The sequence below is a fragment of the Nostoc sp. genome (assembly GCF_036917395.1).
GTDB lineage: Bacteria > Cyanobacteriota > Cyanobacteriia > Cyanobacteriales > Nostocaceae > Nostoc.
The window spans coordinates 1-57671 of sequence record NZ_JBALDI010000060.1 but is presented as its reverse complement, the minus strand read 5'-3'; the positions used below and the strand labels follow the sequence as shown (position 1 = coordinate 57671).

Sequence of the window (57671 nt, the reverse complement as noted above, 5' to 3'; positions counted from 1 at the left end):
ACCTCTAATTTATGACTTGCCGCATAATATAACCTTGCCAGAAGGTCAGGGATGGGTAACACGCAAGGGCGCAAGTCCAGCCCATGTAGGGCAACCAGTGATTATCCCTGGTTCAATGGGTGCTTATTCTTATCTGATGGTGGGTAGAGGCAATCCAGCATTTTGTAATTCGGCCTCACATGGGGCGGGAAGAATTTATTCTCGCTTTGACCTCAACCGCAAAGGTGCATCTCAGAGTGAAGCAGAACTGGGATTAACTGGAATAGACTGCATCACTTTGCGTGAAGAACGCCGAATTGAAGAAGCACCCGTCGCCTACAAACCGATTCAGTCTGTGATTGATGTACAGGTTGAGGCAGAAATGGTGGACGTTGTGGCGCGATTAAGTCCAGTGTTGACGTTTAAGGCGTAAAAGATTGTGAATTAGTCAAAGGCAATGAATTATTGCAGCTAGATTTGTCTAAATGCAGTTCCAGAGTTTATTGCCATCTGATTGAACGATAAAGTGTAATTAGGGCAGTAAAAGAAATCAGCTTTTACAACCCTATCTCTTCAAATAAGGAACAGCAATTTTTATGCAGATGCTCGATATAAACACAGCTAGCCTTCCTCTATCTGTAGTTCGCATTGAAGTAGAACAACTCTTTGGTAAGTATACATATACTTTGGCAAAAAAAGATAATAATCCTCACTGGGAATGAAATCAAGAATTCTTACAATTCAGAGATTCTTGCAAGGAGCTTATTGGCATCTATTGATGCTGAAAAGTTAGCTCAAGAAGAGTCTATTTACAGATCATCGTGCTAGAGGATGTGTATAAATAATTTCAAAATCTGGTATTGCATCACTATAATCTTGCGAGCGCTAATAAGTAGATAGGCATAAACAAACAATACTTTGTAGTCAGCGCTGAAAATCTTTACCCTGAGTACTAAAGTACTGACTACGAAGCAGAGTTCGTATTTTATGTTTAAGAGGAATTAGAGGCTATAATCCACGGCGGGCTTGGGAGAAGATAGGGTATTGACTCCGCTTTTGAGCTTTGTCAGGATTAGCAGTTTAGTATAGAAATCTGTGGTGAAGCAGAAAAACTTAAGTGTTTTTAGGTAGTTGCACAGTGAACAGACTACCTTTACCTAGTTCAGAGGTGACTTGGATAGTTCCTGCGTGCCCTTCTACAATCCGGTGGGATAGATGTAGTCCTAAGCCGCTACCTGAACGTTTATGTTTACCTTGGCGAAATCGCTGGAAAATTGTTGCCTGATCTTCTGGTACAATCCCATATCCTGTATCTTGGATCTCAATTGTTACCGAATCTGGATTGACTGGATTAGGTGATTTTTCAAAAATGCGGATTGTTATGCCTCCTGTATCTGTAAATTTGATCGCATTTGCGATCAGATTGTTTAGCACCCGGCGTAGTTCCAAGCGATCGCCCATAATAACACCAGCATTTTTTCCCTGTGAGTCTAATTCACGGGTGTCTATTTCCAGAGTCAAACCTTTTTCACTAGTTAGAGGACTTAGTTCGCTTACTACTTCTTGAGATATCTCACGTAAATCGCATACTTCCCAATTCAACGTTTTTTTACCTGCCTCGAAGCGATAGACTTCTAGGAGGGTGTTCACCATTTCCATCAAATTTTGGTTACTGCGAATCATAACTGCGATCGCCTGTTTCATTTCCAGCGAAATTTTGCAGAATGTTTCCATCTCAAACAAATTCAACATGCGATCGGCGGCTACTAGGGGAGTTCGCAAATCATGAGTCAGACGCGAAACAAAGTCTTCCCGTTGGCGGGCCATTTTTTGTTGTTCATCCAGACTATGCTTGAGACGCAATAGCGATCGCACCCTTGCCAGTAGTTCATCCGTATCAAATGGTTTACGAATAAAGTCGTCAGCACCAGCATCCAAACCTTCGACAACGCTAGATTCGTGAAAGGCAGTAATTAACAGAATTGGAATATAACTAATTGCTGGGTTATTCCGAATCCGACGTGTGACTTCATAACCATCGATTCCCGGCATCATCACATCTAACAGAATTAGATCGGGTGGAGATTGTTCAACTTGCCGCAAAGCCTTTATTCCATCTGAAACCAAATCAATTTCATAGCCCTCACTTTCTAAAATTGCTTGAACCAAAATGAGATTATCTAGAGTATCATCAACTGCGAGGATACGAGAAATTTTATTATTTTCAACTACAGACATAACTTATCAACTTTTATCAGTTTTTTTGAAAGTAATTTATAGTTTAAATTTAGGATATCCTATTGCTGCTTACCTGATTTGAGAAGATGAATTATGCGGATTTTTAGTAGAGCTATAAATCTCGTCGCCATCTAACTGTATAGCTGGAGCATCAGCTGCTTCAGTGAATAATCTAATTTGACGCGGCAATTCAATTTTAAACATTGAACCGATGCCTAATTTGCTCTCAAGAAAAATTTTGCCGCCCATCATTCGCACCAGCGAATCTATAATTGCCAAACCCAGACCTGTACCTGGATATTTGCGAGTGATAGTTTGATCGACTTGCCGAAATGCTTCAAAAATCCGTTTAAAATCTCTGGGTGCTATGCCAATACCTGTATCCCGAACAACAATTGTCACTCGACTTGCAGGTAGTTCCTTAACCTCAACCCAAATTTGCCCAGACTCTGTGAACTTAATAGCGTTGGAGAGCAGGTTAATTAAAATCTGTTTGATCCGAACCGGATCATTAAATACCAAAGTATTTTGCAAATCGGTTTGTACTAACAATGATAGATTTTTGGCATCAGCAAGGGAACGCATTTCACCTACAGCGAGATTTATTACCTTTGATACATCAAATATTTCCGCCTTTAAGTCTAATCGTCCTACCTCCAACTTGGAAAAATCAAGAACTTCATTGACTAGCATCAGTAAATGCTTGCCATTATTCAAGATCCGCTCAACCATATCTGCTTGCTGGTGCGTTAGTTGACCGAACTTAGAACGGAACAGTATTTGCGAAAAACCAATAATCGCATTCATCGGCGTTCTGAGTTCGTGGGACATAGTTGCCAAAAAATGTGATTTTAGTTGTGATACCTCCAATAGCTTGAAGTTTTGCATTTGAATCTGTTGCCGTTGTCTCTGCAATTCTTGGTTTTTACGAATGAGTTGTTCATGACTTTCTCTGAGCTGCTGGTTTACCAAAGCTGCCTGCGTTTCAGCCCAATAAATCCGAATCGCACTCCGCAAAACCTGTGCCAACATTTCTGGAGATATTTTATACTTAGATAGATAGTCTGTAGCACCAGCTTTGATTAATTGCACAGCAATTTGTTCATCTCCTTGAGCAGTTAGGACTACTAAAGGAACTTTAATTTCCGAAGAACGTAGCTGTTGAATAAAGGTTAGTCCATGCTGATCTGGTAAGCGATAGTCGAAGAAAACACAATCATAGGCAGTAGTGCTTAAGGCAGAAAACGCATCATTGCCATCGCTTACTTCAAACAGTTCCATTTGAACACCTGCTTTAGTCAGCGCATCACGGACTGCCATCCGGTCAACTTCGTTATCGTCTACAACCAAAATTTTCAGCGTCTGTTTCATCAGTTTTTCTTTTTGCCGCCAAACATAGGTTGATGTATAATGTTTCTTTTTTCAGATTATCCAACTAAAGAATATAAGATTTTCGGACATTTAAAATCTTTCACTTGATTAACTAAGGCATTTTGTATAATATCCAACACTTTTCTTTAGGTTTAATTCAGTCTGTTGTATTGTCAATCTGGTTAATTTACCCGAATATTGGAATAAAACTCCTAGTTAATAACTAATAACTTTAAAACAATTAGCAATTAATAAACTGAAAACTATTGCTCTGAAAACAATAGTATAAAGCTGATATAAAGTAAAATAAAATACTTTACTAAGCTTAAAACAATTGTAAATGAGTCAGCAAGCGACCGTCGTCACCCATTGGTCAGAGTTGCATACCATTTATCGTCTATCATAAGCCTGAGTAGTTTTACCCATCAGATTGCTTAAACCAGGTAGATAAGAAAGTACTGGCTATATTTATTTGTGAATCTGAAGTAATCCTACCCCTGGAATTTTGACAATTTTCTGAACGATCGCCAGTCCTGTGTTAGGATTTTTTTGGCGATCGCGGACTTCCACTGTTTGGAAAATTCCCCAGACTTTCTTGTGAACTTTGGGAAGAATAGCAAGTGCTTCCAAGCCTTTTAGGATTAAAAAGATTACTTGTCCACTTTGATTGCTCAAGGGTTTAACTTGTCAGCCGTAAGTCTCCCACCATATGCAGGCACGAGTGATTACCTTTGGTAGTTGTGCTTGAATTCCTTTTGAAATTGCCCACCAATGAGCCTGATAATTCAGGTCATATGAAAAAGAAGAGGGCGAAATCCTAGCCCCCCAGCCCCAACCCTTGTATGGTTGGGGGAAAATTCAAAGCCTCTCAAAAGTAGGAGAGAGGAATGGAAGTAAGGTTTTCCAGAAGTTGTGAAAAGTCAGAACTTCCATCTGTTATAATTTGTCCATTTTTGTCAGCTTTTTTTCAAAGCTTTATATAAGATAATAGTCATTAACTAATGAAAGATAGCAACTAACCAGATGGGTGTAAATAAATATAATATAGACTTTCATTGCGTTCGCCTCTGGTCTGGTAGAGAGGAAGGAAGCAATCGAAATGACCTATTGCGTTTAATTATGCTTACCTACTTAAAAGCTGAATTTTGAACAAACGGGGCAATTTTGCATTAATCTCAATATTTCATACTTTTTGTGTAAGTATCTATATATCTCCAGCTAGATATGTCCTCTATCTAAATACTAAAAAATAGGATGTTTCTTATTTCTATCGGTGGATGCAGGCTGGTTGAAAAATCATCTATCTTTAGTTTGGGAAAATAGATAGGTAGCGCTTATAAAAGGTAATACTTTGAAAGATTGCAAACAGCGTAAGAGTATGTGTAGCTATGAATGAAATTAGTATTATTTTAATTGAAGATCACGACTTAACGCGAATGGGGCTACGAGCGGCATTACAATCTCACAGCGCATTGAAAGTAATTGGCGAAGCGGCAAATGCTACCCAAGGATTAAAACTTTTAGAAACGGCAAAGCCAGATGTAGCTGTTGTAGATATCGGCTTGCCTGACATGGATGGCATCGAACTCACCCGTAAATTCAAACGCTACCAAGCTGAAACTGGGCAAGGCACAACGAAGATTCTGATCCTGACAATGGATCATACAGAGGATGCTGTACTTGCAGCTTTCGCAGCGGGTGCTGATTCTTATTATATGAAAGAAACAAGTATCAGTAAATTAACGGAGGCAATCCAAGCAACTCACGGCGGTAACTCTTGGATTGATCCGGCAATAGCCAACGTGGTATTGCGGAAGATGCGGCAAGGTATTCCTGGAGAGAGCCAAAACTCTGACAAGCCCAAGACTGTAAAAATTGAGGCGCTGGCGTCAGAATATGAGCAAGTTTTGGAAACATACCCTCTGACTCAACGTGAACTGGAAATCCTAGAGTTGATTGTAGCTGGGTGTAGCAATGGGCAAATTGCCGAGAAACTTTATATTACAGTTGGTACTGTGAAAACCCATGTTCGTAATATTCTAAATAAATTATGTGCCGATGACCGTACCCAAGCTGCTGTTAGGGCCCTACGTTCTGGGTTGGTGGCGTAAGGTATGAGGGAGATGAGGGGATAAGGGGACAAGGGCAATAACCATGCCCAATGCCTCTTTAACTCAATCGTTCCTGTAAACATTCTGCAATGCGTAATGCGGCTCCCGGTTTACCCATGCGTCGTAGACCATTTTCGGCAATAATTTGCAAGATATCAGGATTTTTGAATAGGGACTGGACTATTTGGGCAACTTCTGCTGGCTGCTCGACTAAAATCAAAGATGAGCCTAAATGACGACTTTGAGCTTCAGCAAAGCCCGGGTTAAATTGGGGTCCATTACCCGGAATCGCGATCGCAGGTTTCCCTAAACCGATAAACTGTTCTGTAGCTGTACCTGCCATTGCGATCGCTAAATCTCCCAAATGCAGACAGTCATTATAGGCTTGTTCTGTTAGCAATAAATATGCATTCCTTTGTTTAAATGTCAAGACCTTTGGATCAGAGATTTTGAGAGGAGATGCCGATTGAGTGCGCCAGCCTTGGGATTGCACACTTTGGGATAAAATATTAGAGTCTAAACCAGGAGCGATCGCACCTAAAAACACTACTGTGCCAGAAGTATAGAACACTGAATCTCGCTCCTGGAAACTTGCCATCAACGCAGATACGGCAATCATAATTGTTTCCCAGTTAGTGTATGCCTCTGGTGGACGGGAACCAGGAAGAAGAGTCACCATTAAAGGTCGAACTGTCTCTTGCTGTTGACTATTTTGACTATAAAATTGTTGGCGTGAAAAGGTCGGTTGCAGACCATCCATCATCGGATTACCCAAATTAAAAGCTGGAATTGGCCATTGTTTTAATGTTTCCGTCGTCAGTGCATCTCTAGGGAACACTGCTTTACAACGGCGACGACTCATTAACCAACGTTCCCAAGGATGGTAAACTGAACCAGAAAAGTTTTCCCAATGTGCATCTTTGGATTTGCGTGGTAATAATCCAGCTTCATCCCGCACATAATATTCAGATTTCGCCGTACCCACAAAAGCATAATTAGCGCCACTGAAAGTTGCAAACAATAGCGGGACAATATCTCCCACAGCTAAAATTGCTCTTTTATTACCTAATTTTTTTTGAGAACTCACCCAACGACGGACAGCTTTAATCTGGCTGAGGGTAAGTTGCAATAAACCACCGCGTACATCCCGCACTAATTGGCGACCATCCATATAAATAAAGCCGCCAGAAGGCATAGTGCGGACTGAACCGATCAGAGGGATATTCAATTGTTGATAAGCACGTCCTTCGCCCACCAGAGATAAAGCAAATATCTCTGGTGGGTTTGATTGTCGTTGGAGTTCTTGCAAAATCTGAACTGCAATTATATCTTCCCCATGACCATTACTTAATACAAGTAACCGCAAAGGAGAAGTTGCAGCTTGGGAGTTAGAGGCTAGGGATAAGCGAGATACATTACTCATAAGAAACAAAACATCAATATTAACAGTCTGTTTGGGTAAGAGGTATAGATAGGAAAATCGGCGAAGAAGCTGGAAGTTAGTATTATCCCTATTTCTTTACTTCCCTACAACTAACACCAATTTTGCATATAGCAGTCCTAAATCATTTGTGAAAGTTATATATCTCTTTCTTCTTTCTTCCCTTTGTGTCCTACCCTTCGGGAAGCCACTTTGTGTCTATGCGTTCTTGGCGGTTCGTTTCCTTATCTATATTTTTCACGACTCATTTAGGATTGCTATAGGTAGTATTGTTTAAAATTCCTGGAATAGCCTTTTGTTCAAGACTTTTAATCTAAAATCCAAAATCGTTCGACTGAGCGAAGCAGGCAGACTTGTAAATCATAGAAGCGATCGCTTTTAATGTGGCTAAAGCCGAATCAGTGAGTTGCTCTTTAGGCGTTGTAGCAAGTAAGATGTCGAATCAAGTTTCCTGCTTGACATCACAGACGTGGAAGACAACTTGAGTCTGTTTTTCCTTCAGGATTTCTCGACTCCCGCGTTATCCTATGAAAAAGATAAAACTGTTGTGATCGTGGGGAGGTTTTTCCCGCTTAGGGAGTTCCAACAACTAAATCATCCTGTAGGATAGACAGGCAATAACCCTGCCCTATATAAAATATGGGAAAATTTTTTGGTAATCCCTCAAGACTCAGGACTCGCTGGTTATCTGCTCACTCAAGACTCAGGATTTTCTATGTTAGCAGGCACAATTTTACAGGATGGAAAATATACCCTAATTCAAGAAATAGGGCGGGGTGGCTTTGGCATTACATTTAAAGCTACTCATCGCTACTTGGGTCAGGAGGTGGTGATGAAAACCATCAATGAACGGCTGCGACAACATCCTGATTTCGCCAAATTTGAGCGCCAATTCCAAGATGAAGCCAGACGATTAGCTACGTGTATCCACCCAAATATAGTTCGAGTCAGTGACTTTTTTGTTGAAGCTGGACTGCCTTACATGGTGATGGAATACATTCCTGGGGAAACCTTGACAGACGCATTTGTATTACCAGGGATACCTTTGCCAGAAGCCACAGCAATTCATTACATCCGGCAAATTGGGGCAGCTTTGCAGGTAGTACACAATAACGGTTTGCTGCACCGAGATGTCAAACCAGATAATATCATCCAACGTCTTGGAACGCAGGAAGTAGTGCTGATTGATTTTGGCATTGCCAGGGAATTTAATGGCAGTGTCAGGCAGACTCACACGGGTATGGTTTCTGAGGGCTATTCTCCAATTGAGCAGTACCTAACGCAAGCGCCGCGCACACCCGCCACAGATGTTTATGGTTTAGCCGCAACCTTATATACCCTGTTGACTGCTCAAGTTCCTATGCCAGCATTATTGCGCGATCGCGAGCAAATGCCTTCCCCCCGCGAACTGCAACCACATTTGAGTGCTGCTGTCAATCAGGCAGTAATGCGCGGTATGGCAGTGGAGTCTCGTTTTCGGCCAGCGACAGTTGCTGAGTGGTTACAACTGCTATCTGGAGATGGGGCGAATATGACACCGGAAGCGTTAGCCACTTACGCAGTGCCAACTGTCAATTTATCTGCCCAACAGGCAGCATTAATTGGGAAAACTACCCAAAATCGCCTTCATAGACCATCTGTGTTGATGCAGCCCCCCGCAGGCATCGCCAAGCAGACTGTAGTGGCAAAAAAACTGGGGTCATCTAAAATATTCATTGGTATAGGTGTAGCCTTGGTTGCCGCTACAGCAGGTTTTGGCATCACTAGAATCTTACCCAAATCTCAGCCGCAGCCAACAGTAAAACCGCTTTTTGAACAGCCTACTCAAAAGCCAGCCGCGAAAGTACCTAGCTTCGAGAATGGTGAACAGACTAACACCACCTCAAGAACCGAATCAGCACCTGTTTCTAATTCCAAGCAGCGGCGGCGTAATCGTCGTTCTTCCCCGCCAGAAACTCCCAGCAACCCTACAAGAGAATCACAACGGCGTGATTTGGAACAATCCGCACCTTTACCTCAGGTTTCACCTACACCCTCGCTAGTAGAGAAACTACGGGCGATCCGGTCATCTCGTAATGCTTCTCCAGCACCATTACCACAAAATAACTCACCTGTTTTTAAGCAAAATTCTGCCTCCCCTCAGCCTCTAAATCGATCACATCCTGTGGTTATACCAACAGCACCATCAACCGAATCCAAACAGTCAGATCCTTCTGGTGTAATAGTACCAACACAGGAAACGCCAAATTCACCGATTCCGAGTCAACCTCAAAATGACAAATTTCCGCAAAAATTGGGAGATGATAACAATTAAAAAGTTCTTTATTTGTATTTAATATTGCCTACAACAATTTCCCCCTTCTTATTAATTTTCACCGGATTTTTGGGAAAAGCTTGATTATTCAAATAACGCATAAGTCTTACAGTCTGAAAACGCTGATCAATATGAGGGATTCCCTGCCGATCCATCCGAACAGGAATAATTTTACTTGATACCAAATTTCCCGCTAGGTTGAGTTTAACTTCTAAAATCATTGAGTCACCCGTCTGGGCATTTGTAGATAAAGTCCGGTATCCCAGAAAGTTTCCTAAAGAATAGGCAATGATTTTTCCTTTATAGATTTCCATCGCTCTTGGAACGTGAGGGCCATGTCCAAGTACTAAGTCGGCTCCCGCATCAATCATGTTTCGAGCAAACTTGATCGAATTACCTCGATTTTCTCCATAAAAAAACTCTGTCTGATTCTTAACTTGTAGTGCCCCCGTTCCTTCGGCTCCAGCGTGCATCGATACTACTATAATATTGGCTTTCTTTTTGGCTTCTGCTACAAGTGCTTGGGCTACTCCTAAATTATGGATGGAATTATATGTTTCATAAGGAGAAAACCCGATCATTGCCACAGAGATATTGTTAGCTTCCAAATAGAGAATTTGATTTTTATGACCTAATGTTGCAATGCCCACAGCCTCAAGATTTTTCTTTGTATCTTTAAATCCTACTGGACCAAAGTCCATTGCATGGTTATTCGCCATATTAAACACATTAAAACCAGCTTCAGCAAATAGCTGGGCATATGCAGGTGGGGAGCGAAAGGCAAATACTTGTCCACGACTAATATCTTTGGCAGTGTAGGGATAATTAGTTAAGCTACTTTCAAAGTTACCAAATAAGATATCAGATCCTTGCAACTGAGTTCTCACTGACTTTGGTAATAATTGATCTCGAAAACGGGGTAATCTATAGTTAGGGAAATTAGTGCCGGGAATAATATCTCCAACGGCTTTGATGGTAATAGTGTCTGCAAAGGTTTGTTGTTTTGTTGTTGATGGCGTAACAGGGATAGGTAATGGAAATTGCACAGGCTCAGTAGGTGTAGTAGCAGCGTTTAATCGCTGTGATTGCCCAAGCCGGATAATGACTCCTATACTAATACCCAGATATAAACAGACGCTGATAAAACTAAATGAAAGCACTCTCCCCATGCTGTGATTTGCCATTGTTCACTCCTCACACGATGGCATTAGTTTATCCCAAAAAAACCCAAAGCTCTAATGCCTTAGAATTAATATCTGAGTTTGCAAAGGAATTAACTGAAGAATTACGCAATCGCCCAGAAGTGAAAGTCTGTTTTGGTGTAGATGAAAATATTAGCGCCCACGAATTAGTCAACAAAATTTTTCTAAATTTTTTGACTAAAACTTATAACCAAATTATTAAAAAATATGAAAGCAATCTGATTATTCAGCGCAATAATATTGAATAAATTAATATTTATAATAGTTCGGAATTTATAGAATATTTTAAATCTTGTGGCAATAATGAATATGATGTTGTTAGGACTTACGCAAGAACTCTCTGAAACTCTTATTCCTTTATGTCCTTTGCGACGGCAGTCGCTCATGGGGGAAACCTCCAAGACCGCGCTGCCTCCCCTTTGCGGTTCGTTTTATCATGATTTTGCGTAAGTCCTGGTTGTGTATACTTATGATTTAACTATAGTTACATAACTTAAACCAATTAAACCAGATAACTTCAAGCTTAAATAATTGAAATGCTTACAAAATAAAGAAAAACGGAGAGGGGGGGATTTGAACCCCCGTTGGGTTTCCCCAAAACGCATTTCGAGTGCGTCACCATCAACCACTCGGACACCTCTCCAGCTATTTATTTACAGATTTGAGTATCTATTGTATACTCAAATGCCATGAAGTAAGGGAAATTTTAACAGATTTCCTATACTACTATAACATTATCGCTTTTTTTGTGTAACGGAATGCTCCGGCAACGCCCAAGCCCAAGACATTTCTCATTATCGTGGTTGGCGCAATTACCCAGTGAGTCAATGACACCCAGACAAGATTATTATGGTGGTGTTGGCGCGGCGTCTTGTTGAGAAGGCCGATCCTCAGATTGAGGTCAATTTCTTACACCAACTAAAAATTACTCCACCCGATTGCTACGAACAAGTTTGCAAACGTTGGTCAGAATTTCAACCAATTCAAATACCCTAAAACTTACTTAATTCATCAATGCTGAAGTCAAAATCAATCAACATTCCTAAACCAACTCGCTATCAAAATGCGGCAATAGATTATTACATGGGAATCACAGATTCCTCCTATCTCCATTACGGCTATTGGGAACCACTACCTACTGCGGGTGAAGAATTGACTGTAACTCGCCTGCGTGCGGCGCAAGTTGCTTATGCAGCCAAGCTTTTGAGTTTTATTCCAGAGGACACAAAAACTGTGCTTGACGTAGGTTGTGGTATCGGTGGGAACGCAGCATATTTGTGTTCACGCGGTTTCACTGTTGAGGGATTAGCGCCCGATGTAATCCAACAAGAGAAGTTTATCAAGAATACCAACTCTCAAGTACCTTTCTACTTAACGAGATTTGAAGATTTTCAAACTTCACACTCCTACGACCTAGTTTTGTTCAGTGAAAGCAGCCAATATATTGCTGCTGACGATTTGGCTCAAGGTACAGCTCGTTTATTGAGTAGTGGTGGCTACCTATTGCTTGCGGATATGATGCGCTCTGATGCTGGATATCGAAAGGGCATTTTTTCTAATTGTCATGTCGTTAGCGAGCTTCAGGCGGAGTTGATAAAAGCTGGATTCAAGTTAATTAAGACTGAAGACATTTCCAGCCAAATTGCACCAACGATTGACTTGGGTGTTGATAACTTCCGGACTTTTGGGCTGACTACCATCAAATATATTGCAGATATTGTAGCGATCGCACTCCCACCATTACACGCGATCGGTCGTTTAGCGTTCAAACGCTGGCTGGAAAAGCCGATTGTCGAGGGGTTAGCAGCACGCACCATTTTTGATAAGCATCTCTGTTATGAAATTCAACTCTGGCAGTTAGCAATTGATCAGGTTAACTAAAAGGATGTTTGAAAAGTCCTAAAGTATACTACAAACCCTACTTCCATTCCTTTCTCTCACTCCTGAGAGGCTTTGAAACCCCTATTATATTGTAGGCAAGCAGGGTGGTTAGGTTTTAGAGTAGCAAAAATACTTTTTAAACAACCTCTAAGCTCGACTTTATCCATTTTTTTGAAACAGGAATTTTACTTTATGAAGTTTAACGATAACTAGTGACATGGAAAAAGTTTGTGCTAAAAAGCTAGGGTTTTTGCTGAATAAAGAAAAGTCAGATGCTCATTTTGGATAAAGTCGAGCTAAGATGACCTCTGAAACAAACACCCAACCTGTTGCAGATAAATCTCCTGTAGAATTTTTAGAACAGTTATAAAATGCTCAAAAGCCAATGAGCATTAGTCGTTTTGTAGTTTTCAGTTTCCATTTTTTAATTGGTTTCACTGCAAGTGCTTTTTTCATCCCTCTTGCCATGTATAAATCATTGCTAGCGAAATTAAAACCGTAATCATAATCTCTTAATATTTGTATAAATACATAGTTAATTGATGTAATACATGTATATTTTCTATATTCAACATTGTGCTTTTTTGTCATAATTTTTGTTTTTAATATTCTAGGTAATGTGTCATTAATCTCTCTTGACATGGGATATTTTAGGGATTACTATATCAATCAATCCGGATTTGATTAACTTCTTTGGAAAATCTCTGTAAATAAATCCAACACTATCCTCACAGCACTGCATGAAACTACGCTGGTTCTTATTGAGCCTTACAAGTATTCTTTTACTATCGTCCCCTGTAAAAGCTAATCCCAACACGAATCAAGTTGGCAACGTAAATGACTGGAGTGCAAATCAATATAATTTACAACTACCAAAACTTAAATTTATTCCTCCGGTTCCTCTAAGCGAACCTGTCAACCGAATAAATACTTCTAAATTCACTGGTTTAGTTCCTCTGGGACGCGAGATATCAGAATTAAAAACTCCTATTAAAGCATTAATGGAGCACTATAAATTCCTCACTCCCGGAATGTTTTTTATGGACTTACAAACTGGGGATTATTTTAGTTTTAATGGTGATAAAGCTTTTTCTGCCGCTAGCACAATTAAGTATCCTATTTTGATTGCATTGTTTCAGGAAGTAGATGCAGGGAGAATCAAACTAGGTGAAACTTTGGTGATGCGACGGAAACATGTCACTGGCGGTTCTGGAGATATGCAGTATCAACGAGTAGGAACTAAGCTTAGTCTCTTGCAAACTGCAACTAAGATGATGACTATTAGCGATAACACTGCTACAAATATGATTATTGACCGTTTAGGTGGTGTATCTAAATTAAATCAAAAGTTTCACGGTTGGGGATTGCAAAGTACTGTAATTCACAGTCTGCTAGGAGACTTTAAAGGAACTAATAAAACTAGTGCAAAAGACTTAGTACGACTGTCAGCTTTGATTACAAATAATCAGTTAATTTCGATGACAAGTCAATCCCAAGTTTTAGGTATTATGATTCGTTGTCACAATAGAACATTGCTCCCATCTGGCTTAGGTTATGGTGCAAATATTGCTCATAAAACAGGTACTCTGCGGTTTGTACTAGGCGATGCGGGTATCATTGAAACGCCATCAGGTAAGCGTTATTTAGCAGGAATTTTTGTCCGAAGACCGAATAATGACAATAGAGCTAGGGATTTTATTCGTCAAGTTTCTCAGGTGATGTATGGCTACTTCGAGCAGCCAAAAGTCAGTCATCTACCTTAATTAGTTATTGGGTATGAAGCATGATTAACACTTAATTTTTGAGCGAAACGTCTGAGTTTAATACTCACCGATAAAATTGAATCGCTTACACTAACAGCAATCCTGAAGACTGGCAATGTTCAAAGCTGTGATGCCGAATAGCCCATCATAGACATCGCTTCTTTAACTGCCAAGGTATTATGTAGTCGAATACCATGCAGCATACAGCTTGAGGTTTTGCATGAAAGTAGCAGTCTTCAGTACAAAAGTCTATGATCGGCATTTTTTGTCAGCTGCAAATTCTCTCACCCAACACGAATTAGTGTTTTTTGAACCTCGTTTAAATCGGGATACTGCTATCCTCGCCGCCGGATTTCCGACGGTTTGCGTATTTGTGCATGACCAAGTTGATGCCCCAACTTTAGAGCTTCTCGCCTCATGGGGAACTCGGGTGGTTGTCCTTCGCTGTGCAGGGTTTAACAATGTAGACTTACAAGCCGCAGCGGATTTAAGAATTACCGTTGTGCGTGTTCCCGCCTATTCACCCTATGGAGTAGCAGAACATGCTGTAGGATTGATTTTAAGCTTGAATCGCAAAATTCATCGTGCCTATAACCGTGTCCGAGAAGGCAATTTTTCCCTAGATGGACTGTTGGGATTTAATTTGCATGAGCGCACAGTGGGGATTATCGGCACCGGCAAAATTGGTCTGATTTTAGGACAGATTATGAAGGGGTTTGGCTGTAACCTACTCGCCTATGACGTTTATCACAATCCAGAATTGGAGGCGCTAGGTGGAAAGTATGTAGAACTACCTGAGCTATTTGCCAACTCCGATATTATCTCCCTGCATTGCCCCCTGATTCCCGAAACGCATCACTTGATTAACGCTGAGGCTATAAAACAGATTAAGTCAGGCGTGATGCTAATTAACACTAGCCGAGGAGCGCTGATTGATACCCAAGCAGTGATTGAGGGATTGAAGTCTGGTAAGATTGGCTATCTCGGTGTGGATGTCTACGAACAAGAATCAGAATTATTCTTTGAGGATTTGTCTGGCGAAATTATTCAAGATGATATTTTTCAACGTCTGACAACCTTCCCCAATGTACTTATTACCGGACATCAAGCCTTTTTTACAGTAGAAGCTCTCTACAATATTGCAGAAACAACTGTTGCTAATATTGCTGATCTTGAACAGGGTCGTCCTTGTGCAAATGAAATTCGCGCTCAACCTTCACTTTAAGTAATGCTTGGAGATCGATCGCTAATACCAAATGACTAGATAACGTTAAGGGAGCACATTCATCTACGCCTAACAATAGGTAATGCAAAGACTTTGGACTGAAATCACCATTCAATCCTCATCATCAGGCAAATTTTCCATTTCCTCAGTAATTAGCGTCTGAAAATCTTCGTCACAATGATTATGCAGATGAACCGCAGCAGCTAAGAGTTCTGCTAGAATTTCAGCTTGTTGGTTAGCAGTTAAACTAGGTAACTGTAACTGATTAACTAATGCTTGTACTTTCAGGCACTCTGTACCTAATTCAGCAATCAAGGTACTGAGGGTTGAATTCGTGACTGCAAGAGGGCGATCGCTAATCTGCATATTCATTGTCCCAATCTTTTACGCGCTTGTTGGATTGCCTTGTCAAAAGCACGAATCTCTTTTTCCCAATGCTTAATTAAACCTTCGTCAGGAAAACTCTTCTCTGATTCCAGTCTAATCTTTTCTTGATGTTCAGTAATTCTTAGAGTCAAAGATTCAATCGCCCTTTTGTGATGCTTATTACCCATCACTCCAAACGATAGGCAACGCGGAGACTTTGGACTAAAATCACCAGAGATGCGATCGCCATCAAACCGCCCCAAAACCAGTAAGGTAAAAGCAAATACCGCTGCATTTGCGCTGTATCAGAGAGTCCAAGGGGGCCAGCAGAACTACTAAATAGATAATCAAGTTGATGGTACGTACTCACACAAGCTTGTACACCCAGCAATTGAATGACAAACCCTTGGCCCCAGCGAGGTGCTCTCAGGGCGATACCCAAGATTATTAAACCCAGCAAGGGAATTGCTACCAATCCAAACCAGGAACGTATCCAAATTAATGTGGAAAATAGCAAAAAACTCCCTAATATTTTTAAACAGAGGGTTGCTGCTCTAAAACTGCGGGAAGCCAGAATCAAAGCTGCACCGGCAAGAGGCGGCCCCATTGGCCCTGCTGCTGCAACCATTGCCGGCCCAATTGGCCCCAATCCCGACCGAATACCATAAGTTGCAACACCGGAACCATTGCTAAAAATCTGCAACTTCTGAAACTGTCCCCCTAATAGGAGTGCCATTAAGCCGTGACCCATTTCATGAAACCAAGTTGCCAAGATTGTAAATGGGTATAAGATATAATCCCCTCCTGGGATTTGCCACAGTAAAGCAGTTGCGATCGCTGCTGCAATTAACCAGGTTAGCCCCATACGTTCAACAACTGGCGGGGCTTCTTTGGTGAGCAAGGGTTTAAAATTTTTGCTTGGTTCCCTCATAAGTGACTCGATTTTGGATTTTAGATTTTAGATTTTAGATTTTCCGAAAAATTCAAAATCTAAAATTGGCAGTGTATTTTCTCTATCCTAGTGTAATTATTAAGGTAGTGGGGTTGCTGGGCAATGCAACAATTCGCACATCAAAGCGACGGCTGTAAACTATGGCGCTATCAAGAACAACATAGTTATCCGTCGCTTGTCTGATGCGGTTCATTTGTTTATCCTCCTTCAATGATGCCGGAGGATGGGCAGAAAACGCCTAGACTGATGTCACAATTGATCGAAATATCAGTTAAGCAAGTTGAAAAAGAAATGTCATTAAGTCTCCTTTACCCAAGCTGATGCGATCGCCTGGTCGCAAGCGGTGACGATTCCCCGGTAAAAGCGGCAAATTATTAATGTAGGTGCCATTGGAACTTCCCACATCCTCAACATAGTGAGCGTCTCCCTCAACGCGAATATCTGCATGAATCCGCGAGACAATTTCTGAATTGGGAAATCCTGAAACATCTATATCAGGGGGAATCCGGTCATTGAGCTTGCCGATATGAATCACAGAGAGATTTTGCGGCAATTCAATTAACCGATCACTTTGAACATGGATTAACCGCGCTGTAACCTGCTGCAATTGCGTTCTGGCAGCAGTTGCAGTTGGAGCTGCTGCTGCTGGCGGGGGTAGTTCGGCTTCAGAGGCTGGCGTTGGTTCCAAAGGTGGTGGAGTCGGAATACTTTGTCCAGAAACTACGGGTTGAGCTACAACGGTTGGCGGTGCTTCTGGGAGGCTGCTTTCTGTAACAGATACCTGTGGCGGAGCTACTGGGGTAACTGCCACCTCTGTTGGTGGTAAAGATGAGCCGGAGGGATGGGAATTAGTAGAACCGCTTATTCCCAAAGCATCTGGTTGTAAAAGTTCTAACAGTGGATCGGGTGGATCTAACGGCGGAACTTCCACAGGAATATTGGGAGTAACTGTTGCAGCTACCGCAGTATGAACATGTGGAACTCCTGCGGAGTGAAGGTTATAGCCACACTGACCGCAGAATGCAGCATCTGCCTGCACAGTTGCCCCACAACTGGGACAGTTAGTAGTCGCGGGTAAGGGTGTATAGCAAGCTTCACACTGGACAGCGCCGTCAGGGTTAGGATGATTGCAATTAGGGCAGACGATCATCGATATTTAGCCTTTGTTCAAGATCATCATAAATATAGGTAGGACTGGCAAGCAGAGAGCGGCCCTAGCTTTAGATTCTAGCAATTACTGCTGATGGAACAATGAATTGGACGCTTTGACGCGAGGAAAGGAGCAGGGGAGACAAATCAATTCAAAATTCAAAATTCAAAATTCAAAAACTTCTGCCTCTTGTGCCCAATACTTCTCTACGAGAGGCTGCGCCCTAAGCGTAGCTATGCCGTAGGCTTTACGACGCCGGCTCCATCGAGCGAACGCAAGAGCGTCTCGTAGAGAAGTCGAGATGCTCAGTACAAGTGCCCCATTGTTCAATGTTGGAGTTCCAAACCTGCTGCCGCATCCAGCAGCCACCAAAGTTCACCTTGGGGCTGAATTAAGCGGGATGGGTAAGTGAAGTCATCGGCTACAGGTGCAAAGACTTGCGCCAAAGCTGGTCGTTTATTAGCACCAGCAACCAGAAAAATCACGCTGTGAGCAGAGTTGATAAAGGGGTATGTGAAACTTATCCTGAGGTTTCCGTTTTTGTTACCTACAGTCAGCAGGCGATCGCGTACTTTGAGAGCCTCTGTGTGGGGAAACAAAGATGCGGTATGTGCATCATCACCCATTCCTAGTAATACTACATCCAATGAGGGAAACTCGACCCCAGGAGAATTGAAAAATTCTTTGAGTTGTTGTTCATACTTAGCAGCAGCCAGTTCTGGATTGGCTTCTAAAGTTGGTACGGGATGAATGTTAGCCGCTGGGATGTCAACACGATCTAGCCACGCACGACGCGTCATCAGTTCATTGCTATCGGGGTGATCTGGTGGTACGTAACGCTCATCCCCCCAGAATATATGAATTTTATCCCAAGGCAGTTTTTGATTAGCGATCGCTTCGTATAACGGTTTGGGTGTATTACCACCAGATAAGGCGATGGTAAACCGCCCCCGCTGCTCAATGGCAGTTTCTAACTTGGACAGAATTAATTCTAGCGCTCGTGCAACTAGTGCTGGCTGATCCGGTAGAACTTCAACGGTTTTCATAGCTTCATCATATTGCTGGCTTCCAGCAATACAATACCGAACTTATTACAATCCTCCTTTTGAAATTTTGAAACATTTAACATCATGGATTAAGTAGGCTGGAAAAATATAGACGCTCATTATCATTTTTAACGGTGAGTTGTCAGTAGTCAGTCGTACTAACTACTAACTACTTTCATGATTATTTTTATTTACACCCAGTTACTTGATACTTGGTTGAGTAACGCCATAGAGGATACATTTATTAATTCTTATTAAAAATTAATAAAACTAATTAATTAGAAACAATGCTTCCCAGTCAGCGATCGCTTCGCGTTGGGCGATTAATAATTGCTGAATTCCTTTTTGAGCGACATCTAGGAGTTGATCCAACTGAGTGCGGCTAAAGCTGCCTTCTTCGGCTGTTCCCTGGACTTCAATAATTCCCAGGTGTTGATTCATCACCACGTTAAAATCTACTGTTGCAGCCACATCTTCAATATAATTTAGATCCAAAAATGGCTCTTGCTCCAGTAATCCTACGGAAACTGCTGCTACCTGCCCACACAGAGGCGATCGCTCCAACCCGCCCGACTGCAACAATTTAGAAATCGCATGAGCCAAGGCGACAAAAGAGCCTGTAATCGCTGTTGTCCGAGTTCCAGCGTCTGCTTGCAAGACATCGGCATCTACAGTCAGCGTGCGTTCTCCCAGAGCCTCAAAATCCACTGCTGCGCGTAAGCTACGCCCAATTAGACGTTGAATTTCTTGCGTCCGTCCAGATAATTTTAATAATTCCCTTTCTTGCCGTTTTTGAGTAGCAGATGGTAGCATCCGGTACTCAGCAGTTAACCAGCCTTTACCAGTTCCTTCAAGAAACTTCGGAACTCCTTTAGTAACGCTAACGGTACAAAGTACCTGAGTGTCACCACATCTGGTGAGAACAGAACCGGGAGCAAAGCGGGTGAAATTGGGGTAAAAGCTGATCGGACGTAGTTCGTAGGGAAGACGGCCGTCTGGACGCTGCCAAGCCATTAGAGTTGCCTCAAGTTTTACAATACTGCCTTAAGGTTACCTTAGTGTTGTAAATCATCATTTCAGGGGCATTAGGCAATTCAATTTTGGATTTTAGATTTTGGATTATATTTCAATTCTTTAATCCAAAATCTAAAATCTAAAATTCTTACTCCCCTGCTTCTTTTCTAAGGAACTGAAAGCAGAGTCAAAATATTTTGCTGCACCATATCTGGTGACTGGTCGCCGTTGATGGTCAATAGGCGGCGACGACGGTCGTAATATTCTAGGATGGGAATGGTGTGATCGTAGAATAATTCTACACGGCGTTGCACGATTTCCGGTTGGTCATCTGGTAGCGATCGCCCCAAGGATCGGCTAACCATGACTGCTTCTGAGACTTGGAGATAAATTGCCCAATCTAGCTTTTGTCCTGAATTATCCAATGAAAAATCTAATTCTTTAGCTTGGAAGGCAGTACGGGGATAGCCTTCTAACACCCAAGCACAGTCAATATCTGGTTGTCTGAGGCGAATTTGGATCAATTCAATAATCATTTCGTCTGGAACTAACTCCCCTTTTTCCATGTAGGGCCGTGCGTGGTAACCTAGTTCACTCAAGCTAGCGTAAACCGAAAAAGAAGTCCGGGGATCGGCTTGTAACCATTGAAATTCCGGGATATGCTGATCGCCAGATATTGCTTCCCGTAAAATCTCTCCTGTAGAAATCAGAGGAATATCAAAGTATCTGCAAAGCCTTTGTCCTTGAGTGCTTTTCCCCGATCCTGAACCTCCCACAATCACCAATCTCACAACAATTAACTCCTCATCCTGTCAAATTCACTACTTGTTAAGTCTGTTTTGCCCAAACAACTGGGAAATCTAACATTTAGCGATTTTCAGCCGTTATGCCCAGCTTTTTTAAATAATTGGAACTCTAACTCATGTGTTTTCATTTTTACAACTACTTTCAGAGAAAAAACAAAAATAACTCTTGACTTCAGCACAAATGTAGTGTTTGACTAAGAATGCAATTTGCCAAATCCACCACACGTGTGAAAAACAGATTGATTATACAGGCAGATTTGTAATAATTACTGTCAACAAGAGGACTTTTGGGATAAGAGAACTCTTGGGACAGGGAGACTTTGGGGTTATCCCATAGATAAATCTATTTGCTCTGAAAACTTGGACGCCTTATACCTTGTTGCAAGCAATCTCGGAAGAAATTTTTCTTTTTTTGCATAAATGAATTTACTCTTCTTGAAAAGAAAGTAGATAAGGGGTTTTCTTTTTTCCCCAAGTCCCCAAATCTGCCTTCCCAAGAATCCTCTTTGGTCAGCAGAAAGCCTTAATTTATTGTATCTTTTTGAACTTAACCCTATGGTTGCCCAGCTAGAAACAAGTATCAATTCAACCCTTCCCTTACCATATCCAGTTGAAGGACTAGTGCAAGTTTTCACTAGTTCCCATCGCAATTTTTTTACGAGCGTTATGGCTCAATCACTGAGAATAGCTGGACAAGGAACGCCAGTATTAATAGTGCAGTTCCTCAAAGGAGGTATTCGTCAAGGACATGATCAACCCATACAATTAGGGCAAAATTTAGATTGGATTCGCTGTGATTTGCCTCGTTGTATCGATACACCACATTTAGAAGATACGGAAAACCAAGCCTTACAAAAGCTGTGGCAGTATACACAGCAGGTAGTGTGTGAGAGTAAGTATTCTCTCGTTGTCTTAGATGAGTTAAGTTTAGCGATTAACTTTGGTTTAATTCCTGAAACCGAAGTTTTAGCGTTTCTGGCAAAACGCCCTCCCCAGGTCGATATCATTCTCACAGGACCAGAGACGCCAAAATCTCTCTTGGATGTAGCAGATCAAATTACAGAGATCCGGCGGAGTTATCGACCCTAAACAAAATACTCAGTTTGTGCTAATATACCGACTCGGTTTGAATTAACGTTAGCAGCGAACTTGTGATTAAGAACGATATCTGGATTACTGAAATGGCTCAACAGGGTTTGATTTCGCCCTTTGAGCCAAGCCTAATACGTCACATTGAGAATTTACCTATAATTTCATTTGGTCTTAGCAGCTTTGGCTATGACATCAGACTGTCACCAGATGATTTTCGTATTTTCAGGCATATTCCAGGTACTGTAGTAGATCCTAAGAATTTTAATCCTGAAAACTTGGAGCGAACAGAACTCCATACTGATGTTAATGGCAAATACTTCATCCTCCCTGCCCACTCCTATGGACTTGGGGTTGCCCTTGAAAGGCTGGAAATACCAGATAATATTACAGTAATTTGTATAGGTAAGAGTACTTATGCTCGTTGTGGAATAATTGCAAATGTAACTCCAGCTGAAGCTGCTTGGCGCGGTTACTTGACACTAGAGTTATCCAACGCTTCTAGCGCTGATTGTCGCATTTACGCGAGTGAAGGAATAGTGCAGTTAATGTTTTTGGAGGGAGAACCATGTGCTGTAAATTATGAAGCACGTCAGGGTAAATATCAAGACCAGCTAAAGGGTGTAACTCTGGCTAGGGTTTAAACTTCAAAATAATTATTTAGTTTTCTCTCTGCTTTCTTTGGGAAGTGTTTGTACTTCCTGTTTACCTAAAGGCTGTACAATTTGAACAATTGTTAAAACTATGGTTGCAATAGTTAAAATAATAGTAAAATATGTCTGGTTTGTCTCAATAAAATCTTTAAGCCTACTTAATAAATCCTTTCTAGAGTTTCCAGCAATTTTTTTAGGGTCTTTTGTATAAGTGAATAACTCCTTCTTTGACCTCAATTACATAGAGGGTACAAAAATCTTGTCCTTTCCTAAGCTTAACGGTTCTTTTGCCTAAATTGAAAACTGTGATAGAAAGTTTTCCTTCATATCCAGGGTCTATCTTTGATGAAGTGTTAGATAACCCATCTTGCAGAAGAGATACTTTTGGAACTACATGGCCAAATCTAGATTTGGGAAATTGAACTGATTCAACTGTCTCAATAATTACGGCAGAACCGGGTTGAAGAGATATTGTGCCATTCTCCAACAAATCAGTTTTACCGGAGTCTCTATGATCTCTGTATTCATCACCAACTCTTAAATCATAGCTGGCATTACTAGACTTCGTATTATGAATTTGTTTGATATTCAGATTCTGTATAAAAATTACACTTCCTTCAAGACCACCAGCTTTCTCATACTCTTCCCTAGTCTCTACGACTGTTCTATTACTACCATCCAATATAAAGGGGATAACACTCATTGTTTTGTTACTTAGAGAACAAAGTGTAAGAAATTACACTTTTATTATATATTGTATACCCAATTTTTTAAGTGTTAATCTTGTTTTACTTAGACGCTACTTTTTATACCATTGTGCGATCGCCTTGAATCAAACTTAAAATTCGGAACACCAAGACACGTAGCTGTGAGGGGGTAAAAGTATAAGGAGGCTGAGGCGCCAATATTTAAGGTGCTAATCTTGCCTTACCTAGACGCTGCTTTTCATACCATTGTGCGATCGCTGGTGCCCAATCTTCAAAGTGAGGCCACATCATTTCACATAACTTTTGAATTTCAAGTTGAGCATCTTTCTTATTTCTCAGGTCACAAAAATGCAAGAAAGACCTTAAATTGAAACTAATTACAAAATGCTGGCGATAATCAAAAGGCACTTTACCTCTTGCGTGTTCTTCAGACATTCCAGCCTCAAAATCAGCTTTATATCGTTTAGCTGCGTCTTCACACCATTGCAAATCTGCTGCTCGTTGCTCTAGTGAATAGTGATATTTTTTGCCTTGTCTATCAGTGTAATAGCCAACGGGACGCAGGTAAAAAACATCTTCTATGTCTTTCTGACCTTCTACTACATCAATAAATTGGTTGCCTGTGTACCTAAAAGACTGAACATCAAATGATACGCCCACACGATGAGTACGCGCCTGCTGCATCACACTGTGGGGAAAGTAGCCACAGTTGAAAACAATCTGGGGATGTTCTAGAGGCCCATAGTGTCCCCTCTCACCGGCTAAAAGTCGCTTAACAATAACTTCGCCGCTTTGTGACTCCGAGGGCCAAGAGTCACGCTCATCAAACACGAACCCATCAGTATAGTCCTGGTGCATCGCGGCATAAATCACCTGCTGCGGGTTTGGTGTTTTGGCAATAACCTCTACTCGAAATCGATGCATTAGTTTTTGGGAATGGATTTGTGACTGAAAGTGCTTACACACAAGGAGCAGAGCCTGTTCGTTAAACATGGCTTTGAACTCGATCCATTATCATATCTCTGGCTTGGACTTCTACTTGAACAGATTCAGATACTTTACAAATATTAATACATTTGTTACAGTTATTTACATAAAGAGAAGACAGGGAAAAATCCATGCGTACAAACACTGCTATAATTGACGACCAAGGCAAACTGAACAACTTTGCGATAGAGCCAAGGATTTATATAGATGAACAAGGCGATCGCACAGGCTTCACTCCTTTTGCAGAACTGCTCAACGGTCGTTTAGCAATGATTGGTTTTGTCTCTCTAATAGCATTAGAAGTATTCACAGGACACGGCATTGTTGGTATTTTGACAAGCCTGTAAAAGCTAATTTCTATAACTCACAGCGTTTTTCAGGTAAATGAAGTACACGGGTAGGGGCACAACATTGTTGTGCCCTTACGATAATCTGAACTCACCAAGTTGCAATCTGCTGTAATTATCAACAAATGTAAGAGACGGTAAATTTACCGTCTCTTAATTTATGGGAAACTTAGTGGTAGATTAAAAATATACTGATAGCAAAAGCTGTTAGTTATCAGTGTAAAGTTATCAGGGAAATTATGGCTTTAACTGCTTCAACTATGTTGCCGCTAGGCACAAAAGCACCAGATTTTGATCTACCGGAAGTAGTATCTGGAAAGGCAACTTCACTTTCTACCTTTGCAGAGAAAAAAGTGCTGTTGGTAATGTTCATTTGTCGGCATTGCCCGTTTGTAAAGCACGTCCAAAAAGAATTAGCGCAGTTAGGAAAAGATTATTTTACAGGTGATTTAGCGATCGTTGCCATTAGTGCTAACGATGCAAAGAATTATCCAGATGATGCGCCAGAGTCGTTACAAGCATTTGTTACAGAACAAGGGTTTAGTTTTACATTATGCTACGACGAGAGCCAGGAAACGGCAAAGACTTATACAGCAGCTTGCACACCAGACTTTTTTGTATTTGATGACCAACGCCAACTTGTTTATCGGGGGCAATTAGACGATAGCCGTCCGAGTAATGGTAAACCTGTAACAGGCGCAGATTTACGCGCAGCCATTGAAGCAGCGCTGGCGGGTAAACCTGTTACAAGCGAGCAAAAGCCGAGTGTTGGTTGCAATATTAAATGGAAATCTGGAAACCAACCCAGTTATTTTGGTTGAAAGGAACTAGGTATTGGGTATTGGGTACTGGAAAATGTTTTTAGTCCCCAATCCCTAGTCCCCCTAACTATCAGTGTTTAATTTCCAAATTAAGTATGTAGCATCCTAGTTGGACTTTTTCTGCCCACAATTCATATTCCAGACGCAAATGTTCTGGCAAGGGATGTCCGTTGAGAGTTAGGCTATTAGTAAAATTTCGTAAACGAATCGGATTGTTAGGTTGGAATGACTCAGTTGGCAACCAATAGCGACTAATCCCATAAACGCCCTGTTCCCAAAAGTGACGGTAACTCACTTGAGCGTTACCTTGCATAGTCATAATCACCCGGTAAGGGGAAATTTCCAGCCACAAAATTCTGGGACTGTTAGGGGCATAAGCTTTGCTCTTACTTTGGGTAAGTGTGTCATCTGGACTTACGACACTCTTTACTTCGCAGCTAATTAGGGGCGGTGCAGTTAACAGCAAATGGAATCTATTAGTATCCTTTTGATACAATGTCGCGGCAGTTTCCACAACAGACCAGATTGGTAGGTCAGTGGAAATAAGTGATAAGCACACGGGCTTGCGGTGATGGGTGAGCATGGGAGCGATAAGGGCTAAAAGCTATTGAACAAAGTAAAATGAACACTCTAACTGTCTAATAGGTCACTGGTAAGAAACTAAATAGTAAAACAGGCTTAATATTAATGAATCAGCTGATTTGTCAAGCTACAAAAATTTAGATAGAAACAGGTAGAATGTCAGCTTAGATAGCAAAAACGGTATTTTTCTAGAGAAAGCCAATTCGTAAGTAAAGCTTGTAAATATTCTAAGGCTATAGCCTCAAAACAGTGGGAGTCGTTTTAGATGCTAAGAAACCTTCTTGAGGGAGACTTGCCGTAGATTGGAGTAAGTTTCATACAGCAAAAAGCGATAGGACATTAGGCAGGAAGTCACTAGCAGCGACAAATAAAGTCACTGATAAACTTCCGGTGTATTCAAAAGCCAGTGTATCCTAATGTCAGCTTCTGTTATAACCGTAGAAGCTCACAAAGACCTTTCTCACAAGTTAGTTATTCAGCAGCCCTTTTATTCGGCTATCTTTACAAGCTCGCATCTGGGGAGCATCCCAATGCAAGCAAATTTACTAAAATCGTTAAAAGTCAATTGCGAATGAAGCATACTCCAACTCTACAAGATGCTCTTGGGTTTGTGCAGCGTTGCGAAGAAAAGAATCGTAAAGTGTGTGTAATATAACCCGCGAGCAGTAAAAAAACTAGAGCTAAATTTCCTTCCAAGAAACTGATACACAAAGGAATAAGAGCCAAAATTGAAACACTCATGTTCTCTGTACTCAATACTGCTTAAAGCTTAACCGAACCGTATTGACCCAATACCTTTTTGTTTAATGTTAAGAAATATTTCGTTAATAGCGTCTATGACTAGTGACATGGATCACAAAGGAGAAAACGCGTTACATTTATTTACGATATCTTCAGTAGACCTTTATATATCTAATGTTTCATCATTTTAGAAAACGAAAAATCAGATGCCATTTTTAATACAAGAGAAGAAATGGGTTTGAGTTTTTATTTTCTAATACAATGCACAAAAGAGTGACTTTTTGATAAAAGTCACTTGTAACAAGAATTCTAAATTATTCTCTCACAATAGTGATGATAGAGCGCTAAACCCATTTAAAAGGAAATTGCATGTGGATCGTCAAAATTGCTTTACGTCTTCCATATACATTCGCGATCGCTGCCTTGATGATTGTGATATTAGGTGTAGTAACAATATTTGGTACAGCGGTTGACATTTTTCCGGCAATCAACATTCCGGTTGTCAGTATAGTTTGGACTTATACTGGTACTACATCTGAGGAAATGGCACAGCGAATCGTGACAATTAGCGAACGTGCCATGACAACAACTGTTGGGGACATCGAACACATTGAGTCTCAATCTTTAAGTGGTGTTAGTGTTGTCAAGGTTTTCTTCCAACCGAGCGTCAATATAGCCTCAGCCGTCGCTCAAATCACCTCTGTGAGCCAAACAATTCTCCGCCCTTTGCCACCTGGGATCACGCCGCCATTCATCATTCAATACAACGCTTCCAGCGTGCCGATTATCCAGATGAGTGTCAGCAGCAAAAACTTGCCGGAACAAGCGCTCAACGACTTTGCTACTAACGTTGTCCGCACCCAGTTAGCAACAGTGCAAGGTGCGAGTGTACCTTTGCCCTATGGTGGTAAACCTCGGCAAATTATGGTTGATATCGATCCCCAAGCGATGTTGGCTAAAGGCGTTTCTGCCCAAGACGTGACTAATGCTGTCAGTGCCCAAAACTTGGTTTTGCCCGCAGGCAATATGAAGATAGGCGCTCGCGACTTCGCCGTACAAATCAACAATAGTCCAGATGTAGTGGCAGCCCTCAACGACTTGCCGATAAAACAAGTCAATGGTAATGTGACTTACATTCGTGATGTCGCGCAGGTACGAGATGGCTTTGCCGTACAAGCGAATATAGTACGTGAAAATGGCAAGCGCTCAAGCTTACTGAGTATTCTCAAGAGTGGCAATGCCTCAACTATTGATGTGATTGATCGGGTAAAAAAAGCTTTGCCTCGCATCCAATCCACTTTACCCCCAGGACTGAATTTAGCGTTTTTGTTCGATCAATCTGTATTTGTTAAGGCTTCGATTCAAGGCGTTCTCAAAGAAGGATTGATTGCAGGATGTCTCACCGCGCTGATGATTCTGGTTTTCCTGGGAAGTTGGCGCAGCACTGTAATTGTAGCCGTATCGATTCCCCTCTCGATGCTGGTTTCGATTATTGTGATGAGTCGTTTGGGACAAACTTTCAATATTATGACTTTAGGTGGTTTGTCCTTAGCTGTCGGTATTCTCGTAGATGATGCCACAGTCGAAATTGAAAATATCCACCGAAATCTTGGACAAGGTAAACCAATCAAGCGAGCAATCTTAGATGGAGCGCAGCAAATTGCAACTCCAGCACTTGTAGCAACATTATGTATTTGTATTGTCTTTGTGCCGGTGGTGTTTCTAAGTGGAGTGGCAAAGTACCTGTTTGTCCCGCTAGCGATGGCGGTAGTATTTGCCATGCTTGCTTCTTATGTGCTATCTCGGACTGTAGTACCGACGATGGCAAATTATTTCCTACCACATGAAGCGCACTTGCATAGAGAAAGTGAGGATCATAATGGTCATGGCGACAAGCATAATATAGATTCGCCAGTCCAAAACAATAATGGTCGCGACAAACATCATATAGATTCCCCAGTCCAAAACAATAATGGTCGTGACAACCACCATACCCATTCGCCAATCGAAATCCATGATAGTCGCGACAACCACCACACCCATTCACCAGTCCAAAACAATAATGGTCACGACAATCAGCACCAAAGGTCAGAAGTAACAACGAAAACTGCCGAACCTGTTAAGAAAGATTGGATATGGCGGCTACACGAAAAGTTTAACCGACAATTTGAGAAATTTCGCAGTTGGTACTACGATGTCCTCACCTCAGCATTAAATCACCGCCGTATAGTCTTTGTGCTGTTTGGTGCTTTTATAGTAAGTGCAGGAGTTTTGTTGCCGTTCGTCGGTCAAGACTTTTTCCCTGAAGTCGATGGTGGTCAGTTTAGCCTACACGTTCGAGCCTTACCTGGTACTCGTTTGGAAGAGACAGAAAGAATTGTTAGCCAAGTCGAAGGCGTTATTCGCCAGACTGTACCGAAGGAAAATCTCTCGAAGATTCTGGATAACATCGGCTTACCCAACAGTGGCATTAACCTTACCTATGGCTACAACGGTGCTACAATTGGCCCGGCTGATGCTGATATTCTTGTCTCGTTAAAAGAATCTGGTTCAACTTTTTCTTACGTCAAGCAATTACGCCAGAAATTGAAAGCGACATTTCCCAATTACACCTTCTTTTTTGAGCCGGCTGATATTGTTACTCAAATTCTGAATTTCGGTTTGCCTGCTGCTGTTGACGTGCAAATATCTGGCCCTCTGCAAAACTCAAAGGCTAACTTTAAAATTGCCAAACAAATCGAAGCCCGGATGATGCTCATTCCTGGCGCTGTAGATGTACACATGCAACAAGTTGTCGATGCGCCAGAGTTACGTCTTGATGTAGATCGCACTGAGGCTCAACAACTGGGTATGACCCAGCGTGATGTTGCTAATAGTGTTCTCACTTCCTTAAGTTCAAGCGGTCAAGCTGCAATTAACCAATGGCTCGATCCCAAAAAAGGCGTAAGTTACACCCTTGCTGTACAAGTTCCCCAGTACAAAATTGACTCTATTGACAGCCTGAAAAATACCCCAGTTAGTAACGGTCAAACTGCACCCCAACTTTTAGGTAATTTGGCTAGTGTCAGACGCGACACAGTAATGCAAGTTGTCAATCACTACAACATTCAGCCAGTTTTCGATATCTACGCTAACTCCTACGATCGCGATCTGGGGGGAGTTGCCCGCGATGTGGATCGAATTATCGCTGATTATAAGAAAAAATTGCCTCACGGTAGTCAGATTAATGTCCGCGGACAAGTGCAAACGATGAACTCTTCGTTCCTGGGACTTGGTTTCGGACTTGTATTTGCAATTGTGCTGGTTTACTGCTTAATGGTGGTGAACTTCCAATCTTGGCTCGATCCCCTGATTATTATGATGGCATTGCCAAGTGCTTTAGCTGGTATTGTCTGGATGCTGTTTGTCACCCGCACTACTTTCAGCGTTCCTTCGTTAATGGGTGCAATTATGAGTATAGGTGTGGCGACATCAAACAGTATTCTAATGATCACTTTTGCTAATGACCAGCGTCAAGAAGGTGAAAATGCCTATAAAGCAGCGCAAGCGGCGGGTCACACACGGTTGCGTCCTGTATTAATGACTGCCTTAGCCATGCTCATTGGTATGGTGCCAATGTCTCTCGGTCTTGGTGAAGGTGGTGAGCAGAATGCGCCCTTGGGTCGCGCTGTAATTGGCGGCTTGTCAGCTGCAACAGTTGCGACTCTCATCTTTGTACCTGTTGTATACAGCATGTTACGGCGTAAACAACCTCGTCCTATTAATCAGGATGATGACGATTTAAATTTCTCAGATCCACAGACCGCATACTCGTTCTCATCATCCCAAGGCAAGGAGTAAGCAATTTAAAGAACAAAATTGCTAAAGCCAATGATGGTAATGACTCTAGCTGCTGAATTTCTGCAAATTAGACAATATGGGACAGCTTACCTATGGATTCTCAGCCTCCTGCATCTCCTGATTCTCAACAACAAACGACTTCTAAAAAAAGGCGCGGCATCGGTCGAATTGGTTGGGCTGTAATTGGTGCTGTTTTTTTTGGTAGCCTACTAGCTATAGGTATTCTGCCTCGGTTAAGCCAAAAATCAGAATTACAAGCAGCAGTTAAGGAAGCAAGCACCGTACCCTTAGTCAACATTATCACTCCCCGTCGCGCTGCTGCTACTACCAATTTGGAACTACCTGGTAGTGTTGTAGCCCTTAATCAAACGACCATCTACGCTCGCAGTACTGGGTATTTGCGGCGGTGGTACGCAGATATTGGCGATCGCGTCCAGGCGGGTCAATTATTAGCAGAGATTGATTCACCAGACATAGATCAGCAAGTTTTGCAAGCGAAGGCAGAGTTCGTGCAAGCACAAGCTAATGTGCTTCAAAGTCGTGCTAGTTTAGCTAAAGGTGTTTCTGATTTGAAGCAAGCCCAGGCTAATCTATTGATCGCACGTCAGAGTTGGCAACGCTGGAGTGTTCTTGTGAAGCAAGGTGCAGTGCCTCAACAAGATGCTGATACAAGATATGCCACATATCAGGCTAATCTTGCCAACGTTGAGGCAGCAAAAAATACTATCAATTCTGACTCTGCTAACGTCAAAGCAGCACAAGCTAACGCCTACGCCATTCAAGCAAACTTCCAACGTAATATCGTATTGCAGTCTTACAAGAAAGTCACTGCTCCTTTCGCAGGAGTAATTACCGCACGTAATGTAAATACAGGTGTTTTAATTTCAGCAGGTAGTGGCAACAGCAATACTAGTAGTAACACCAGTACCAGCAACACCAATACTAGCAATACTAGCCTTTATACTATTGCTGCTTATGACAAGCTAAATGTGAATGTGAATGTTCCACAGAGTTTATCACCGTCATTTCAGACTGGTCAAACAGCAGAAATTACAGTCAAAGAGTTACCACAACGAGCGTTTACAGGTAAAGTAGTGCGTAGTAGCAACGCTATAGATCCAAATACTCGCACTTTGCTGACACAATTAGAAGTGGAGAATTACAACGCGACGCTGCGACCTGGGATGTATGCCACTGTGAAATTTGCGATTAACCGCACTAATACTCCCTTTGTTGTGCCAGATAGTGCCTTAGTCGTTAACGCCGGAGGTACGCAGGTAGCAACTCTAACCAAAGACCAAACAGTGCATTATCAAAAAGTTGTCGTTGGGCGAGATTATGGTACTGAAGTAGAAATTACATCAGGTCTAACAGGAAATGAATCGCTGATTGCCACTCCTACGGTTGATGAGACAGAGGGTTTACGTGTGCAGCCAGTTGCACAAAAAAAGTAGACTCAATGTTGTCAATTTACAGCGCTTTTCATCTAAGTGAGGTACATTAACCCACCCTCCCCGATACCTTGGGGAGGTTAGGGAAGGGGTCTACTTCAATTAATTTGCAATCTGCTACTTGCCGAAGGCATCGCTCTCAGTGAGGATTTTATTTTATGGAAGTCTCTTATAAGCAGTAACCAATAGTTGAGGAACTCAAATTATACAAGTAACAATGATTAGTTTTGAACCTTCGGACAGGCTGCTGCGTCACTATGCAATACAGTTCAGTTAAGCATTTCTTCCTTCTCTTCTTTCTCTTGCTTTGCGTCCTTCTCTACGAGACGCTACGCGAATGCGTCCTTTGCGGTTCGTTAAAAAAATTTACTTTGGCAAAGAGTTAAATTTTAACCCAAGCGTATTGCGTCACTATGTGGATCAACACGTGTAGACTATATTGCTTGGAAAAAAGAGCAGCCCCAAGCGATGACGCGACAAGCGAACAAAACAGTTAAAGGTCAGCAGTGTTAATCAAGCAAATATTTTATCCCGGTTATGGGGTGCATCAAAATCAATCAGTGGACCTTTTGGGACGATGCGAGTTGGATTAACCTGGGGATGGCTCTTATAATAATGCCGTTTGATGTGGTCAAGATTGCAAGTCTCTTTGACTCCCGGCAGTTGGTAAAGTTCTTTGAGATAATTCCACAGATTTGGATAATCTACAATCCTGCGTAAGTTGCATTTGAAATGCACATAATAAACTACATCGAAACGAAACAGAGTAGTGAACATACACCAATCCGTCTCAGTAATTTCGTTTCCGCAAAGATAGCGTTGATTTCCCAATATTTTTTCCCAGTAGTCGAGAGCCGTAAATAATTCCGTTACCGCTTCATCATAAGCCGATTGAGTGGTAGCAAATCCCGCCCGGTAGACACCGTTATTTATTGGTTGATAAATTGTATCAATCGTCTTGTCAATTACTTTTTGTAAATGTTCTGGATAAAAGTTAATATTTTGTTTAGCGAAAGCATTAAATTCTGTATCAAACATGCGGATGATTTCACGGGATTCATTATTGACAATTGTCCGATTTTGGATATCCCATAAAACTGGAACTGTCACCCGGCCGCTATAGTTAGGGTCAGCCTTCAGATAAAGTTGCCAAAGATATTGAGTACCGTTGACTGTATCAGGAATGGACCCCGCTTCATCGCCAAATTCCCAGCTATTTTGATCAATTTCTGCTGCAACGACCGATAATCCAATGACATCTTGGAGTCCTTTCAATTGGCGGATAATGGCGGTGCGACACGCCCAAGGGCAAGCCCAAGAAATATACAGATGATAGCGTCCCGCTTCAGCTTTCAAACCACTAGAACCATCAGCTGTAATCTGGTTGCGGAAAGTTGTTGATGGACGGATAAATTTACCTTCTGAGTCTTCTTGATCTCTTTGAGATACCCACTGACCATTCTTAAGAATTCCCAAACCCATAATTATCTCCTTAGTTTTTAGTCAACAGTCAAGAATCTAAAACTCTGGACTTTTGACTTTTGACTATTCAGCGTTGAGGATTTTTGGTACTTTGAAAAATTCCCCTTCTTGTTCAGGCGCACTGTTGAGAATACTTTCCCGGTCTGGATAGGGTTGCAATTCATCCTCTCGTGTGATGTTGCTGACATCAATTGCCCGTGTTGTTGGGGGCACATTACTAACATCAAGTTCATTCAACTGTTCAATATAATCCAAAATATTTCCTAACTGGGTAGTGAATTGTTCCTCTTCTTCTGGAGTCAATTCTAAACGAGCAAGATTAGCTACTTTATGAACTTGTTCTTGGTCAATCATATTTTTTTAGTTAGGAGTTAGGAGAGACGCGATTAATCGCGTTTGTACAAGAGTTAGGAGAGACGCGATTAATCGCGTCTGTACAAGAGTTAGGAGTGAATGATTCATAATTCCTAACTCATCACTTTTAGAAGAATACGTCGATTTGCGATCGCTTAGTGGTTTTCAGCCAGTTTTGGGCTTCGATGTAGTTATTGGGAGCCATGCGAATAGCTCGAATCCAATAGTCTGCTGCTTGGTCAAACAGTGCTTCGCCAGCCTCGTTATCTCCAGCTTCTTTCTCCCTTTCACCTTGGTAGTGATAAATCACGGCGATGTTGTTCAAGGCTTGGGGCATACGTGGGTTTAACTCAATTGCCTGGTGATACAGTTCTAAAGCTTTTTTGTGGTCGCCGTTGCTGGCATAGATTAGCCCCATATTGTAAAGAATATAGCCGCGATCGTTGGTATCTTCCTCTAGTGTTAAAGCTTCTTCATAGTATTCTAATGCTTCAGCATATTCCCCTTCTGCTTGAGCTGACATACCATCTCGATAATAAACAAACGCTTCTTTAGCTTTTTTGTTGGTTGGCAGGATTTTCAGGATGATATCCGCCATTACTGTAAAGGATTTGTCAACAAAATTATCGTTTTTTTGTGTTCTTGGCATATTTGTCTCTGGGGATTGGGGATTGGAGAACTCGGTGTCCCCTCTGGGGATAAGGGGTAATGGGGATTGGGGAACTCGGTGTCCCCTCTGGGGATAAGGGGTAATGAGCATGGGGCATTGGGGAGCCACTGCGTTGTCCGGGTTCCCCGGCTTGAAGCAAGTGGCGTCATGGGGCAATAATCAATAGTTTTTCTTCCCCTGCTTCCTTTGCTTCCTCATCTTCCCAATCCCTTAGTACACTTAATAGCTAATTTAACTGATTTGCGGTGGCATTCTTCTCACTGAGTGGGATGATGCACTCTTGACTATTATGGCGAGAGTTGTTTACCAAGGTGCTAACTTGATAGGCAGTCATTGCTGACGCTGGATAGGGACGCAATAACTGCTGTAGGGTTTGGGGCGTTTGCACCTGCAAACCTAGCCATAAATCGTAATCTTGTGGCTCTAGAATCACTGGCATCCGCTCGTGGATAGGTTGGAGTAATTCGTTAGCTGCCGTTGTCAAAATTGTACAAGAGATTATTTCCTCGTTAGCAGGCGATCGCCATTTCTCCCACAAACCTGCAAAGCCGAAGGGTTGCCCATCTTGAAGGCGAAAATAAAACGGCTGTTTTTTGCCTTGTTGCCGTTGCCACTCATAAAAGCCATCAGCTAGCACTAAACAGCGTCTATGCTTAAAAGCCGAACGAAAAGAGGGTTTTTCGGCAACAGTTTCTGCCCTAGCGTTAATCAGCTTTGCCCCCATTCCTGCATCTTTCGCCCATGACGGAATTAAGCCCCAATGCAACTGCTTAAATTCACGCTTTTCGCTTTCGGGATTTTGTAACACTGTTGCCACCATTTGCGTAGGTGCAATGTTATATTCGGCTGCTAAATCGGGAACTGACTCGACATGGAAAACTTGAGATAATCCTGCTGCTGACTGGTTTAGAGTAAATCTTCCACACATACTTTTATTCTCGATCCCTAACTAAATTAAACATCTCAATCTAGAAATAAATAATATTTTTTTTTATTTTTTCGGATAATTTTATGTAGTACGCTCAGATGCTAAATCTAAAAAAAATTATCCGGTTTTTGGAAAATCTTTTGGTAAGATATTGTATTTTGAACCTTCAGTTATCAACATATTACTAACTGTATTTTAACATGGAACTCCTGCGTCTGTACGATTTTTTACCATCTGGTAATGGTTATAAGATACGTCTTTTATTGACACAACTAGGTATGCCTTTTGAGAGAATAGAGCTTAACATCTTGAAAGGCGAGACTCAAACACCAGAATTTTTAAGTAAAAATCCTAACGGTAAGATACCCCTTCTGGAAATTGAGCCAGGGAAATATTTGGCAGAATCAAATGCCATATTGGTGTATTTGAGTGAAGGTACAGAATTTTTACCATATGACCGCTTTTTACGAGCGCAGGTGCTGCAATGGCTATGTTTTGAACAATATAGCCATGAGCCTTTTATTGCTACATCAAGATTTTGGATTTCTATTTTAGGTAAAACTGAAGAATATAGTGAGGCTATTAAGCAAAAACGTGAACCGGGTTATACAGCACTTAGCTTGATGGATAAACACTTAACTTCTCACATTTTTTTTGTAGGAGAGTGTTACACGATCGCTGATATTGCCTTGTTCGCTTACACTCATGTAGCTGATGAAGGTGGGTTTGATTTGACACAATTTTCTGCTATTCAAGCTTGGATAGAAAGAGTCAAAGCTCAACCAAGGTATATCAGTATTACACAGCAGAAAAATTAGGTTTTGTGAGCTTCTGTTTCTAGGTTATTGGCTCTAGTAGAGGATATACTGGGTGGGATATAGCCTCACATTTATGAGGAGAAATTTTCAAAAAATGTCTTACTAAGCAGCAACTAGACATTTGTATCAATTTCTATCAGCTTTTGCCGAGAGGACAAACCTAACTTAATTCTGATATGAGATTTAGGTACATCAAATTTATCTGCTAGTAGTTTAATTAACTCTTCATTAGCCTTACCATCAACTGGAGGCGATTTTAAATATACAGTCAAACTGCCATCAGGTTGTTCTTCAATCTTTTGCTGTTTTGAATTAGGTTTAACCTTGACTTTTTTTTGCATAACCTATTTTCTGTAATTGTTGCAGCCACAACCAACCTAAAACACAACCCAATACATAATGAGGAAAATCCCACCAAACAAAGGTAGTACCAAGTAACAATTTACCTATCAAGGTGGCGCGAATCTCTTCTAAGAGTGGCGGATGCCAAAGTTGCAAGAATTCTAGTATACAGGTGATGACAAAAACCCATATAGGAATTTGGATAACTGCCGCCCGACTTCTGAAAAACCAAAATGCAAATAGACACCAAAATATTTCATAAAATACAGCGGCTCCGTAGTCATTAAACCAGTGATGGGCAGGCCCATTATAATATTTAAACAAAAAGCCCATCGGTACAACGATGAGCACAGAAAGAATAATAAATATTGTTTGATTACGGTGTCGAAGCATTTTCTACAAACTAGAAACTAAGCAAAATTTTAGCAGCCTGAACAACTGAAAGTCGCGGCTACATAAACTTAGGTATACCTCTACTCAAAAGCCAGCTAAACGTAGCGTCCTGTAGGGAAAGCTAGTCCGCGTGGGCGGACTTATCTTCTCTTTCAACGTCAACTTATTGTGGGGGCACTTGTTGGTACTATCTGGCTTGTTGGTCGAATTGTTTATTGAACTACTTGTTCCAGGAACTGGCTTGATTTAGAAGATGAATAGCATCTGGCTCAAGTTTAATATCTACAGATTTGATGATATCTTGAAGCTGCTCAACTTTTGTAGCACTAACAATAGGAGCGGTAATAGTGGGATGTGCAATTAGCCAGGCTAGAGCAACTTGGGTGAGAGTCACATTATAAATCTTAGCGACTTCATCCAGTGCCTCTAAAATTGCTAAACCACGAGCATTCAAATATTTCTTGACAGAATTACCACGGGCACTAATAGACAGGTCTTTTTCTGAGCGATATTTACCAGAGAGAAAGCCACTGCACAGAGAGGAATAGCTAATCACACCAATTTCCTGTTCTTGGGAGATTTGTTGTAGCTCCTGCTCATACTCGGCTCGGTCATACAAGTTATAACGAGGCTGAAGGCTCTCATAGCGAGGATAACTATGCTGCTGGCTGATTTGCAATGCCTGTGCCAAACGCTCTGCACTATAGTTTGAAGCACCAATAAAGCGCACTTTTCCCTGATGAATTAATTCCCCATAAGTTTCTAGGGTTTCTGCAAGGGAAGTGCTTTCATCATCGATATGTGATTGATACAAATCAATATAATCGGTTTGTAACCTGTGCAATGAGTCTTCAACAGCTTGTTGGATGTGTTTACGAGAAAGCCCTTTGCCTTTAATACCCATATCATTGCCAACTTTAGTGGCAATCACCACTTGGTCACGGTTGCCTCGCTGCTTAAGCCACTTCCCTAAGATGATCTCCGACTCTCCACCCTGATTGCCTGTAGCCCATTTGGAATAGACATCAGCAGTGTCAATAAAATTACCTCCAGCCTTGATGAAGTAATCTAAAATCTTAAATGAAGTATCTTCATCAATAGTCCACCCAAACACGTTGCCACCAAAACATAGTCGTGATACTTCTAGCCCGGAACGTCCAAGTTTAAGTCTTTCCATCAACACTGCACTCCTTTATCCTTATTTGACGGCGAATCAATTCGCCTGTGCCTTACCCCCATACATGAATATAGTTGCTCTTTACGGCACGGAGGTCTCGGTGAAAAGTTACAAACTTCTTAACACACCTTGTTTTTTGGTTCTGACTGTGTGATACTTTGGTTTAAGTTTAATAAATACTGTATCTCTATTGATTTACCGTATTTGTTAAAATATAAAGATATATTATTTCTCCTTTAGATGCAATGCATGATAAAAGCTTACATCTGTATGCCCTTGTAAATAATTAATATTACTCAGGAATGTTAAATGCAAAAACGAGGCTTATTAAAGCAGCGACAAGAGGCATAAAAATGATGAAATTAAAGCGATTTAAGCATATAAAAAGTGAATTACTAATAAGGCTGTATAATACGGTCTTGAGCCAATATTTTTCCTGAAATCTGGATAATTTATGCATAAAATCAGGATGCTAAATCAGCAGGCTAAATCAATCGATGAATTAATTTTACTGACGCTTAAAGGCGTTGAAGGAGATTGAATTCATGGAAAAATTAGAATCATTAATTATAGCAAAAAGTGTTCAAATTATCTAGAAAGAAGGTAGGCATCGGTTTCTGCCTGTAGAAGATGTTAGCTTTGCTATGAACCCAAAAGAAAAGTTTGTAATTATTGGGTCATCGGATTGTGAAAATAGTAGCCTGCTAAAAGCGATCGCTGGTTTTCAGCCCATCAAATATATGTCAATAGCAATACATTCAATTGTCCTTGATCACAACCAAAGTTAAGAGCCAATATTGGTATACAATACTATTCATCTAATAAGACTATTTAAACTCTCCAAAGTACTATTGAGAACAGCACGATCAATTGAGTAATATCTTGTTTGCCCTTTTTTGTAATTCTTCGCCAAACCTGCTTCCGTCAAAACTTTTAAGTGGTGACAAGAAAGAGATAAGCTAATACCCAACTGCTCGGCAATTTCTGAACAGCTGATTTCGTCAGTATTCAACAGTAAATCTACTAAGCGCAGGCGTGTTGCATCTGAAAGAGCCGTGAAGATTTTAGCGCGGTTTTCGTAATTTATTTTCTCAATCATCCCCATATCATAGCAGAATCTGGCATTTTACTAAAATACTCAAACAATCATTTGACTATTATACAAAAATTCTGTTATGCTAATTACTGTAATGGTTAAATAAGTATTTAACTATAATTCTCTAGTACTGAAGATTCCTGACGAGATACGACGTTAACAAACATCAACAGCTACTTTGAGTCCTACTCTTACAACATAGCTGAGGCATGTTGTAATTTTGCTGACGCCGTTAGATGTAATTGCGATCAATTGCCAGATATTGAGCGTGAATTGCACTCCAATTCCACGGGATATTATCTGTCTTAACTTCTGAACAAGGATGTAAGCAATGAGCACAGACAATCGTTTTTTCTCTGACCTGAAACACGTTGAGGCAGAACTGACTTACCTCACCCCTATGGCAGAAAAGCCTTTTATCTATGCCTATGAACCCCCAGTAGGGGTTCCCCGCTCCAACGGAAAGTACGAGACACACAAAGTACCAATCCATAATGCACGGGCAATTTCAGATAAAGTATCCTTAGAGCGCCAAGGCTTCGACTTTGCTGCACATGAAAGTAAAGTCAGTGATTTCTATGATGAAGATGAGATCCGCAGCGTCTATTATCCTGAAGCCAAGCAATTATTGAAAGAGGTGACAGGTGCAACTGAAGTACTGATATTTGATCATACTCTTCGTAACGCTCAACGTTCGCAGTCGGGCGAGAACGAAATCAGGGAACCTGTCAAGCGCGTGCATAATGACTTTACAGCTAAATCTGGCTATACGCGTGCCCGCAAGGTATTGACAGAGCAGGGAATAGATAACATTGATCAAGTGCTACAAAAAAGGTTTGCACTGATTAACATTTGGCGACCTATTGCACCAGTTGAGGAGTCACCATTAGCAGTGTGCGACGCTTTTTCTATCGCACCTACAGACCTTGTAGCTGGTGATCTCTTGTACCCCAATTACGCTGGCGAAACTTACGCAATAACCTATAACCCATCACATCAATGGTTTTATTTCCCGCAAATGCAACAAGACGAAGCGCTATTTATTAAGTGCTTTGACTCCGCAGAAGAAGGACGGGCCAGGTTTGCCGCCCATACTGGATTTGATGATCCCACTAGCCCACCAGATGCTCCACCTCGTCAGAGCATTGAGTTAAGGACGATAGTTTTCTACCCCGAATAGATTCATCAGAGAATGACCAATGGTCAATCTTTTTAGCTACGTTTAAGTCTTTATCCGAATGGCACTAAAAAAAGCCCAAAGGCTTGTGTCACCTTGTTCCCAGTCTTTGGACTGGGAATGTATTCCCAGAGGGCTGCTGCCTCTGGTCAAGTCCCTGACTGGTTAAGAGCTTGTAGGCTTTTAACCAGTCAGGGCGAACTCAGAAGTACCAACCGTCTTCAAGCAAAAAGCCCAGAAGTTGGAAACACAATCAGTGCTTTCATAATTTACAAACTACTAAACTGGGCTGCTTGTATCTGACGCAGCCCAGCATAAAATTAGAGCAGATAACTACTTAAGTAAATCTAATTACCATTAAAGTAGGGGACTTGCAAATAAAAAATATCCCATTGCTCAAAGACAAGGAAGAATTTACACTCAAGGGTATCTTCTGCTACCAGCACCCACAACACCAATTTTGTGGCGATAGGAAAGTTCGGCACCGAACCAGCCGGAAATACTAACCAGCGTACCGACAATGAGCGAGAGAACCAGTCCCCAAGGTAGTATTCGAGATTCAGCGTCGCCCAAGCGCAGAAGGAAATTAACTAGACTTAAAACTATTAGAGAAACGTTAAGTATTAAATGCGCCCAACCTGCGCTGCGCTTGCGAACTCGTTCTATTCTAAAAAAGTCGCTGAGGCCGATCGCTGATGCAAGGACACCTCCAGCTAATCCGAGTCCGATTAACCATAGTGAAGCTTTAGCCCAGAAGAAATCACTAGTTAACCAGTAGCCGATATCGCTTCCCAATGCGGCGGCTAAAAATGCGATGGGAAAGGTCACACTCAGGGGATGTAGGGGATGTCCTGCGATCGCAACTGTACTGGGTACGCCGCTATCAAGATACTCACTGTCGTTACTTTCAATAACTGGTGGAATATTTGGAAAAGGTGTTGAATTTGTTTGCGTTGTGTCTGTAGTTTCCATTATTAGTATCCTGAATTTATTAGCGTCTTATTTTTAATCTGAAGGAATTTGTTCAACATAAGCTTCAGCTTGTAGAGTTAGTTTACCTACTTCTACTTTTAGTTGTTTAACTTGCAAGCTAATTCCTTCTAAATCAAAGTTACTCAAATTTAAAAGTTCGCTAGTTTGATCTACCAAAGCTTTTGTCAACTCTGGCGATATTTCCTCACTTTTGCCATATTCGACATCTTCCAGAGAAACAGTTTTTCCATTTGCACTAATCCGGGGTACTGCGGAAAAAGCAACTTGCTGATTTTCACCTGTTTCTACTATTTTCATAGTGGCATTTATTGCTACTTTTCCATCACCTGGTAGTCGAAATTCTACATGTTGAGGCTCAATAGTCGTCAGTTGACCGTTAACATGGATTTTTTGACTTTGCAGTTGTGATCGCACATATTCTGAGTTGAAGGCGCGATTGATATCAGTCTCAGTTAACACAACCTGTGCATTGGCTTCTGTAGGTTTAGTGAGTTCAATTTTGCCGAAAGCTACACTCAGGGGATTAATGGCAACATTAGTCATTTGCATGTTAAATTCCTCCATGCGGAGGTCTTTCTGCATAACCATACCTTCACCTTCAATCGTGACTGAATCCACCTGCCCCTGAACCAGTTTCAGTGGATCGGTTTTGATGTTTACATCTAAATTTTCTACTTCATCTAATTGGCTAGATAATCCTATTTCTGCCGCTTTATTGAGCGCTTGCTCTCCTAATCCAGGACTGTCTGCCATTATTAAATTAACTCCTGCTTTAAATACTATTTCCTGGATTTACTTTAAATAATTTGTATCATATTTAAATCTATCTTACGATGTAAGATAGATTTAAATCCTGTCTATCAAAAGAATAATTATATTATTTATAATCAAAAGTTTTGCTTTTATACCCAGAGTTTTTAAAGCGTAGATACAAAACGTTTTATTATCCAATATCACTCAAAAGAAAGATTGAATATATAGAACTTAGTAGTTATTTTATTTATGAACTTTAGCTAAAATCTGTTTAATAAAAAAGATTCGCAACATATAGAATTAAATTTTTGTTTGGCGCGGTACATCGTCATATCAAATGGGTATAAAGTACGTAGGGGTAGGCAGCCGTAGGCATAGCTCTTACAATAATTTTTTCAAAGGCAACATAAACCCAGGCACAACATCTTCACCGCTTAATATTGCTGTAGCCGGATATTGAGTAATTGAACCATCCTGGCGATAAACTAAAGCTTGTTGATTTTTTCTATCAATTAACCATCCTAATTGAACACCATTAGCAATATATTCTTCCATCTTAGCTTTGAGTTTTGCCAAGCTATCATTTTTAGAACGAATTTCAATTACAAAGTCGGGTGCTAAATTAATAAATTTGTCTTCTTCTTCATCCCAACCTTCTGGTAAACGTTGTTTAGCCACAAAAGCAGCATCAGGTGCTCTAACAGCAGTATTTGCTAATCTAAAACCTGTACTTGAACTAAAAACTTCACCTAAATCCTGACTTTCTACCCAATTCAACAAATAGGCTCCTGCTTTTATTTCTCGATTACCAGAAATTCCACCAGTTGGGGGCATAGTTTCTAATGTTCCATTAGCATTGCGTTCAAACCGCAGTTCTGGGTTTTGCGAACTCATCAGCATTAATTCTTCATCAGTGACAGTATACAAAGACTGCACCGTTATTTTTTTACTGGTCATAATGATTTCATCGCAAGCTTGATAGATATCTCAATTTTAGGCTGAGATTCAATTACTTCTGTACCCCTCTCTTGCTCTGCATTCTCTGTGTCTGGAGCGGTTTGTTATAAAATTGACATTAGCAGCAGTGCAATATCTGATTATAAGCTGTTTTATTCTTTCAAAACAATGCTCTCAGAACGTTTTACCGCAGCCCTCACCTACGCTACCCAACTGCACGCTAACCAAGTTCGTAAAGGTTCAGGTGTTCCCTACGTTGCCCATTTATTAGGTGTCACCAGTATTGCTTTAGAATACGGGGCAAATGAAGATGAAGCGATCGCAGCCCTCTTACACGATGCGATCGAAGACCAAGGTGGGGCCGCAACACGGCAAGAAATTCGCCGCCGCTTTGGTGACAATGTAACGGCAATTGTAGACGCTTGTACTGACGCTGATACAACTCCCAAACCCCCTTGGCGACAGCGCAAGGAGGCATACATTGCTCATATTCCTACCGCTTCTCCATCAGTATTGCTCGTGTCATTAGCAGATAAACTTTACAACGCCCAGTCTATTCTCAAAGATTATCGTGTTTTGGGCGAATCAGTTTGGGAACGTTTTCAGGGGCGTAAAGAAGGTACTCTTTGGTATTATCGGGCGCTTGTGGATACATTCAGGAAGACTGGAACCACTATAATCATTGAGGAATTAGAACGCGTCGTTGCAGAAATTGAGGTATTAGCATCTAAATAAAAAATTTATTTACCCAGAAGTAGATAAAAGATTGATAAGGAACTAGCCAAAATCATCGGGACGTAAAAAATCTATGATGATAGAGGTAATCCCCAATGAATTGGAAAGCCTACACTATACCGCAAGGTCAGTGTAAGTAATTTACAGACATAATATAGTCATGTCTCTCACGAACAAATTTTCGCCTTTGGGTTCTTTCTCTAGATAAAAAATCTTTCTCTCGGTAGATAGGTGTACTTACATTATTATGGCTGCTATGTTACCAATATGACAATAATAAGACAAAGCACTCTAAATACAACTCTAAGTCCTTCAGTAAGTCCTCCAGAAACATTGGCAGAAAAGTATCTTGAAGCAGAGCGGATGCACGATGTTCAACTTTTACTGCAAAACTTGATCAACAGTGAAGAAGCCACTGTGAAACTAATTCTGGATTGTCTGTATGACGTTGGTTCAGTCAATTTGATCAATCAAAAGCTTCGCTTGAAGCCTCTAAACAGGGTGATGAAATTAATTGCCCGAATGTCCAAACCAGTTTTTAGAACCTTGGCTCTAAGTTGGTTTAAGAAAAACTGTCCCCAACTGATTACTAATTGGCTACACACGCAAGTAACTTTTGAAAAGACCCAAAATAGACCCCAAAAAGTAGCTGTTGAAGTTGCAGAACTTGAACCATATCCGATACCACATACAGAAAATATGAGCCAAGAGATTAAAAATCTGCGCCAGCAAGTCCGATGGCTAGCTGGGATTTCAATAATAGCGATCACTGTTTTAGGAGTAACAGCCGCTAGGTTAAACTGAAACTCATAGGTAGTACTGTGAGCAAATTTAATAGATCCAGCAAGCTATTTTCGGTGTAAAATTCACTTCGGTTCTAAAAACCCTACCAGCCCAGAATGTGAATAATTTTTGCTCCATGAGGTTTTTTGGGAAACAGTTGTTTTGCTAACTTCAAGCAACTTAACTCGTTGTATTGCCAGTATTTTTAAATAGCTGGTTTAGCATATAGGCTAATTCGTACTATGGCTTTGCCCAAACCTACCTTGGAGGACATCGAAATATATCTGCTTTTGGAAGGGATGTATCAGTACTATGGTTATGACTTCCGCGATTATGCTCTTTCCTCACTCAAGCGCCGCATTCATAGCTTCATGGAATTAGAGGGGTTAGCTAATATTTCTGCCTTGCAAGAGCGGTTACTCCACAACCGTGCTTATTTGGAACGGTTTTTGCTTGGTCTGACGGTGAATGTAACATCAATGTTTCGTGATCCCAGCTTTTATAACACCTTCAGAAATCAAGTTATTCCCTTCTTGCAAACCTATCCGTTTATTCGGATCTGGCACGCTGGATGCTCCACTGGTGAAGAAGTCTACTCAATGGCAATTCTACTTCAAGAAGAAGGACTTTATCACCGTTGCCGCATATATGCCACTGATACTAATGAGAAGGTATTACAAAGTGCTAAAAGTGGTATTTTTTCCCTAAAACTGATGCAGGAATATACCCAGCTTTACCTAAAAGCAGGTGGCAAGAAGTCATTCTCAGAATATTATACAGCAGCTTATGATAACGCTATTTTTAGAGCATCCTTAAAAGAAAACATTGTCTTTGCCCAGCATAATTTAGCAACTGACAGTTCTTTTAATGAGTTTAATGTCATCCTTTGTCGTAACGTCCTTATTTATTTTAATCAAGTACTTCAAAAGCGAGTACACGAACTGTTTTATAATAGCCTCTGCACCTTTGGCATCTTAGGTTTAGGAAAACAAGAATCCATCAGGTTTACCTCTTATGAACAGCACTATGAAGAGATAGTCAAAGGGGATAAACTATATAAGAAAATAGCTGGTGCTTAAAATGCAGGCTGTTTAAACCATTAGCGCTTAAGTTGACACCGATTCTTCTAATCGCCCAATACTTTTCAAACATCTTCTCACTAAAAGTGCATTCAAATTAGCACTAGGTATTTTCTAGAAAAAATATTATGAATAAAGTTGCGACGCCGATAGCGTTCGCGCAGCGTCTCTAAGAGTTGCGTTAGCGAGTCTTCTCACAAGGGCGAACGAGCGTCATAGCCCGTCGTAGCATCGCTGTCAAAAGACAGTCTGTCAAACATTTTTAATTGTGTTCAGAAGATAGACTTAGCGATCGCTTAAGGTAAATTACACATTAGAGTCTTAAAGGAGATTGTCGATGCAACTTCTCGAATGTCCTCCTGTTGCAATCATTGCTGGAGAAAATGCGGTTCACGTTTCTCAACTACCTTCTACATGGCAAGACATTGCTAGAGGAACCACGAGTGTCGGACTTTCCTATCCCCAAAGCTATGTTGAGATGGCGCAGTTGTTCCTATACAAATTAGAGCATGGTGATGTTGACTTATTTAGCGATCGCCCCCAACTGGCTCACTTGATACCCTTATTTTCCCAACTATTTGCACAGTTAGCATGGGAAACCCTTGACTTTTTTGGGCAAGACTTTCTCAAACACAGCTATCCAAACTTTGCAGAAATTCTCCGTGATGTGGAGTCAAAGGGCACAGATTATGCTGACGAAGTAAAAGTGGCTCGCATTGGTATAGATTTATTCAACGAGTTTGGTTATGAACTACCTGCCAGCTTCTATCATGTGCATCTAGCACCAATTTACCGCGATCATGTTTTTGAAGAACGTGCCTTACGGTTTGATCAGCGCGATATCGAACATAAACGTGCTTGGGATGCCATGCTCCATGCAGGTAAAGTGTTTGCTATTCAGATGAAGGTGCAAAGTATTGCTTCCAAATACGGTTTTACTTATCAACACGGCTGCGGTTGCAACTCTCATCTATCTGCCATTGATGTATCTCATGGGGCGTTTGAATATGAATTGAGTCCAGAAAAGCGTCAGCGATGGATTCGCAGCTTCATCTGGACTGCTTGGTATGAGTATGCCTTCTTTGCGATCGTACCCAATACAAGTTATTTAGTTTGAAAAAGAAGTAGACTGCATTGGGAAAATAGATAAAGCGAGTTCAATCAGCATTTAGGCAAATTACTTTCTTAATTTGCCTAAATGCTTTTTCATTTTAAGGCTGACCAAGAAAGTCTTGTTTACCAAGTTCTACACCGCAGTGCCTGAGAATGTCATATGCTGTTGTGACATGGAAATAAAGGTTTGGTAAAACAAAAGATAGGAGAAATGGCATCCCTTGAAAATCAATAGTTTTGTCACCTAATTTAAGGGTAATTGTTCTCTCCTCTGAACCGTCAATTTGCTCAGGTTTAAATGTATTTAAACCTGAGATAGTTTGATGAATGCGGTCAATAAGTTGAGGGAATGTAGTTTCATTATCCTCAAACTGGGTTGGTTCTATACCTGCTAGTCGTGCAGCACCTCTATTTACAATGTCAGAGGCAATTTGTACTTGTTTTGATAATGGAAACATATCTGGGGATAGACGACTATTGATCAACACAGAAGGATCTATTTTTTTAGTTTCAGCGTATGTAGCACCTTTTTCCAGAATACTTACAAGGTTATTCAGTGTGCGAATAGACACGGGTATTGAAGCTTGGTACATTGAAATGGTCATTGATTATTTATCCTGAAAAAGTTTAATGAAAGGTACAAACAAAAGCATGACTAAAGTCATAGTTAAAGCATACACAATCTAAAAAATAGTTGTTAGCTTAGTAATACTTTGCAGTAATTGCATAGTTAAAAGGTTCGATTGATATCGGGGCTTGTAACTCAATTTCCTTACTCTTTCAGCAAATCATTTTTTATGTGTAGATTAATAGGCTACCTTGGTAATCCCATCCGATTAGATGAGTTGCTGTATAAACCGGAGCATTCTCTTTACAAACAAAGTTACAGTCCTTTGGAATTAAAATCAGGAGTAGTTTGTGCAGACGGGGTGGGTATAGGCTGGTACGACGAAGTGGGTAAACCCTTCATTTACCGAAACACGATTCCGCTTTGGAACGATCCGAATCTCAAAGAGTTAAGCCACTATGTAGAATCTACTTGTACTGTAGGCTATGCGCGATTAGCTGGGATAGGTGAATCGCTCAACATTAGCAACTGTCAGCCATTTCGCAATGGGAAACTGTTGTTTGTGCATAATGGTGAAATCTCAGACTTTCAACAGACTCTTTATAGACCAATACGTGAGAGCCTCTCTGATTCCACATACCGCTTGATTAAAGGCATGACTGACTCAGAACACATCTTCGCCCTCCTAGTCCAAATGTGGCAGTCGTATCCAGACTGCACTCTGTTTGATGCCTTACGTATGACACTTCAAAAATTGACTGAGTTGGCATCAAAACATGACACTAGCTTTAGTGCCAATATAATTGTCAGTGATGGTCAAGCAGTTGTAGCAGTTCGCTACGCTTACCGCACACAAGCCCCTACTCTTTATTGGTCAAGTGATTCTCTCAAGCACCCAAACCAAGTTATTGTTGCCTCTGAGCCTTTAACCAACCAAAATTGGACTGCTTTTGCTGAACAAAGTATACTATTTGTTCAACCCTACTCATTACAGCCAACAATTAGCCTGTTGGAGAGATTTGCTCCCATTGGGGTTTAGATAAACAAAGATGCATACAGATCAATCTGTGTGCATCTGTGATTATAAATATCTTTAAACCGTATTCTTACCAGAAGTCTAATGTTTACTGCCAAACATAGATAAGCAGAAACAAAATAATCCAGATAACATCGACGAAGTGCCAAAACAACGAAGTTGCGTTAACGCCGTAGTGACCTGTGTCGTAGTTGCCAGGGATGAAAGAACGTACCAAAATTATCAACTGCAACAGAATACCTGTGAAAACGTGCAAACCGTGGAAACCTGTTAGTAGATAGAATGTTCCACCGAATGTCCCGGAGGTGAAGCCAAACTCCAGGTGGCTCCATTCGATCGCTTGTCCGACTAAAAAGTAAGTTCCCATCGCCATTGTTGCCAAAAGAAACAGGCGAAATTTCACTAAGTCATGGCGTTGAAGGGCGCGTTCGGCTAAGTAAATCACAAAGCTACTGGCAACAAGAATTACTGTGTTGATTGTCGGATCTTTTACTTCTAGTCCAGAAACACCAGCTGGTAGCCAGTTAGGAGTTGTTGTTTTGTAGATGATATATCCTGCGAAAAAACTCAGGAAAATGACGCTTTCAGACAGTAGGAACACAATGAAGCCAAACATTTTGTTGCCTTCTTCGTCGTGGCTATGTTCTGCGCCTGTCTGGTGCAACTCATTTGAATTGATATAACTGTCCATTGGTGGAATTCTCCTTTATCTTGCAAACTGCGATATGTAATTGCCTCATTCCCTCGTTCCTAGCCTCTGGCTGGGAATGCCCATTATTGAGGCTCCGCCTTTCTTACTCGCGGCAGCCCAATAAAGATCATTTCCAGGTAGAACCTGGAAACGAGATTTTAAAAGGTTTTTGGTTCCTAAATAAAGTTAGTCTGCGCTTGTCAATGTTGAGTGAGTGTTTTCGCGTAGGTTAGCTGTCAACGGTTCAGATTTGCCGTAGCCGTAGGGTTCAGAGATGATGATCGGAATTTCTTCAAAGTTCTCTACTGGGGGCGGTGAAGAAACTAACCACTCTAATCCAATTGCCCGCCAAGGATTATCAGGTGCTTTCTCGCCTTGCATCCAAGAAATCACCATGTTGAAAATGAAAGGTAAGGTGGACATTCCCAACAAAAATCCGCCCAGGCTAGCGATGACATTCCAGAATTGATACTCTGGGGCGTAGGAAGCAACTCGGCGTAACATCCCTTGCAATCCTAAAGGGTGCATGGGCAAAAAGTTGAGGTTGGTGCCGATGAAAGCTAACCAGAAGTGGATTTTACCCCAGCTTTCAGAGTACATCCGCCCAGTCATCTTGGGGAACCAATGGTAGATGGCAGCATACAAGCCCATCGTCACGGTGCCGTAGAGGACATAGTGGAAATGTCCCACCACAAAGTAGGTATTGTTAACGTGGACATCAACCGGCACGGAGGAAAGCATGATGCCTGTGATTCCGGCGAACACAAACATGATTAACGCACCTAGAGCGAACAGCATTGGTGTATGCAGTCGCAGTTTACCTCCCCAGATGGTTGCCACCCAAGCAAATACTTTAATGCCCGTAGGTACAGACACGCACATTGTTGTCATCATGAAAACCAACCGCATCCAGCCTGACGTACCACTGACGTACATATGGTGTACCCAAACAATACCGCTGACTAGTGCAATCAAGATGGATGAAATGGCAACTACTTTGTAACCAAATAGAGGTTTACGTGAATAAACTGGGAAGATTTCTGAGAAAATCGCAAACACAGGCAAAATAATCACGTAAACGGCGGGGTGGGAGTAGAACCAGAAGTAATGCTGGAACATAACTGGATTCCCACCCTTGGCTGGGTCAAAAAAGCTAGTGCCAACTGTGAGGTCGAGTAGCAGCATCACTGCACCAGCTGTCAATGCAGGTAGTCCGAATAGTTGGATAATCTGGGCACTAAGCACTCCCCAGACAAACAAGGGCATTCTGAAGAAGCCCATTCCTGGGGCCCGCATCTTCACGATTGTGGTGACAAAGTTCACTGCCCCCATAATTGAGGATACGCCGGATATTGCCACCGCCAACAGCCAGATAACTTGACCATTAATTAAGTTACCTGTGGGATTCTGGAGACTGACGGGCGGGTAAGACCACCAACCGGCTTGGGCTGGGCCACCAGGGACAAAGAAGCTACCCATCATCAAAATTCCGACTACTGGCACCATCCAAAAGGCAACGGCGTTGAGGCGGGGAAATGCCATATCTCGCGCCCCAATCATCAGTGGCACTAAATAATTAGCAAAACCAACTAGTGAGGGAAATGTCCACAAAAACAGCATCACAGTGCCGTGCATGGTAAACATGCCGTTGTAGACAGTGCGATCGACTAAATCTGATTCGGGTGTTAGCAGTTCTCCCCGCATCACCATTGCAAAAATACCGCCGACGAGAAAGAAGAAGAAGGAGGTAACGAGATACTGAATACCAATTACCTTATGGTCAGTACTAAAGCTGAAGTATTCTTTCCAGTTACTTGGAGATTCGTGGTTAGGCTTTTCATTAGGGAAAATGATGCCTTCAATAGGAACATTAGTCATCGGTTACTTTCCTTTCAACCAGGAGAATTGACTAGAGTCGGTGCAGCAGGTGGAACTGTGACCCAACCAGTTTGGACTGATTGATTGGATGTTTGAGCATATTCAGAAGCTGCCTGATTATTTGCTAGGGATGGCTTTTGGGTTGCAGCTTGGGCCAGCCACTGCTGATAATCTTCAGGAGATTCGACGACTACATTCGCCTGCATCGTCGCAAAGTATGTGCCACTGTATTGGGAATCGGTCAATCGGTATTGACCAGGGCGGATAGGAGTAAATTCAAAGTCGAGCGCATGGTTGGGAATAATATCCTGCTTGAGGCGAAATGCAGGTATATAGAAGCCGTGGAGAACGTCTTGTGATCGCAGTGCCAAACGCACTCGGCGATCGCTCGGTAAATGCAATTCGGTACTGGTAACATCTCTCTCTGGGTAATGAAAAACCCACGCCCACTGTTTAGCTAGTACGTCGATTTTCTCAACGGGTTGTGCTAAAGCGTTAGCTGATACATCTTTTGCTGCTACTGCCAATGGATTATGCAGGTGAACTAATTCTGATGGGCCTTGAATCCCCATTTGTTCGTAAACTTGGTAGCTGTAGCCCGCAATCCAAAACACCAAAAGAATTGGGATCGCTGTCCAGATGACTTCCACTGCCACATTACCATCAATTGGGGGACCATCGGTGAAGTCATCTTTGACTGCCCGATGGAAGATAACAGAATACATCAGGGTACTTGTTACTCCCAAAAAGATGAAGGCACCGAGGGTTACTAAGAAGCTAATCAAATCATCAATTAGTAGGGATTCGGCTGCTGCTTGGGGGGGAAGCCAGGAGTAAGCCTGCTTGCCGATCCAGAGACTACTAACAGTCACTGCGATCGCACCTGTAAGCAGCGTCAAAATATTTAAAATCTTCTGGATTTTCATGGTCATTGGTTATTGGGCATGGGGCATTGGGTAAATGACTAATGACTTATTTGAGTGTGGTGTTCAGGTCTTGGCCCAATCGCAGTAAACTATCTGCTGTATTGTGTATGCCAAATTCGGTAGCCATTTGCGCCCCTAATGTCCCGTGAACGTACATAATCAACATGATTGCTATGCCTGCGAACAGATAGAACCACTGCACTTCTCTATCTGACTGTTTATATGCTTGTTTGCCCCAAACGGAGCGCTGCCATCCTCTCCAGAAGGTCATGCCAACAATCAGCGCTAATAAGAACACACCGCCCACACCATGCCAGAGCATAGTTTCCATAGCCTGCAATCCCCAGGCACTTTTCATATCAGCTGGTGGTGTTGCCAACAGCATTTCATAAAAGCCTGCTGCCACGGTGAAAAATGTGATGATGCTGGCAGCTAACATGTTGTACCAGCCAACATCAAAGAAGTTCTGACGTTCCACGGTAATTGCCAAAAATTTGAAGACCCATTTTTGGAAGGGGAACAGAACACCAACGATATCAAAGGTCATCCCAATAATGAACAAACCTATTGTCAGATGCACTAAGTTGGGATGAATGGGAATTGTGTAAGGTAATCCGTTTGCGCCTAGAGAGCCGGTCAATTGGTCAATCAATTCTGAGTTCATCGCAACAGACCATCCTTTAATGCTTCTACAACTGGCACTGTATGCAATCCATACACCCAAACAAGTTCATCTCCGAGATACACCTGTAAGCCAACTATCAAAGTCAAAACTAGTCCGGCTCCCAAATAATAAATCGGTACTTTTTGCGGGTTGCGGGTACGAATTACATAGCGCCAAGCTGTAATCGCCGTGATGATTCCCGAAAGCGACCAACCAATCAGCGTATGCAAATTCAGCACCGATTTAGCTAGGCTGTAAGGTTGTGCTAAACCCGCTTCAAACTGACCAAAAATAATTGCGACGAAGATAGCGATCGTGGCAACTAACATATTCCACCAACTCACCTCAAAAAGACCGGCTTTACCAGTAAAATAGCCAACTACATCGCAGAAGAAGGAAAACAACACCATCGCTATTACGAAGTGGACAACGATGGGATGAATCGTATCTGGATAGGGTAAATTGTGGTCGTTCAAAGATGTCAAATATTCAAGCATTGTCTTCTCCTGGACATATCTACCGCACTTTGGCCAATCAATTTTGGATAATGGAATTGCCAATTTTGGATTACCGATAGCACAGCCTCAACTCTTGGAGAGGCTATACCAAAGAGTTATCGAGCGTCTTTTAGATTTGTTCCGTACCTGATGGAGCATAAACTAGAAGACCCTAATCCAAAATCTAAAACCGTTCGACTGAGCAAAGCCGAAGTCCAAAATCTAAAATCTAAAATCGCTAGTCAAACTTCAATGATTGATGGATATTCACTAATATCACCACAAGTATCCATCTATAAATGACCAAAATATGTTCAATATGTGCGCGGTGCAATACGCTTAATCATGTCTTAGCTTTTTGTAGACAGATCTAGTAAACTTGCCTACGACGAATAACTTTTTTGTGATTAATTTCCTCATGCTAATAGTCTGCAACAGCAATTTTTGATGTAGCTAAACCAAATCGCTGTCGTTTGTTGATTTGCTTAACTTATATTTTAGCTTAAGTAAATTTTTATGAATTGTCAAAACAATAATAATTAAAATTTTAAATGTTAGTTAGTTAGCAAAAAACTATTTATATAATGTATCGATTTTGGCATTAAATAATATTGTAAAAAGCCTATTTATAATATTTTCTGTGAAGTATTTCACAATGATAAAATTTTTAATTGTAATGCAAATAGCAAAAATATATAATTTTGAGTAGTTGGTATAAAAGCAAATCAAGGTAAGTTAGTGGCTGTAGTGGAACTGGAGAATGCTGAAAGGATTTTATGAGCCATCAAGTCACACTAAGATTGAAACCCACATTCTACAGGTGTGAGGACTAAACAAGTGTCGTTTAAAATTGTGGTAATTGGTACTTCTTTGGGCGGATTATCAGCATTAAAAATTATCTTGGGGAACTTACCAGCAGACTTCCGAGTGCCGATCGCGATCGTGCAACACCGTCACAAGGAGTCTAACAACACACTCCAGGAGTTATTACAAGAATCTAGTTCGTTGCCGATTCGAGAAGTGGAAGACAAAGAGGAAATACTACCAGGACATATCTACCTAGCTCCAGCAGATTATCACTTGCTGGTTGAACTAGATCACTTTGCTCTTTCGACTGATGAGCCTGTTTCGTATGCTAGACCATCTATCGATGTGCTGTTTGAGTCAGCAGCCGATGTCTACACCCAGCAAGTTATTGGTGTAATATTGACAGGAGCAAACCAAGATGGTATGCAAGGTCTTAAGAAAATAAAAGTGCGGGGAGGATTAACTATCGTACAGGAACCTGCCACAGCTGAGAGTGACGTTATGCCAGAGGCAGCAATTTCTGCTGTTGCAGTAGACTGGATTTTGACACTCTCAGACATTGCTTCTCAAATGGTCAAGCTTTGTCACTCATCACGGAAATAAACTGATGCAGATGGAACCCAAAGTAAACATCCTCCTAGTGGATGATAAACTAGAAAATTTGCTGGCACTAGAGGCAATCCTAGAAAAACTGGGAGAGAATCTCGTGAGAGCTACTTCTGGGGAAGAAGCTTTGAGGTGTCTGCTAAATCAAGACTATGCGGTAATTTTGCTAGATGTGCAAATGCCAGGGATGGATGGTTTTGAAACTGCTACCTTGATTCGCAATCGGGGGCGATCGCGTCACACTCCAATTATCTTTCTCACCGCCTTTAGCAGCAGCGACCAAATGCTGTTTAAAGGCTATGCCTTGGGTGCAGTTGATTATTTGCTCAAACCATTAGACCCGAATATTTTGACTTCTAAAGTCACAGTGTTCGTAGAACTATTTAAGAAAACAGAAGCCGTCAAGCAACAAGCAGCGCAGCTGGTAGCTGTGAATGCCGAACTCAGGCAAAGTGAAGAACGATTGCGATCGCTGAGTACCTGTTCACCCGTTGGCATTTTTGAAATTGATACTGAAGGAGGCTGTAGGTATACTAATCCTCGCTATCAGACAATTTGTGGCTTGAAAGCGGCAGAGAGTTTAGAAATGAGATGGCTAGAATCTGTTCATCCAGAAGATAGAGAACGAGCCGTTACCAGTTGGTCTGACTACATTTGTGAAGGTCGCAACTACTCTGAAGAGTTTCGCTTTCAAACTGCTCAAGGCATCGTCCGTTGGGTACAGGTTCGCTCATCACCGATGCTTTCCGGTCAAGGAGAATTGCTGGGATATGTAGGCACTCTCGAAGATATTACTGAACGCAAACAAGCAGAAGAAGTCCGCGCTCAAGTGATTCGAGAACAGACGGCAAGACAAGAAGCAGAAGCAGCAAATCGGATGAAAGATGAGTTTCTCGCCGTTCTCTCCCACGAACTCCGCACACCCCTAACCTCAATGCTGGGCTGGTCAAAAATCCTCCGCTCTAAGAAACTTGATGACAAAGCCACTTCCCGGGCCCTAGAGGCGATTGAACGCAACGCGATGTCTCAGATGCAACTAATTGAGGATATCTTAGATGTATCCCGGATTATCCGTGGTCAGTTGCGATTAAATGTATCTGCTGTGAATCTGATCACAGTGATGGAGGCAGCCTTAGAGGCAGTGCGTCCCCTAGCAGAAGCAAAAGATATTAAGTTAAATACTGTCCTGGATACTTCGGTAGGGTCAGTTTATGGCGATCCAGCCCGGTTACAGCAAGTTGTCTGGAACCTACTAACTAATGCCATTAAGTTTACCCCTAAGGGTGGCAGGGTAGAAGTTAGGCTATCTGTCTATTTTGGATCTTCGATTTCAGACTTCGGCTTCTCTACGAGACGCTGCGCGAACGCTCAGTCGAACGATTTTGGATTGGGATCTGATGGTGAAAATTTAGAGTTTTCAAACACTGATGAAGGCAGTAATCCAAAATTCAAAATTCAAAATTCAAAATCTCAGTACGCCCAAATTCAAGTTATCGATACGGGGATTGGCATCAGTTCGGAGTTTTTACCCAAAGTATTTGAGCGTTTCCGGCAAGCAGACAGTACCACAACCCGATCGCACAATGGACTAGGACTAGGACTAGCGATTGTCCGTCATCTGGTGGAGCTGCATAAAGGTACAATCTTTGCCCAAAGTCCAGGCACAGGAGAAGGAGCAACCTTTACTGTAAGACTGCCACTACTACAAGACAATAGGGCTAATAGGGGAAATAGAGAAGCCACAGGAGAAATTTCCTCCCCTGTGGCTTCTGTGCCCCTGGCTGGATTAAGAGTTTTAGTTGTAGATGATCAAGCAGATACCCGTAACTTTCTCAGTTTTATGTTTGAGGAGTATGGGGCGATCGCCACTGCGGTAGCATCAGTTGATGAAGCGCTAGCAGTAATTGAACAAGCAAAAGCAGATGTCCTGATTAGCGATATTGGCATGTCAGAGCAAGATGGTTATACGCTGATTCGGAAACTGCGCTCTTTAGAACCAGAAAAAGGTGGACGTATCCCGGCGATCGCTTTAACAGCGTACACGCGAGAGGAAGACCGCTTAAAAGCGCTAAAAGCAGGGTTTCAGCAGCATTTATCTAAGCCAATTGACCCCACTAAATTGATTGCTATGGTTGTCAATGTATTGAAACTACCTCTGGAAGTTCCAGTAAGTTGATTTTGAACTGGGGAGTGGGGAGTAAGAATTTTAGATTTTAGATTTTGAATTTTAGATTGAAATTTAATCCAAAATCTAAAATCTAAAATCCAAAATTGAATTGCCCAATGCCCAATCAAGAATAAGTTAAGGCATGTTTTTTCAGTTCGTCTAGGGAAACCATTTCCAAAGCTCTAGCATGGGTTGCAGAGAGGATGACGGGTGGAGCAACGCCAGCTTCGAGAGCTTCTTGCCAACGAGAAGCACACAAACACCAGCGATCGCCAGCCTTCAGTCCAGGAAAATTAGAATCAGGAACAGGTGTGCTCAGGTCGTTCCCCCGCGATTTGGTGAACTCCAAGAATTCTGATGTCACTTCGGCACATACGACGTGTGACCCGAAATCCTGCCCACCTGTGCTACAAAAACCGTCGCGGTAAAACCCGGTCATGGGAGAAGTGCAGCAGGACTCTAGGTTTCCACCGATTACGTTTTTAGCTTCTGTCATCGTTAATTCGTTGCACTTGATTTTTTCACTTCGATATAAGGTTATCTTGACACTTTCCTAGTTAAATTAAAATCGCTATCTCTGATTAATTCGGAAAAGCAGGGAATTCTAGAATCACTACTCATACAAAACCAGGACTTACGCACGGGTCATGAAAGAACGAACCACAGAGACGCAGAGTACCCAAAGGAATGAGAGTTTGAGAGGTTTTTTGCGTAAGTCCTAAAAAGAGAGCTTCGGCGTATCCTGACCTCGTTGCTTACCTTTCAATAAGTAAAACTAATGAGTTTTATCAGCTTTACAAAAGCAACACAGTTGATAAAAAATTGTAAAGCAGTGTAAAGTGTATTTACAGGCGAAAACAAAACCGTCTGATTCATAAACAACTAACCGCACTTATCAAACAAT

General features: G+C 41.6%; 57 protein-coding genes and 1 tRNA gene (1 of these 58 running past the window's edge). 22 read left to right on the top strand and 36 right to left on the bottom strand.

What is annotated here, in order from left to right:
• On the top strand, positions 1-412 hold the final stretch of the coding sequence (locus V7K46_RS20960) for an RtcB family protein (protein ID WP_335116439.1). Its footprint begins 1028 nt before the window's first position; 412 of the gene's 1440 nt are visible here — the last part of the coding sequence; its start codon lies off the left edge, out of view; it ends in the stop codon at positions 410-412.
• Positions 413-1092: 680 nt separating this feature from the next.
• Here the strand turns inward: V7K46_RS20960 and V7K46_RS20955 are convergent.
• The 3 genes from V7K46_RS20955 to V7K46_RS20945 form a co-directional block, all read right to left on the bottom strand.
• Positions 1093-2217 (bottom strand): hybrid sensor histidine kinase/response regulator, encoded by a 1125-nt coding sequence (locus V7K46_RS20955; protein WP_335116437.1) that lies wholly within the window; start codon positions 2215-2217, stop codon positions 1093-1095.
• Positions 2218-2286: 69 nt separating this feature from the next.
• On the bottom strand, positions 2287-3588 hold the full coding sequence (locus V7K46_RS20950) for an ATP-binding response regulator (protein ID WP_335116435.1): 1302 nt from the start codon (positions 3586-3588) through the stop codon (positions 2287-2289).
• Between the two features lie 468 nt (positions 3589-4056).
• On the bottom strand, positions 4057-4263 hold the full coding sequence (locus V7K46_RS20945; protein ID WP_335116433.1) for a hypothetical protein: 207 nt from the start codon (positions 4261-4263) through the stop codon (positions 4057-4059).
• 713 nt (positions 4264-4976) lie between these two features.
• On the opposite strand from V7K46_RS20945, the gene V7K46_RS20940 reads away from it, so the two are divergent.
• Complete coding sequence (locus V7K46_RS20940; RefSeq protein WP_273764237.1) at positions 4977-5699, top strand: response regulator transcription factor; 723 nt, start codon at positions 4977-4979, stop codon at positions 5697-5699.
• Between the two features lie 58 nt (positions 5700-5757).
• On the opposite strand, the gene V7K46_RS20935 is transcribed toward V7K46_RS20940, so the two are convergent.
• Positions 5758-7122 (bottom strand): lipid-A-disaccharide synthase-related protein, encoded by a 1365-nt coding sequence (locus V7K46_RS20935; RefSeq protein WP_335116431.1) that lies wholly within the window; start codon positions 7120-7122, stop codon positions 5758-5760.
• 733 nt (positions 7123-7855) lie between these two features.
• On the opposite strand from V7K46_RS20935, the gene V7K46_RS20930 reads away from it, so the two are divergent.
• Positions 7856-9454, top strand: coding sequence for a serine/threonine-protein kinase (locus tag V7K46_RS20930; RefSeq protein WP_335116639.1), 1599 nt, complete (start codon positions 7856-7858; stop codon positions 9452-9454).
• A gap of 8 nt (positions 9455-9462) precedes the next feature.
• Here the strand turns inward: V7K46_RS20930 and V7K46_RS20925 are convergent, their stop codons facing one another.
• Positions 9463-10638 carry a CapA family protein gene (locus V7K46_RS20925; RefSeq protein ID WP_335116429.1) on the bottom strand — a complete coding sequence of 392 codons (1176 nt, stop codon included), beginning with the start codon at positions 10636-10638 and terminating at the stop codon, positions 9463-9465.
• On the opposite strand from V7K46_RS20925, the gene V7K46_RS20920 reads away from it, so the two are divergent.
• A complete protein-coding gene (locus tag V7K46_RS20920) occupies positions 10632-10904 on the top strand; it encodes a hypothetical protein (RefSeq protein ID WP_335116427.1) in 273 nt (90 codons plus the stop codon). The genes V7K46_RS20925 and V7K46_RS20920 overlap by 7 nt on opposite strands.
• A 310-nt stretch (positions 10905-11214) precedes the next feature.
• On the opposite strand, the gene V7K46_RS20915 is transcribed toward V7K46_RS20920, so the two are convergent.
• A tRNA-Ser gene (locus tag V7K46_RS20915) sits at positions 11215-11299 on the bottom strand.
• 371 nt (positions 11300-11670) lie between these two features.
• Here V7K46_RS20915 and V7K46_RS20910 point away from each other — a divergent pair.
• The 3 genes from V7K46_RS20910 (at position 11671) to V7K46_RS20900 (ending at position 15525) form a co-directional block, all read left to right on the top strand.
• Positions 11671-12537, top strand: coding sequence for a class I SAM-dependent methyltransferase (locus V7K46_RS20910; protein WP_335116425.1), 867 nt, complete (start codon positions 11671-11673; stop codon positions 12535-12537).
• A gap of 740 nt (positions 12538-13277) precedes the next feature.
• Positions 13278-14300 (top strand): serine hydrolase, encoded by a 1023-nt coding sequence (locus tag V7K46_RS20905; protein WP_335116423.1) that lies wholly within the window; start codon positions 13278-13280, stop codon positions 14298-14300.
• Positions 14301-14520: 220 nt separating this feature from the next.
• Complete coding sequence (locus V7K46_RS20900) at positions 14521-15525, top strand: 2-hydroxyacid dehydrogenase (RefSeq protein WP_335116421.1); 1005 nt, start codon at positions 14521-14523, stop codon at positions 15523-15525.
• A gap of 111 nt (positions 15526-15636) precedes the next feature.
• Here the strand turns inward: V7K46_RS20900 and V7K46_RS20895 are convergent, their stop codons facing one another.
• From V7K46_RS20895 to V7K46_RS20855, 9 genes are all read right to left on the bottom strand, one after another.
• On the bottom strand, positions 15637-15897 hold the full coding sequence (locus V7K46_RS20895) for a hypothetical protein (protein ID WP_334722419.1): 261 nt from the start codon (positions 15895-15897) through the stop codon (positions 15637-15639).
• On the bottom strand, positions 15894-16079 hold the full coding sequence (locus tag V7K46_RS20890) for a hypothetical protein (protein WP_335116419.1): 186 nt from the start codon (positions 16077-16079) through the stop codon (positions 15894-15896). Before V7K46_RS20890 ends, V7K46_RS20895 begins: the two co-directional genes overlap by 4 nt.
• On the bottom strand, positions 16079-16822 hold the full coding sequence (locus V7K46_RS20885) for a M50 family metallopeptidase (protein WP_335116417.1): 744 nt from the start codon (positions 16820-16822) through the stop codon (positions 16079-16081). Before V7K46_RS20885 ends, V7K46_RS20890 begins: the two co-directional genes overlap by 1 nt.
• A gap of 82 nt (positions 16823-16904) precedes the next feature.
• Positions 16905-17036: a hypothetical protein gene (locus V7K46_RS20880; RefSeq protein ID WP_298919359.1), complete on the bottom strand. Its 132-nt coding sequence runs from the start codon at positions 17034-17036 to the stop codon at positions 16905-16907.
• 78 nt (positions 17037-17114) lie between these two features.
• Entirely contained in the window at positions 17115-17993 is an 879-nt protein-coding gene (locus tag V7K46_RS20875) for an FHA domain-containing protein (protein ID WP_335116415.1), read from the bottom strand.
• 326 nt (positions 17994-18319) lie between these two features.
• Positions 18320-19039, bottom strand: coding sequence for a 6-phosphogluconolactonase (gene pgl / locus V7K46_RS20870; protein ID WP_335116413.1), 720 nt, complete (start codon positions 19037-19039; stop codon positions 18320-18322).
• Between the two features lie 270 nt (positions 19040-19309).
• A complete protein-coding gene (rph, locus tag V7K46_RS20865; protein ID WP_335116411.1) occupies positions 19310-20053 on the bottom strand; it encodes a ribonuclease PH in 744 nt (247 codons plus the stop codon).
• A 167-nt stretch (positions 20054-20220) separates the two neighbouring features.
• The gene (locus V7K46_RS20860) at positions 20221-20844 is read right to left on the bottom strand and encodes an adenylate kinase family protein (protein ID WP_335116409.1); all 624 of its coding nucleotides are present in this window, start codon (positions 20842-20844) and stop codon (positions 20221-20223) included.
• 341 nt (positions 20845-21185) lie between these two features.
• Positions 21186-21494, bottom strand: coding sequence for a hypothetical protein (locus tag V7K46_RS20855; RefSeq protein WP_335116645.1), 309 nt, complete (start codon positions 21492-21494; stop codon positions 21186-21188).
• Here V7K46_RS20855 and V7K46_RS20850 point away from each other — a divergent pair.
• A complete protein-coding gene (locus V7K46_RS20850) occupies positions 21415-21948 on the top strand; it encodes a P-loop NTPase family protein (RefSeq protein WP_335116407.1) in 534 nt (177 codons plus the stop codon). The two genes, V7K46_RS20855 and V7K46_RS20850, sit on opposite strands and share 80 nt — an antisense overlap.
• Before the next feature lie 62 nt (positions 21949-22010).
• Positions 22011-22592 carry a dCTP deaminase gene (dcd, locus tag V7K46_RS20845; RefSeq protein ID WP_442939859.1) on the top strand — a complete coding sequence of 194 codons (582 nt, stop codon included), beginning with the start codon at positions 22011-22013 and terminating at the stop codon, positions 22590-22592.
• 202 nt (positions 22593-22794) lie between these two features.
• On the opposite strand, the gene V7K46_RS20840 is transcribed toward dcd, so the two are convergent.
• Both V7K46_RS20840 and thyX read right to left on the bottom strand, forming a co-directional pair.
• The gene (locus V7K46_RS20840; protein ID WP_335116405.1) at positions 22795-23304 is read right to left on the bottom strand and encodes a dCTP deaminase; all 510 of its coding nucleotides are present in this window, start codon (positions 23302-23304) and stop codon (positions 22795-22797) included.
• Positions 23305-23509: 205 nt separating this feature from the next.
• On the bottom strand, positions 23510-24232 hold the full coding sequence (thyX, locus tag V7K46_RS20835; protein WP_335116403.1) for an FAD-dependent thymidylate synthase: 723 nt from the start codon (positions 24230-24232) through the stop codon (positions 23510-23512).
• 194 nt (positions 24233-24426) lie between these two features.
• Here thyX and V7K46_RS20830 point away from each other — a divergent pair, with 194 nt between their 5' ends.
• Positions 24427-24642 carry a high light inducible protein gene (locus V7K46_RS20830; protein WP_335116401.1) on the top strand — a complete coding sequence of 72 codons (216 nt, stop codon included), beginning with the start codon at positions 24427-24429 and terminating at the stop codon, positions 24640-24642.
• A gap of 239 nt (positions 24643-24881) precedes the next feature.
• Entirely contained in the window at positions 24882-25463 is a 582-nt protein-coding gene (locus tag V7K46_RS20825; protein WP_335116399.1) for a thioredoxin family protein, read from the top strand.
• A gap of 70 nt (positions 25464-25533) precedes the next feature.
• Here the strand turns inward: V7K46_RS20825 and V7K46_RS20820 are convergent, their stop codons facing one another.
• Positions 25534-26046, bottom strand: a complete 513-nt coding sequence (locus V7K46_RS20820) for a hypothetical protein (RefSeq protein ID WP_335116397.1) — start codon at positions 26044-26046, stop codon at positions 25534-25536.
• A gap of 1109 nt (positions 26047-27155) precedes the next feature.
• On the opposite strand from V7K46_RS20820, the gene V7K46_RS20815 reads away from it, so the two are divergent.
• Both V7K46_RS20815 and V7K46_RS20810 read left to right on the top strand, forming a co-directional pair.
• Complete coding sequence (locus tag V7K46_RS20815) at positions 27156-30626, top strand: efflux RND transporter permease subunit (RefSeq protein ID WP_335116395.1); 3471 nt, start codon at positions 27156-27158, stop codon at positions 30624-30626.
• A gap of 92 nt (positions 30627-30718) precedes the next feature.
• Entirely contained in the window at positions 30719-32080 is a 1362-nt protein-coding gene (locus V7K46_RS20810) for an efflux RND transporter periplasmic adaptor subunit (RefSeq protein ID WP_335116394.1), read from the top strand.
• A 510-nt stretch (positions 32081-32590) separates the two neighbouring features.
• Here the strand turns inward: V7K46_RS20810 and V7K46_RS20805 are convergent.
• The 4 genes from V7K46_RS20805 to V7K46_RS20790 form a co-directional block, all read right to left on the bottom strand.
• Positions 32591-33559, bottom strand: a complete 969-nt coding sequence (locus V7K46_RS20805; protein WP_335116392.1) for a glutathione S-transferase family protein — start codon at positions 33557-33559, stop codon at positions 32591-32593.
• A 63-nt stretch (positions 33560-33622) separates the two neighbouring features.
• Positions 33623-33913, bottom strand: a complete 291-nt coding sequence (gatC, locus tag V7K46_RS20800; protein WP_273764277.1) for an Asp-tRNA(Asn)/Glu-tRNA(Gln) amidotransferase subunit GatC — start codon at positions 33911-33913, stop codon at positions 33623-33625.
• A gap of 127 nt (positions 33914-34040) precedes the next feature.
• Positions 34041-34562: a photosystem I assembly protein Ycf3 gene (locus V7K46_RS20795; protein WP_298919396.1), complete on the bottom strand. Its 522-nt coding sequence runs from the start codon at positions 34560-34562 to the stop codon at positions 34041-34043.
• 247 nt (positions 34563-34809) lie between these two features.
• Positions 34810-35511: an SOS response-associated peptidase gene (locus V7K46_RS20790; RefSeq protein WP_335116390.1), complete on the bottom strand. Its 702-nt coding sequence runs from the start codon at positions 35509-35511 to the stop codon at positions 34810-34812.
• A 200-nt stretch (positions 35512-35711) separates the two neighbouring features.
• Between V7K46_RS20790 and V7K46_RS20785 the strand changes: the two genes are divergently transcribed.
• Positions 35712-36329 (top strand): glutathione S-transferase family protein, encoded by a 618-nt coding sequence (locus tag V7K46_RS20785; RefSeq protein WP_335116388.1) that lies wholly within the window; start codon positions 35712-35714, stop codon positions 36327-36329.
• Between the two features lie 113 nt (positions 36330-36442).
• Here the strand turns inward: V7K46_RS20785 and V7K46_RS20780 are convergent, their stop codons facing one another.
• The 4 genes from V7K46_RS20780 to V7K46_RS20765 form a co-directional block, all read right to left on the bottom strand.
• Positions 36443-36670, bottom strand: coding sequence for a DUF167 domain-containing protein (locus V7K46_RS20780; protein ID WP_335116386.1), 228 nt, complete (start codon positions 36668-36670; stop codon positions 36443-36445).
• The gene (locus tag V7K46_RS20775) at positions 36648-37064 is read right to left on the bottom strand and encodes a ribosomal maturation YjgA family protein (RefSeq protein ID WP_334721782.1); all 417 of its coding nucleotides are present in this window, start codon (positions 37062-37064) and stop codon (positions 36648-36650) included. The genes V7K46_RS20780 and V7K46_RS20775 overlap by 23 nt, the downstream gene beginning before the upstream one ends.
• A gap of 220 nt (positions 37065-37284) precedes the next feature.
• Positions 37285-38241 (bottom strand): aldo/keto reductase, encoded by a 957-nt coding sequence (locus V7K46_RS20770; RefSeq protein ID WP_335116384.1) that lies wholly within the window; start codon positions 38239-38241, stop codon positions 37285-37287.
• A gap of 814 nt (positions 38242-39055) precedes the next feature.
• Complete coding sequence (locus V7K46_RS20765; RefSeq protein WP_273764291.1) at positions 39056-39340, bottom strand: ArsR/SmtB family transcription factor; 285 nt, start codon at positions 39338-39340, stop codon at positions 39056-39058.
• A 328-nt stretch (positions 39341-39668) separates the two neighbouring features.
• Between V7K46_RS20765 and V7K46_RS20760 the strand changes: the two genes are divergently transcribed.
• Complete coding sequence (locus V7K46_RS20760) at positions 39669-40517, top strand: CmcJ/NvfI family oxidoreductase (protein WP_335116382.1); 849 nt, start codon at positions 39669-39671, stop codon at positions 40515-40517.
• Positions 40518-40934: 417 nt separating this feature from the next.
• Here V7K46_RS20760 and V7K46_RS20755 read toward each other — a convergent pair whose 3' ends face one another.
• The 3 genes from V7K46_RS20755 to V7K46_RS20745 all read right to left on the bottom strand — a co-directional run bounded on the left by V7K46_RS20755 (position 40935) and on the right by V7K46_RS20745 (position 43217).
• Positions 40935-41486, bottom strand: a complete 552-nt coding sequence (locus V7K46_RS20755; protein ID WP_334725153.1) for a DUF2231 domain-containing protein — start codon at positions 41484-41486, stop codon at positions 40935-40937.
• Between the two features lie 33 nt (positions 41487-41519).
• Complete coding sequence (locus V7K46_RS20750; protein WP_335116380.1) at positions 41520-42260, bottom strand: LmeA family phospholipid-binding protein; 741 nt, start codon at positions 42258-42260, stop codon at positions 41520-41522.
• 381 nt (positions 42261-42641) lie between these two features.
• On the bottom strand, positions 42642-43217 hold the full coding sequence (locus tag V7K46_RS20745; RefSeq protein WP_335116378.1) for a Uma2 family endonuclease: 576 nt from the start codon (positions 43215-43217) through the stop codon (positions 42642-42644).
• A 168-nt stretch (positions 43218-43385) separates the two neighbouring features.
• Between V7K46_RS20745 and V7K46_RS20740 the strand changes: the two genes are divergently transcribed.
• From V7K46_RS20740 to V7K46_RS20725, 4 genes are all read left to right on the top strand, one after another.
• Entirely contained in the window at positions 43386-43952 is a 567-nt protein-coding gene (locus V7K46_RS20740) for an HD domain-containing protein (RefSeq protein WP_335116376.1), read from the top strand.
• Between the two features lie 267 nt (positions 43953-44219).
• Complete coding sequence (locus V7K46_RS20735) at positions 44220-44756, top strand: hypothetical protein (RefSeq protein WP_335116374.1); 537 nt, start codon at positions 44220-44222, stop codon at positions 44754-44756.
• A gap of 221 nt (positions 44757-44977) precedes the next feature.
• A complete protein-coding gene (locus tag V7K46_RS20730) occupies positions 44978-45814 on the top strand; it encodes a CheR family methyltransferase (protein WP_335116372.1) in 837 nt (278 codons plus the stop codon).
• Positions 45815-46151: 337 nt separating this feature from the next.
• Positions 46152-46931, top strand: a complete 780-nt coding sequence (locus V7K46_RS20725; RefSeq protein ID WP_335116370.1) for a hypothetical protein — start codon at positions 46152-46154, stop codon at positions 46929-46931.
• A gap of 94 nt (positions 46932-47025) precedes the next feature.
• Here the strand turns inward: V7K46_RS20725 and V7K46_RS20720 are convergent, their stop codons facing one another.
• The gene (locus tag V7K46_RS20720; protein ID WP_335116368.1) at positions 47026-47532 is read right to left on the bottom strand and encodes a DUF1993 domain-containing protein; all 507 of its coding nucleotides are present in this window, start codon (positions 47530-47532) and stop codon (positions 47026-47028) included.
• Between the two features lie 192 nt (positions 47533-47724).
• Here V7K46_RS20720 and egtC point away from each other — a divergent pair, with 192 nt between their 5' ends.
• Positions 47725-48534 (top strand): ergothioneine biosynthesis protein EgtC, encoded by an 810-nt coding sequence (gene egtC / locus V7K46_RS20715; RefSeq protein ID WP_335116366.1) that lies wholly within the window; start codon positions 47725-47727, stop codon positions 48532-48534.
• An 85-nt stretch (positions 48535-48619) separates the two neighbouring features.
• On the opposite strand, the gene V7K46_RS20710 is transcribed toward egtC, so the two are convergent.
• The 5 genes from V7K46_RS20710 to V7K46_RS20690 all read right to left on the bottom strand — a co-directional run bounded on the left by V7K46_RS20710 (position 48620) and on the right by V7K46_RS20690 (position 53187).
• Positions 48620-49222 carry a cytochrome c oxidase subunit 3 gene (locus V7K46_RS20710; protein WP_335116364.1) on the bottom strand — a complete coding sequence of 201 codons (603 nt, stop codon included), beginning with the start codon at positions 49220-49222 and terminating at the stop codon, positions 48620-48622.
• Positions 49223-49408: 186 nt separating this feature from the next.
• Entirely contained in the window at positions 49409-51100 is a 1692-nt protein-coding gene (gene ctaD / locus V7K46_RS20705; RefSeq protein ID WP_335116362.1) for a cytochrome c oxidase subunit I, read from the bottom strand.
• 14 nt (positions 51101-51114) lie between these two features.
• Positions 51115-52026, bottom strand: a complete 912-nt coding sequence (locus tag V7K46_RS20700; RefSeq protein ID WP_335116635.1) for a cytochrome c oxidase subunit II — start codon at positions 52024-52026, stop codon at positions 51115-51117.
• A gap of 46 nt (positions 52027-52072) precedes the next feature.
• Entirely contained in the window at positions 52073-52690 is a 618-nt protein-coding gene (locus V7K46_RS20695; protein WP_335116360.1) for a DUF2231 domain-containing protein, read from the bottom strand.
• Positions 52687-53187 (bottom strand): DUF2231 domain-containing protein, encoded by a 501-nt coding sequence (locus V7K46_RS20690; RefSeq protein WP_335116359.1) that lies wholly within the window; start codon positions 53185-53187, stop codon positions 52687-52689. The genes V7K46_RS20695 and V7K46_RS20690 overlap by 4 nt, the downstream gene beginning before the upstream one ends.
• A gap of 837 nt (positions 53188-54024) precedes the next feature.
• Here V7K46_RS20690 and V7K46_RS20685 point away from each other — a divergent pair.
• Positions 54025-54597: a chemotaxis protein CheB gene (locus V7K46_RS20685; protein WP_335116357.1), complete on the top strand. Its 573-nt coding sequence runs from the start codon at positions 54025-54027 to the stop codon at positions 54595-54597.
• 4 nt (positions 54598-54601) lie between these two features.
• Positions 54602-56776, top strand: coding sequence for a hybrid sensor histidine kinase/response regulator (locus V7K46_RS20680; RefSeq protein WP_335116355.1), 2175 nt, complete (start codon positions 54602-54604; stop codon positions 56774-56776).
• A gap of 115 nt (positions 56777-56891) precedes the next feature.
• Here the strand turns inward: V7K46_RS20680 and V7K46_RS20675 are convergent, their stop codons facing one another.
• The gene (locus V7K46_RS20675; RefSeq protein ID WP_335116353.1) at positions 56892-57263 is read right to left on the bottom strand and encodes a DUF2237 family protein; all 372 of its coding nucleotides are present in this window, start codon (positions 57261-57263) and stop codon (positions 56892-56894) included.
• Between the last annotated feature and the right edge of the window lie 408 nt (positions 57264-57671).

Coding starts and splice junctions, on each gene's coding strand:
- V7K46_RS20955 (WP_335116437.1), bottom strand. CDS start 2,217: ATGTCTGTAGTTGAAAATAATAAAATTTCTCGTATCCTCGCAGTTGAT.
- V7K46_RS20950 (WP_335116435.1), bottom strand. CDS start 3,588: ATGAAACAGACGCTGAAAATTTTGGTTGTAGACGATAACGAAGTTGAC.
- V7K46_RS20940 (WP_273764237.1), top strand. CDS start 4,977: ATGAATGAAATTAGTATTATTTTAATTGAAGATCACGACTTAACGCGA.
- V7K46_RS20935 (WP_335116431.1), bottom strand. CDS start 7,122: ATGAGTAATGTATCTCGCTTATCCCTAGCCTCTAACTCCCAAGCTGCA.
- V7K46_RS20930 (WP_335116639.1), top strand. CDS start 7,856: ATGTTAGCAGGCACAATTTTACAGGATGGAAAATATACCCTAATTCAA.
- V7K46_RS20925 (WP_335116429.1), bottom strand. CDS start 10,638: ATGGCAAATCACAGCATGGGGAGAGTGCTTTCATTTAGTTTTATCAGC.
- V7K46_RS20910 (WP_335116425.1), top strand. CDS start 11,671: ATGCTGAAGTCAAAATCAATCAACATTCCTAAACCAACTCGCTATCAA.
- V7K46_RS20905 (WP_335116423.1), top strand. CDS start 13,278: ATGAAACTACGCTGGTTCTTATTGAGCCTTACAAGTATTCTTTTACTA.
- V7K46_RS20900 (WP_335116421.1), top strand. CDS start 14,521: ATGAAAGTAGCAGTCTTCAGTACAAAAGTCTATGATCGGCATTTTTTG.
- V7K46_RS20895 (WP_334722419.1), bottom strand. CDS start 15,897: ATGAATATGCAGATTAGCGATCGCCCTCTTGCAGTCACGAATTCAACC.
- V7K46_RS20890 (WP_335116419.1), bottom strand. CDS start 16,079: ATGGGTAATAAGCATCACAAAAGGGCGATTGAATCTTTGACTCTAAGA.
- V7K46_RS20885 (WP_335116417.1), bottom strand. CDS start 16,822: ATGAGGGAACCAAGCAAAAATTTTAAACCCTTGCTCACCAAAGAAGCC.
- V7K46_RS20880 (WP_298919359.1), bottom strand. CDS start 17,036: ATGAACCGCATCAGACAAGCGACGGATAACTATGTTGTTCTTGATAGC.
- V7K46_RS20875 (WP_335116415.1), bottom strand. CDS start 17,993: ATGATCGTCTGCCCTAATTGCAATCATCCTAACCCTGACGGCGCTGTC.
- pgl (WP_335116413.1), bottom strand. CDS start 19,039: ATGAAAACCGTTGAAGTTCTACCGGATCAGCCAGCACTAGTTGCACGA.
- rph (WP_335116411.1), bottom strand. CDS start 20,053: ATGGCTTGGCAGCGTCCAGACGGCCGTCTTCCCTACGAACTACGTCCG.
- V7K46_RS20850 (WP_335116407.1), top strand. CDS start 21,415: ATGGTTGCCCAGCTAGAAACAAGTATCAATTCAACCCTTCCCTTACCA.
- V7K46_RS20840 (WP_335116405.1), bottom strand. CDS start 23,304: ATGAGTGTTATCCCCTTTATATTGGATGGTAGTAATAGAACAGTCGTA.
- thyX (WP_335116403.1), bottom strand. CDS start 24,232: ATGCATCGATTTCGAGTAGAGGTTATTGCCAAAACACCAAACCCGCAG.
- V7K46_RS20830 (WP_335116401.1), top strand. CDS start 24,427: ATGCGTACAAACACTGCTATAATTGACGACCAAGGCAAACTGAACAAC.
- V7K46_RS20825 (WP_335116399.1), top strand. CDS start 24,882: ATGGCTTTAACTGCTTCAACTATGTTGCCGCTAGGCACAAAAGCACCA.
- V7K46_RS20820 (WP_335116397.1), bottom strand. CDS start 26,046: ATGCTCACCCATCACCGCAAGCCCGTGTGCTTATCACTTATTTCCACT.
- V7K46_RS20815 (WP_335116395.1), top strand. CDS start 27,156: ATGTGGATCGTCAAAATTGCTTTACGTCTTCCATATACATTCGCGATC.
- V7K46_RS20810 (WP_335116394.1), top strand. CDS start 30,719: ATGGATTCTCAGCCTCCTGCATCTCCTGATTCTCAACAACAAACGACT.
- V7K46_RS20805 (WP_335116392.1), bottom strand. CDS start 33,559: ATGGGTTTGGGAATTCTTAAGAATGGTCAGTGGGTATCTCAAAGAGAT.
- gatC (WP_273764277.1), bottom strand. CDS start 33,913: ATGATTGACCAAGAACAAGTTCATAAAGTAGCTAATCTTGCTCGTTTA.
- V7K46_RS20795 (WP_298919396.1), bottom strand. CDS start 34,562: ATGCCAAGAACACAAAAAAACGATAATTTTGTTGACAAATCCTTTACA.
- V7K46_RS20790 (WP_335116390.1), bottom strand. CDS start 35,511: ATGTGTGGAAGATTTACTCTAAACCAGTCAGCAGCAGGATTATCTCAA.
- V7K46_RS20785 (WP_335116388.1), top strand. CDS start 35,712: ATGGAACTCCTGCGTCTGTACGATTTTTTACCATCTGGTAATGGTTAT.
- V7K46_RS20780 (WP_335116386.1), bottom strand. CDS start 36,670: ATGCAAAAAAAAGTCAAGGTTAAACCTAATTCAAAACAGCAAAAGATT.
- V7K46_RS20775 (WP_334721782.1), bottom strand. CDS start 37,064: ATGCTTCGACACCGTAATCAAACAATATTTATTATTCTTTCTGTGCTC.
- V7K46_RS20770 (WP_335116384.1), bottom strand. CDS start 38,241: ATGGAAAGACTTAAACTTGGACGTTCCGGGCTAGAAGTATCACGACTA.
- V7K46_RS20765 (WP_273764291.1), bottom strand. CDS start 39,340: ATGATTGAGAAAATAAATTACGAAAACCGCGCTAAAATCTTCACGGCT.
- V7K46_RS20760 (WP_335116382.1), top strand. CDS start 39,669: ATGAGCACAGACAATCGTTTTTTCTCTGACCTGAAACACGTTGAGGCA.
- V7K46_RS20755 (WP_334725153.1), bottom strand. CDS start 41,486: ATGGAAACTACAGACACAACGCAAACAAATTCAACACCTTTTCCAAAT.
- V7K46_RS20750 (WP_335116380.1), bottom strand. CDS start 42,260: ATGGCAGACAGTCCTGGATTAGGAGAGCAAGCGCTCAATAAAGCGGCA.
- V7K46_RS20745 (WP_335116378.1), bottom strand. CDS start 43,217: ATGACCAGTAAAAAAATAACGGTGCAGTCTTTGTATACTGTCACTGAT.
- V7K46_RS20740 (WP_335116376.1), top strand. CDS start 43,386: ATGCTCTCAGAACGTTTTACCGCAGCCCTCACCTACGCTACCCAACTG.
- V7K46_RS20735 (WP_335116374.1), top strand. CDS start 44,220: ATGACAATAATAAGACAAAGCACTCTAAATACAACTCTAAGTCCTTCA.
- V7K46_RS20730 (WP_335116372.1), top strand. CDS start 44,978: ATGGCTTTGCCCAAACCTACCTTGGAGGACATCGAAATATATCTGCTT.
- V7K46_RS20725 (WP_335116370.1), top strand. CDS start 46,152: ATGCAACTTCTCGAATGTCCTCCTGTTGCAATCATTGCTGGAGAAAAT.
- V7K46_RS20720 (WP_335116368.1), bottom strand. CDS start 47,532: ATGACCATTTCAATGTACCAAGCTTCAATACCCGTGTCTATTCGCACA.
- egtC (WP_335116366.1), top strand. CDS start 47,725: ATGTGTAGATTAATAGGCTACCTTGGTAATCCCATCCGATTAGATGAG.
- V7K46_RS20710 (WP_335116364.1), bottom strand. CDS start 49,222: ATGGACAGTTATATCAATTCAAATGAGTTGCACCAGACAGGCGCAGAA.
- ctaD (WP_335116362.1), bottom strand. CDS start 51,100: ATGACTAATGTTCCTATTGAAGGCATCATTTTCCCTAATGAAAAGCCT.
- V7K46_RS20700 (WP_335116635.1), bottom strand. CDS start 52,026: ATGAAAATCCAGAAGATTTTAAATATTTTGACGCTGCTTACAGGTGCG.
- V7K46_RS20695 (WP_335116360.1), bottom strand. CDS start 52,690: ATGAACTCAGAATTGATTGACCAATTGACCGGCTCTCTAGGCGCAAAC.
- V7K46_RS20690 (WP_335116359.1), bottom strand. CDS start 53,187: ATGCTTGAATATTTGACATCTTTGAACGACCACAATTTACCCTATCCA.
- V7K46_RS20680 (WP_335116355.1), top strand. CDS start 54,602: ATGCAGATGGAACCCAAAGTAAACATCCTCCTAGTGGATGATAAACTA.
- V7K46_RS20675 (WP_335116353.1), bottom strand. CDS start 57,263: ATGACAGAAGCTAAAAACGTAATCGGTGGAAACCTAGAGTCCTGCTGC.